Source organism: Bradyrhizobium sp. AC87j1 (genome assembly GCF_002936975.1).
Classification (GTDB): Bacteria; Pseudomonadota; Alphaproteobacteria; order Rhizobiales; family Xanthobacteraceae; genus Bradyrhizobium; species Bradyrhizobium shewense.
The window spans coordinates 1-47,455 of record NZ_PTFE01000066.1 but is presented as its reverse complement, the minus strand read 5'-3'; the positions used below and the strand labels follow the sequence as shown (position 1 = coordinate 47,455).

At 63.2% G+C, this 47,455-nt stretch carries 43 protein-coding genes and 1 pseudogene; 25 read left to right on the top strand and 19 right to left on the bottom strand.

The window, feature by feature from the left end; all coding sequences use genetic code 11:
- Positions 1 to 254: 254 nt before the first annotated feature.
- The 9 genes and pseudogenes from CV770_RS28020 to CV770_RS27980 all read left to right on the top strand — a co-directional run bounded on the left by CV770_RS28020 (position 255) and on the right by CV770_RS27980 (position 13,129).
- Positions 255 to 860: a DUF1419 domain-containing protein gene (locus CV770_RS28020; protein WP_104464674.1), complete on the top strand. Its 606-nt coding sequence runs from the start codon at positions 255 to 257 to the stop codon at positions 858 to 860.
- A 164-nt stretch (positions 861 to 1,024) separates the two neighbouring features.
- Positions 1,025 to 6,124 carry a helicase-like domain-containing protein gene (locus CV770_RS28015; RefSeq protein WP_104464673.1) on the top strand — a complete coding sequence of 1,700 codons (5,100 nt, stop codon included), beginning with the start codon at positions 1,025 to 1,027 and terminating at the stop codon, positions 6,122 to 6,124.
- Positions 6,125 to 6,371: 247 nt separating this feature from the next.
- A pseudogene (locus tag CV770_RS28010) lies at positions 6,372 to 8,052 on the top strand (ParB/RepB/Spo0J family partition protein).
- 90 nt (positions 8,053 to 8,142) lie between these two features.
- The gene (locus CV770_RS28005; protein WP_104464672.1) at positions 8,143 to 8,610 is read left to right on the top strand and encodes a UCP036055 family protein; all 468 of its coding nucleotides are present in this window, start codon (positions 8,143 to 8,145) and stop codon (positions 8,608 to 8,610) included.
- Complete coding sequence (locus CV770_RS28000) at positions 8,607 to 9,497, top strand: DUF7007 domain-containing protein (protein ID WP_104464671.1); 891 nt, start codon at positions 8,607 to 8,609, stop codon at positions 9,495 to 9,497. Before CV770_RS28005 ends, CV770_RS28000 begins: the two co-directional genes overlap by 4 nt.
- Positions 9,494 to 9,907: a hypothetical protein gene (locus CV770_RS27995; RefSeq protein WP_104464670.1), complete on the top strand. Its 414-nt coding sequence runs from the start codon at positions 9,494 to 9,496 to the stop codon at positions 9,905 to 9,907. Before CV770_RS28000 ends, CV770_RS27995 begins: the two co-directional genes overlap by 4 nt.
- A 397-nt stretch (positions 9,908 to 10,304) precedes the next feature.
- Entirely contained in the window at positions 10,305 to 10,892 is a 588-nt protein-coding gene (locus CV770_RS27990) for a hypothetical protein (protein WP_104464669.1), read from the top strand.
- A gap of 338 nt (positions 10,893 to 11,230) precedes the next feature.
- Positions 11,231 to 12,157: an ArdC family protein gene (locus CV770_RS27985; protein ID WP_104464668.1), complete on the top strand. Its 927-nt coding sequence runs from the start codon at positions 11,231 to 11,233 to the stop codon at positions 12,155 to 12,157.
- A gap of 621 nt (positions 12,158 to 12,778) precedes the next feature.
- Positions 12,779 to 13,129, top strand: coding sequence for a DUF736 domain-containing protein (locus CV770_RS27980; RefSeq protein WP_104464667.1), 351 nt, complete (start codon positions 12,779 to 12,781; stop codon positions 13,127 to 13,129).
- A 269-nt stretch (positions 13,130 to 13,398) separates the two neighbouring features.
- Here the strand turns inward: CV770_RS27980 and CV770_RS27975 are convergent, their stop codons facing one another.
- The 3 genes from CV770_RS27975 to CV770_RS27965 form a co-directional block, all read right to left on the bottom strand.
- Positions 13,399 to 14,310 carry a nucleotidyl transferase AbiEii/AbiGii toxin family protein gene (locus CV770_RS27975; protein ID WP_104464666.1) on the bottom strand — a complete coding sequence of 304 codons (912 nt, stop codon included), beginning with the start codon at positions 14,308 to 14,310 and terminating at the stop codon, positions 13,399 to 13,401.
- Positions 14,307 to 15,044, bottom strand: a complete 738-nt coding sequence (locus tag CV770_RS27970; RefSeq protein ID WP_104464665.1) for a type IV toxin-antitoxin system AbiEi family antitoxin domain-containing protein — start codon at positions 15,042 to 15,044, stop codon at positions 14,307 to 14,309. Before CV770_RS27970 ends, CV770_RS27975 begins: the two co-directional genes overlap by 4 nt.
- A gap of 297 nt (positions 15,045 to 15,341) precedes the next feature.
- A complete protein-coding gene (locus CV770_RS27965; RefSeq protein WP_201760076.1) occupies positions 15,342 to 16,541 on the bottom strand; it encodes an RHE_PE00001 family protein in 1,200 nt (399 codons plus the stop codon).
- A gap of 2,191 nt (positions 16,542 to 18,732) precedes the next feature.
- On the opposite strand from CV770_RS27965, the gene repA reads away from it, so the two are divergent.
- The 3 genes from repA (at position 18,733) to repC (ending at position 22,393) form a co-directional block, all read left to right on the top strand.
- Positions 18,733 to 19,947 (top strand): plasmid partitioning protein RepA, encoded by a 1,215-nt coding sequence (gene repA / locus CV770_RS27960; protein WP_104464664.1) that lies wholly within the window; start codon positions 18,733 to 18,735, stop codon positions 19,945 to 19,947.
- Positions 19,944 to 20,963, top strand: coding sequence for a plasmid partitioning protein RepB (gene repB, locus CV770_RS27955; protein ID WP_104464663.1), 1,020 nt, complete (start codon positions 19,944 to 19,946; stop codon positions 20,961 to 20,963). The genes repA and repB overlap by 4 nt, the downstream gene beginning before the upstream one ends.
- A 197-nt stretch (positions 20,964 to 21,160) precedes the next feature.
- The gene (gene repC, locus CV770_RS27950) at positions 21,161 to 22,393 is read left to right on the top strand and encodes a plasmid replication protein RepC (protein ID WP_104464662.1); all 1,233 of its coding nucleotides are present in this window, start codon (positions 21,161 to 21,163) and stop codon (positions 22,391 to 22,393) included.
- Between the two features lie 450 nt (positions 22,394 to 22,843).
- Here the strand turns inward: repC and CV770_RS42790 are convergent, their stop codons facing one another.
- Both CV770_RS42790 and CV770_RS43475 read right to left on the bottom strand, forming a co-directional pair.
- On the bottom strand, positions 22,844 to 23,002 hold the full coding sequence (locus CV770_RS42790) for a hypothetical protein (protein ID WP_201760075.1): 159 nt from the start codon (positions 23,000 to 23,002) through the stop codon (positions 22,844 to 22,846).
- 333 nt (positions 23,003 to 23,335) lie between these two features.
- The gene (locus CV770_RS43475) at positions 23,336 to 23,536 is read right to left on the bottom strand and encodes a hypothetical protein (protein ID WP_080686878.1); all 201 of its coding nucleotides are present in this window, start codon (positions 23,534 to 23,536) and stop codon (positions 23,336 to 23,338) included.
- A gap of 150 nt (positions 23,537 to 23,686) precedes the next feature.
- Here CV770_RS43475 and CV770_RS41785 point away from each other — a divergent pair, with 150 nt between their 5' ends.
- The 3 genes from CV770_RS41785 (at position 23,687) to CV770_RS42785 (ending at position 25,106) form a co-directional block, all read left to right on the top strand.
- On the top strand, positions 23,687 to 23,869 hold the full coding sequence (locus CV770_RS41785; protein WP_146101369.1) for a zinc ribbon domain-containing protein: 183 nt from the start codon (positions 23,687 to 23,689) through the stop codon (positions 23,867 to 23,869).
- Positions 23,870 to 24,588: 719 nt separating this feature from the next.
- Complete coding sequence (locus tag CV770_RS27940; protein WP_104464661.1) at positions 24,589 to 24,900, top strand: DUF736 domain-containing protein; 312 nt, start codon at positions 24,589 to 24,591, stop codon at positions 24,898 to 24,900.
- A gap of 62 nt (positions 24,901 to 24,962) precedes the next feature.
- Positions 24,963 to 25,106 carry a hypothetical protein gene (locus CV770_RS42785; RefSeq protein ID WP_201760074.1) on the top strand — a complete coding sequence of 48 codons (144 nt, stop codon included), beginning with the start codon at positions 24,963 to 24,965 and terminating at the stop codon, positions 25,104 to 25,106.
- 26 nt (positions 25,107 to 25,132) lie between these two features.
- Here CV770_RS42785 and CV770_RS27935 read toward each other — a convergent pair whose 3' ends face one another.
- Both CV770_RS27935 and CV770_RS44285 read right to left on the bottom strand, forming a co-directional pair.
- A complete protein-coding gene (locus CV770_RS27935) occupies positions 25,133 to 25,438 on the bottom strand; it encodes an HU family DNA-binding protein (RefSeq protein WP_104464660.1) in 306 nt (101 codons plus the stop codon).
- Complete coding sequence (locus CV770_RS44285) at positions 25,435 to 25,647, bottom strand: hypothetical protein (RefSeq protein ID WP_502693617.1); 213 nt, start codon at positions 25,645 to 25,647, stop codon at positions 25,435 to 25,437. The genes CV770_RS27935 and CV770_RS44285 overlap by 4 nt, the downstream gene beginning before the upstream one ends.
- 892 nt (positions 25,648 to 26,539) lie before the next feature.
- On the opposite strand from CV770_RS44285, the gene CV770_RS27920 reads away from it, so the two are divergent.
- The 4 genes from CV770_RS27920 to CV770_RS27905 all read left to right on the top strand — a co-directional run bounded on the left by CV770_RS27920 (position 26,540) and on the right by CV770_RS27905 (position 30,287).
- Positions 26,540 to 27,301, top strand: coding sequence for a ParA family protein (locus CV770_RS27920; RefSeq protein WP_104464658.1), 762 nt, complete (start codon positions 26,540 to 26,542; stop codon positions 27,299 to 27,301).
- Complete coding sequence (locus CV770_RS27915; protein WP_104464657.1) at positions 27,291 to 28,271, top strand: ParB/RepB/Spo0J family partition protein; 981 nt, start codon at positions 27,291 to 27,293, stop codon at positions 28,269 to 28,271. The genes CV770_RS27920 and CV770_RS27915 overlap by 11 nt, the downstream gene beginning before the upstream one ends.
- Before the next feature lie 424 nt (positions 28,272 to 28,695).
- Positions 28,696 to 29,214, top strand: a complete 519-nt coding sequence (locus CV770_RS27910) for a plasmid mobilization protein (protein ID WP_104464656.1) — start codon at positions 28,696 to 28,698, stop codon at positions 29,212 to 29,214.
- The gene (locus CV770_RS27905; protein WP_104464655.1) at positions 29,211 to 30,287 is read left to right on the top strand and encodes a relaxase/mobilization nuclease domain-containing protein; all 1,077 of its coding nucleotides are present in this window, start codon (positions 29,211 to 29,213) and stop codon (positions 30,285 to 30,287) included. The genes CV770_RS27910 and CV770_RS27905 overlap by 4 nt, the downstream gene beginning before the upstream one ends.
- A gap of 320 nt (positions 30,288 to 30,607) precedes the next feature.
- Here the strand turns inward: CV770_RS27905 and CV770_RS27900 are convergent, their stop codons facing one another.
- The 6 genes from CV770_RS27900 to CV770_RS27880 all read right to left on the bottom strand — a co-directional run bounded on the left by CV770_RS27900 (position 30,608) and on the right by CV770_RS27880 (position 34,964).
- The gene (locus CV770_RS27900) at positions 30,608 to 31,117 is read right to left on the bottom strand and encodes an Lrp/AsnC family transcriptional regulator (RefSeq protein ID WP_104464654.1); all 510 of its coding nucleotides are present in this window, start codon (positions 31,115 to 31,117) and stop codon (positions 30,608 to 30,610) included.
- A 52-nt stretch (positions 31,118 to 31,169) separates the two neighbouring features.
- Complete coding sequence (locus CV770_RS42215) at positions 31,170 to 31,322, bottom strand: hypothetical protein (RefSeq protein ID WP_161500036.1); 153 nt, start codon at positions 31,320 to 31,322, stop codon at positions 31,170 to 31,172.
- Positions 31,323 to 31,535: 213 nt separating this feature from the next.
- Positions 31,536 to 31,862, bottom strand: a complete 327-nt coding sequence (locus CV770_RS27895) for a hypothetical protein (RefSeq protein ID WP_104464653.1) — start codon at positions 31,860 to 31,862, stop codon at positions 31,536 to 31,538.
- Between the two features lie 25 nt (positions 31,863 to 31,887).
- Positions 31,888 to 32,703 carry a MetQ/NlpA family ABC transporter substrate-binding protein gene (locus CV770_RS27890; RefSeq protein ID WP_104464652.1) on the bottom strand — a complete coding sequence of 272 codons (816 nt, stop codon included), beginning with the start codon at positions 32,701 to 32,703 and terminating at the stop codon, positions 31,888 to 31,890.
- Positions 32,704 to 32,753: 50 nt separating this feature from the next.
- Positions 32,754 to 34,097, bottom strand: a complete 1,344-nt coding sequence (locus CV770_RS27885) for an LLM class flavin-dependent oxidoreductase (protein WP_104464651.1) — start codon at positions 34,095 to 34,097, stop codon at positions 32,754 to 32,756.
- 45 nt (positions 34,098 to 34,142) lie between these two features.
- Positions 34,143 to 34,964, bottom strand: a complete 822-nt coding sequence (locus CV770_RS27880) for a class I SAM-dependent methyltransferase (protein WP_104464650.1) — start codon at positions 34,962 to 34,964, stop codon at positions 34,143 to 34,145.
- A 377-nt stretch (positions 34,965 to 35,341) separates the two neighbouring features.
- On the opposite strand from CV770_RS27880, the gene CV770_RS27875 reads away from it, so the two are divergent.
- The 5 genes from CV770_RS27875 (at position 35,342) to CV770_RS27855 (ending at position 40,803) form a co-directional block, all read left to right on the top strand.
- Positions 35,342 to 36,913: a flavin-containing monooxygenase gene (locus CV770_RS27875; protein WP_104464649.1), complete on the top strand. Its 1,572-nt coding sequence runs from the start codon at positions 35,342 to 35,344 to the stop codon at positions 36,911 to 36,913.
- A 166-nt stretch (positions 36,914 to 37,079) separates the two neighbouring features.
- Positions 37,080 to 38,006 carry a TauD/TfdA dioxygenase family protein gene (locus CV770_RS27870; protein WP_104464648.1) on the top strand — a complete coding sequence of 309 codons (927 nt, stop codon included), beginning with the start codon at positions 37,080 to 37,082 and terminating at the stop codon, positions 38,004 to 38,006.
- A 22-nt stretch (positions 38,007 to 38,028) separates the two neighbouring features.
- Positions 38,029 to 39,087, top strand: coding sequence for an ABC transporter substrate-binding protein (locus tag CV770_RS27865; RefSeq protein ID WP_245453880.1), 1,059 nt, complete (start codon positions 38,029 to 38,031; stop codon positions 39,085 to 39,087).
- Positions 39,084 to 39,944, top strand: a complete 861-nt coding sequence (locus CV770_RS27860; protein ID WP_104464647.1) for an ABC transporter ATP-binding protein — start codon at positions 39,084 to 39,086, stop codon at positions 39,942 to 39,944. Before CV770_RS27865 ends, CV770_RS27860 begins: the two co-directional genes overlap by 4 nt.
- Positions 39,937 to 40,803, top strand: a complete 867-nt coding sequence (locus CV770_RS27855) for an ABC transporter permease (protein ID WP_104464646.1) — start codon at positions 39,937 to 39,939, stop codon at positions 40,801 to 40,803. The genes CV770_RS27860 and CV770_RS27855 overlap by 8 nt, the downstream gene beginning before the upstream one ends.
- A gap of 60 nt (positions 40,804 to 40,863) precedes the next feature.
- On the opposite strand, the gene epsC is transcribed toward CV770_RS27855, so the two are convergent.
- From epsC to CV770_RS27825, 6 genes are read right to left on the bottom strand one after another with little or no spacing between them, the layout of a single operon-like run.
- Positions 40,864 to 41,814 carry a serine O-acetyltransferase EpsC gene (epsC, locus tag CV770_RS27850; RefSeq protein ID WP_104464645.1) on the bottom strand — a complete coding sequence of 317 codons (951 nt, stop codon included), beginning with the start codon at positions 41,812 to 41,814 and terminating at the stop codon, positions 40,864 to 40,866.
- A gap of 39 nt (positions 41,815 to 41,853) precedes the next feature.
- Positions 41,854 to 42,426 (bottom strand): flavin reductase family protein, encoded by a 573-nt coding sequence (locus CV770_RS27845; RefSeq protein WP_104464644.1) that lies wholly within the window; start codon positions 42,424 to 42,426, stop codon positions 41,854 to 41,856.
- A gap of 47 nt (positions 42,427 to 42,473) precedes the next feature.
- Positions 42,474 to 43,706: an acyl-CoA dehydrogenase family protein gene (locus tag CV770_RS27840; RefSeq protein WP_104464643.1), complete on the bottom strand. Its 1,233-nt coding sequence runs from the start codon at positions 43,704 to 43,706 to the stop codon at positions 42,474 to 42,476.
- Positions 43,707 to 43,726: 20 nt separating this feature from the next.
- Positions 43,727 to 44,731 carry an NrtA/SsuA/CpmA family ABC transporter substrate-binding protein gene (locus tag CV770_RS27835; RefSeq protein WP_104464642.1) on the bottom strand — a complete coding sequence of 335 codons (1,005 nt, stop codon included), beginning with the start codon at positions 44,729 to 44,731 and terminating at the stop codon, positions 43,727 to 43,729.
- Positions 44,724 to 45,476 carry an ABC transporter ATP-binding protein gene (locus CV770_RS27830; protein ID WP_104464641.1) on the bottom strand — a complete coding sequence of 251 codons (753 nt, stop codon included), beginning with the start codon at positions 45,474 to 45,476 and terminating at the stop codon, positions 44,724 to 44,726. Before CV770_RS27830 ends, CV770_RS27835 begins: the two co-directional genes overlap by 8 nt.
- Positions 45,473 to 46,270: an ABC transporter permease subunit gene (locus CV770_RS27825; RefSeq protein ID WP_104464676.1), complete on the bottom strand. Its 798-nt coding sequence runs from the start codon at positions 46,268 to 46,270 to the stop codon at positions 45,473 to 45,475. The genes CV770_RS27830 and CV770_RS27825 overlap by 4 nt, the downstream gene beginning before the upstream one ends.
- 339 nt (positions 46,271 to 46,609) lie before the next feature.
- Here CV770_RS27825 and CV770_RS27820 point away from each other — a divergent pair.
- The coding region (locus CV770_RS27820; protein WP_104464675.1) for an LLM class flavin-dependent oxidoreductase at positions 46,610 to 47,455 on the top strand (846 nt) is incomplete at its 3' end.

The following is a 47,455-nucleotide window of genomic DNA, read 5'->3' as shown; positions in this document are numbered from 1 at the left end:
GGTCTCTCACGCCTCGGTGTTGAGCAAAGGAAAAGGAGATCGAACAATGAGGGAGAGGAAAATGAAGTGGGAATGAAGCGCTGCCGCATGCCCGGTCGTCGCGTCAAGGGTGAAGCTTCGCCCGCGTTCCGCGGCCCTTGACCCGCCGGACCGGGGAGGCGGCCGGCGAGGGGGTGTGATGAAGGACTGAAGTGACGAAGAGATCAGGCGGATCGCTCGCGCTGTTAGTCCGGCCAGGCCAACAGGAGCCGCCGATGCACACCTCACCTTCCGTCCGCAAAGTCTTCGAGGGCGTCGCGACGCGCCACGAGATGCACCGCATGTTCAATCGCCATCGCGGCAACCCCATCATGGCCGAGGGAGACGCTCAGCAGCTCTTCGCTGGCGAGTGGTTCGAGATCGCGGAGTCCAAGCATGATTACATGCTCGACATCCTACCGCCGCTTTGGATGCGCGGCGATATGTTCGCAATGCATGAATTCATGACGGGAAACATCACAAGCGTCTTCTTCTCGCTTGCCATCGACGGAAGGCGACGTTGGTTCCATGGCTATTGCGATCTTTCCGACCGGCTCTCGCCAGAGCGGATGAAGGCGGCGATCATCGAGCGCGAGTCACGGCCCGTGCGCGCGATGACTCGCGACGAACGGCTCGAGCACATCTGGTCGAGCACGCATGACGATTATCGCGGCTATGCCGGCGAGCGCTGGCCGCATGTGATGCGCGGCCGCCGCACCGTACTCGTCTATGCCGGCCAGAGCGGCACGGTCCTGAAGCTGCTCGACGACCTCACCGAGGCAGAGGTCGCGGCCAAGCTGCCGGTGCAGTTCCGCCATCTGCCGGAAACGGTCGCGGCCTAGCCCGACCTCCCCTCCTCGCCTCGCAGCAGCCCGGCCTCGCGCCGGGCGTCGCATTTCAGAACCCGGCCCGCCACCGGCCCCTCATCAATTCCCGCATCCCCGTGCCGTCCGTCGCAGCCCGCGTCGGCGGACGGCGGCGCGCGCCCAACTGGAGGACATTTCCTATGGCGCATGACGATCCTTTCACCCTCGACCTCTTCGGCAAGACCGCCCTTTCATCCAGCCTCGGTATTGGCGTCACGGCTTTCGCTGCCGATTTTGGCGGCGACGACGACCATGAGCATGATCCACCGCCGTCGACGCTGGCCCCGGTAGGCCCGGCCATTGAAGCGGCGCGGCGCTCCGATGACGGTCCCCGCAAGCGCGGCGACAATTTGTATCTTTCCGGCGAGCGCGGACTCGCAAAGGGCTGGAAGCAGCGCGCCCGCGACAGCATCGCCGCAGTTCGGCTCGCAGCACAGATCGAGGCCGCGCAACGGCCCGCGACGGTCGAGGAGCAGCAGCAACTGATCCGCTTTACCGGCTTCGGCGCCTCAGAGCTCGCCAATGGCGTTTTCCGAAGGCCCGGCGCAACCGAATTCGCGAAGGGCTGGGACGAGATCGGGGCCGATCTGCAGGATGCGGTCGATGAGGCTGACTACGCTTCGCTGGCACGCTGTACGCAGTATGCCCATTTCACGCCGGAGTTCATTGTCCAGGCGATGTGGGCGGGTTTGCTACGCCTCGGCTGGCGCGGCGGCCGCGTGCTCGAGCCCGGCATCGGCACCGGGATGTTTCCGGCGCTGATGCCGCCGGTTCTGCGCGAGGTCTCCCAGGTCACCGGCGTCGAGCTCGATCCCGTCACGGCGCGCATCGCGCGGCTGTTGCAGCCCCGGGCGCGGATCGTCACCGGCGATTTCGCGCGGTCCGAGCTGCCGGCGCGGTTCGACCTGGTGATCGGCAACCCGCCCTTCTCCGATCGCACCGTCCGCTCGGACCGCAAGCTGCGCTCGCTCGGTCTGCGGCTCCACGACTATTTCATCGTCAAGGCGATCAAGCTGCTGAAGCCGGGCGGTCTCGCCGCCTTCGTTACGTCGCACGGCACGATGGACAAGGCGGATGGCTCGGCGCGCGCGCTGATCGCGAAGCACGCCGATCTCCTCAGTGCCATCCGTCTGCCGGAGGGTAGCTTCCGCGCCGATGCGGGCACCGACGTCGTGGTCGACATCCTGTTCTTCCGGCGGCGCAAGCACGGGGAGCCCGAAGGCGACCTCTCGTGGCTCGAGCTCGAGGAGGTGCGCCCGGCGACCGAGGACGAGGGCGCCATTCGCGTCAACCGCTGGTTCGCATGCCATCGCCACCTTGTGCTCGGCGCGCACGCGCTGACCTCCGGCCCGTTTGGCGAGATCTACACCTGTGTGCCGAGTGACGAGGACCTCGCGACCGCGCTGGACGATGCGATCACCCGCCTTCCTGTCGCAATCTATAACGGCGAACCGGAGGCGATCGACTCTGACGATGAGTGCGAGGCCAGCCCGGCGAAGTCGGAGAGCTCGGTGAGCCTCACGTCGCGCGAGGGCAGCTATCTGCTCGATCACCGGCATGGGTTGATGCAGATCCTCGACGGGAAGCCGGTTGCTGTCTCGGTGCGCAAGGGCCGCAGCGCGGATGGCATTCCGGAAAAGCATGTCCGAATCGTCCAGAAGCTGATCCCGATCCGCGACGCCGTGAGAGAGGTGCTGAAGTGCCAGGAGCTCGACCGGCCGTGGAAGGATGCGCAGGTCAGGCTGCGCATCGCCTGGTCGAATTTCGTCCGCGCTTTCGGGCCTATCAACACGACGGTTGTGTCGACGGCCGAGGACGTCGAGACCGGAGAGGTCCGCGAAACGCACCGCAGGCCGAACCTCCAGCCATTCCTGGACGATCCGGACTGTTGGCTGGTGGCCTCGATCGAAGACTACGACCTCGAGTCGGATACGGCGAAGCCGGGTCCGATCTTCACCGAGCGGGTGCTTGCTCCGCCGGCGCCGCCCGTCATCACCAGCGCCGCCGACGCTCTCGCCGTCGTTCTCAACGAGCGAGGCCATGTCGACCCCGACCACATCGCGGAGCTCGTGCACCGCGACGCGAACGGCGTCATCGCCGAGCTCGGCAGCGCCATCTTCCGTGATCCCAGCGGCGGCTCGTGGCAGACGGCGGACGCGTATCTGTCGGGTGCTGTGCGCGACAAGCTGAAGATTGCGGAAGCGGCGGCTGCGCTCGACCCCGCCTATGCGCGCAACGTGACCGCGCTGCGGGAGGTGCAGCCTGCCGACCTCCGGCCCTCGGACATCACCGCGCGCCTTGGCGCGCCGTGGATTCCCGCCGCCGACATCGTCGCCTTCGTCAAGGAGACGATGGGTGCGGAGATCAGGATCCACCACATGCCGGAACTGGCGTCGTGGACCGTGGAGGCCCGGCAGCTCGGCTGGATGGCCGCCGGCACGTCGGAATGGGGCACGGAGCGGCGCCACGCCGGCCAGCTTCTCTCTGATGCGCTCAACTCCTCCGTCCCGCAGATCTTCGACACTATCAAGGATGGCGACAGCGAGCGTCGGATCCTGAATGTCATCGACACCGAGGCGGCGAAGGAGAAGCTCTCGAGGATCAAGTCCGCCTTCCAGAATTGGATCTGGTCCGATCCGGACCGGACCGACCGACTGGCGCGGGTCTACAATGACCGCTTCAACAACATCGTGCCGCGCGCTTTCGACGGTTCGCATCTGAAATTGCCGGGCGCCTCGGGCGCCTTCGTTCTCTACGAACACCAGAAGCGCGGCATCTGGCGCATCATCGCCTCGGGCGCGACCTATCTCGCTCACGCCGTCGGCGCCGGTAAGACGATGACGATGGCGGCCGCGATCATGGAGCAGCGCCGCCTCGGGCTGATTGCCAAGGCGATGCTTGTCGTGCCCGGCCATTGCCTGGCACAGGCGGCGCGCGAGTTCCTGGCGCTCTATCCCGGCGCCCACATCCTCGTCGCCGATGAGACCAACTTCACCAAAGACAAGCGGCATCGCTTCCTGTCGCGCGCCGCTACAGCGACATGGGATGCGATCATCATCACCCATTCGGCCTTCCGGTTCATCGGCGTTTCGTCCGCGTTCGAGCAGCAGATGATCCAGGATGAGCTCGAACTCTACGAGCAGCTCTTGACCAAGGTCGAAAGCGACGACCGCGTCTCGCGCAAGCGGCTCGAGCGGCTAAAGGAGGGATTGAAGGAACGGCTCGAAGCGCTGGCCACGCGCAAGGACGATCTCCTGACCATCTCGGAGATCGGCGTCGACCAGATCATCGTCGATGAGGCGCAGGAGTTTCGCAAGCTCTCCTTCGCTACCAATATGTCGACGTTGAAGGGCGTCGACCCCAACGGCTCGCAACGCGCCTGGGACCTCTATGTGAAATCGCGCTTCATCGAGACCAAGAACTCTGGGCGGGCGCTGGTGCTCGCCTCCGGGACCCCGATTACCAACACGCTCGGTGAGATGTTCTCGGTGCAGCGCTATCTCGGATACGGCGCACTGCTGGATCGCAAGCTCCACGAGTTCGACGCTTGGGCCTCGACTTTCGGCGATGTCTCGACGGAGCTCGAGCTCCAGCCGTCCGGCAGGTACAAACCGGTCACACGCTTCGCCACCTTCGTGAATGTTCCCGAGCTAATCGCGATGTTCCGGTCCTTCGCTGACGTGGTGATGCCGGAAGACCTGCGGCAGTACGTGAAGGTCCCGGCGATCTCGACGGGCAAGCGCCAGATCCTGACGGCGAAGCCGACGCCGGCATTCAAGCGCTACCAGGCCCTGCTCGACGCGCGGATCAAGGTGATCGAGACACGCGACCGGCCGCCGGAGCCGGGTGACGACATTTTGCTCTCGGTCATCACCGACGGGCGGCATGCGGCGATTGACCTGCGTCTGGTCGATCCGGACAGCCATAACGAGCCGAACAACAAGCTGAATCTTCTCGTCGGCAACGCCTTCCGCGTCTGGAAGGAGACGTCAGAAAACACCTACGTGCGCGCCGACGGCAAGCCGTACGAGCTGCCGGGCGCCGCACAGATGATCTTCTCCGACCTCGGAACGATCAGCGTCGAGAAGACGCGCGGCTTCTCGGCCTATCGCTGGATCAGAGATGAGCTCGTCCGCATGGGCGTTCCCGGATCCGAGATCGCCTTCATGCAGGAAGTTAGGAAGTCCGAGGCCAAGCAGCGTTTGTTCGGTGACGTACGCGCCGGCAAGATCCGCTTCCTGATTGGCTCGTCTGATACAATGGGAACGGGCGTCAATGCGCAGCTTCGCCTAAAGGCCCTCCATCACCTCGACGTGCCGTGGCTGCCGTCCCAGATCGCGCAGCGCGAGGGCCGGATCGAGCGCCAGGGCAACCAGCATACCGTCATCGACATTTTCGCCTATGCGACCGAGGGCTCGCTCGACGCGAGCATGTGGCAGAACAACGAGCGCAAGGCTCGCTTCATCGCCGCGGCGCTCTCCGGCGACACCTCGATCCGTCGGCTCGAGGACCTCAGCGAAGGCCAGGCCAACCAGTTCGCGATGGCCAAGGCGATCTCGAGCGGTGACCACCGGCTGATGCTCAAGGCCGGGCTCGAAGCCGACCTCGCTCGGCTCGAACGTCTGCGCGCGGCGCATATCGACGACCAGCACGCCGTCCGTCGGCAGATGCGGGACGCGGAATGCGACGTCGAGTTCTGCACGCGGCGGATCGCGGAGGTCGGCAAGGATATCAAGCGCCTTGTTCCGACCGGCGGCGACGCCTTCGCCGCGACCGTTGCCGGCAAGCGCTATGTCGAGCGCAAGGAGGCCGGCCGCGCGCTGATGAAGGAAATCCTGACCCTCGTCCAGCTCCAGCAGGAGGGCGAGACCATCATCGCCACGATCGGCGGGTTCGACCTCGCGTACTCCGGCGAGCGTTACGGCCGCGACGGCTATCGCTACGGCACAATGCTGATCCGCACCGGGGAAGAGCATGAGATCGAGTTGCCCGTCACAGCGACTCCGTTGGGCGCGATTTCCCACCTTGAGCATGCATTTGACGATTTCGAGGGCGAACGGGCGCGCTATCGCCAGCGTCTTGCCGACGCATACCGCCGCCTCGCCTCGTACCAGGCGCGCGAGGTCGGCGATTTTGCCTTCACCGGCGAGCTTGCTGAGAAGCGCCGGCAGTTGGCGGAGGTCGAGAAAGCCCTTGCGACGGATGTGGAGAGCGGGGGCGAGAGCGCTATCGCAGCGTGATGAGGGAGGAAGGGAAAACCCGCTCGCAGATCGGCCAGGCCGGCAACGCTGACGCTCAACCGCCGCCTGCGCGATCCCAGCCCGTCGTCCTTCGCAGGGCTGTTAGCCCTGCTTGTCCGGCCTGGCAGGGATGCTCGGCCGCAGTTGTGCCTGCCCGACCGCTCCGCGGGGCCTGTGGGTGTCTTCGGGAAGAAGACGAGGAAGGACCCGCAAGGCGGGGTCCGCGAACCTAAACAGGAGAAGCCCCATGCAACTCATCAAGATTGATCCGCGTGCGCTGAACGAAAATCCCGACCGCATGCGCCAGACGAAGTCGACGGCCGCAGGCCGACGCCCTGCTGCTCGCGACAATCAAGGCCGTCGGCATCGTCCAGCCACCCGTCATCACGCCCGAGACCGGTGGCGGCAACGGCTATGTCATCAATGCGGGTCATCGCCGCGTAAGGCAGGCGATCGCCGCCGGCCTCGAGGAGATCGACGTCCTCGTCGACGAGGCCGCGAACGACAACGGTGCCATGCGCTCGATGATCGAGAACATCGCGCGCGAAGCGCTCAATCCCGTCGACCAATGGCGTGCGATCGAACGCCTCGTCGCGCTCGGCTGGACCGAAGAGGCAATCGGCGTCGCATTGACCCTGCCCGTCCGGCAGATCAGGAAGCTCCGCCTGCTCGCCAACGTGCTGCCGATCATGCTCGATCACATGGCCAAGGGCGACATGCCAGACGAACGTCAGCTTCGTACCATCGCCTCGGCGTCGCTCGACGAGCAGAAGGAGGTCTGGAAGAAGCACAAGCCCTCCAAGGCGGATCCGCAGGTGTCGTGGGGGAGCGTGGCACAGGCCCTGACCAAGGCCCGCATGCACGCTCGCCACGCCAGCTTCGGTGACGACCTCGCCCAGGCCTACGGCATCCAGTGGGTCGAGGACCTGTTCGCGCCAGCGGACGAGGACAGCCGCTACACCACGGATGTCGAGGCGTTCCTCGGCGCGCAGCAGGAGTGTATGGCGAACAACCTGCCGAAGAAGGGCATCATTGCCGAGACGACGAACTGGGGCGAGGTCAAGCTGCCGCCGAAGGCGGAACGCGTCTACGGCAAGCCGTCGAAGTCGGATTGCACGGCGATGTATCTCGACCGTGACGGCCGGGTGCAGAGCGTGCATTATCGTATGCCCGCGGCGAAGAAGTCGAAGGACAACGGCGCGGCGGCCGGTGCTGACGCTGCTGATGAGAGCACAGCGGTCTCGAAGCCGCGTCCCGACGTGACGCGCAAGGGCGTCGAGATCATCGGCGACTTCCGAACGGACGCTCTCCATGAGGCGCTGGCACGCGCGCCCGTCGAGGACGACGTGCTGATGGCGCTGTTGATCCTCGCCTTCGCCGGCCAGAACGTCTCGGTCGATTCCGGTAGCGGCGGCACCTATTACGGCAACCGGCGTTTTGCGCGCCATGCCGCAACGCTGTTTGATCAGGATGGCAAGCTCGTCCTCGACATGGACACGCTGCGCATTGCGGCGCGCTCGATCCTCGTCGAGGTTCTCTCGTGCCGGGAAAACCGCACCGACAGCGGTATCGTTGCGCGCGTCGCCGGCGAGGTGGTCGGCGCGGACAACTTTCTGCCGAACATGGGCACCGACGACTTCCTGTCGTGCCTGTCGCGCGCCGCGCTCGAAGGCTCGTGCAAGGACGCCTCGGTTCTCCCGCGCCAGAAGGTGAAGGACACCCGCGCCGCTTTGGTCGAGCACTTCAAGGAAGGCCGCTTCGTCCATCCGGCAGCGCTGTTCGCTCCGGACAAGGTCAACCTGCTGGCCTGGCTGGCGAAGAACGCCGTCACCTCCGCTGACGACGAGCAGGTCGAGGACCCGGACGCTGGCGACGAGGACAGCGGCGAAGCCTTAGGTGACGAGGCGTTCCGTGAGGCGGCTGAATAGCCCCCGCCATCGACAATCCGAATGACTCCCCGCCGTCGGCCCAGCCGGCGGCGGCTTCGTTTCAAATAGCCATAAAACAGGAGGACGTCCATGTCCGCGCAGTTGATCTATGACCTCGCCCCGCTCGGTGCGATCATCCGGTTTTCCGACGGCACGCCGCGGCCACCGGAGCGGCACCGCAAGAAGCTCGCGGCTTGGCAACACCGCAACAGCAGCGGCCGGCTGATCCGCAAGGAGGCAGGACGCCGCGTCGGCAACACCGTCATCGGCGCCACCATCACACTGCACGCCGGCGACTATGGCGGCGGCGGTGTTGTTCTGCTTCGCGTCCACCGGACCTTCTCGGTCGACGGCGACCTGAGGTTCGTCGTGATCGAACGCCCGAGGGTCGGTGCGGTCCGCGTGCTTAGCCGACCTGGCGAGGACGCCGAACTCATCTATCTCGCCAGCGGCCGCGCCGACGCCGAAACCTGGCTGCAGAGCCACGGCTATCCGGATGCGGTTCTCGACGAGGTGACCGCCGATGTCGACGTCATGGAGAGGAGGACGGCCGTATGACGACGCCCTCATCCCTCACCACCGTGACGGACTCGAACATTGGATTTCCCGAGGTCGAGTTCGGCCGCAGCGGCGACGGCTATCTCGTCGCTCGCGTGGGCGACACGGCTTTCGCCATGCTGCCGGGACGCGACGCCCGTCATTATCTCGCGACCGGCTGGCGCCTCAAGCGGCCGATGACCGAATGGAAGCGCTCTGACTTCTACGGTCATTCCGGCGGGCTCACGGACGAGGTGGCTTTCCGGACAAAGGTCGTAGAGAACGCCGAGCATCAGCGCGAGAAGCGCGCGCTCGGCCGTCGTGACGCCGGCTCCAATGCGAACACGCCATGGGGTCCGTCGCAGGGTGCAACCGTCTATGCGGAAGGCGTTGTCTGCCATTCGACGGCGGGCCACGGCGGCTTTCACCTCTCGGCCGAGCGCAACGGCAAGGTCAACCCCGCACTGCGCGCACCGGGCGGCTGGTACGAGGAAGACGAGGCCTGGGCGATCGTGGCGGTCACCTTCCCGCATCTGTTCACCGGCTACGAGCAGTGCTGCGCCGAGCGCACCATCAAAGATAGCTGGCCCGATGCGTGGGAGGCGATTTTCGGGATCGTGCTGCAGCCCGGCGAATCCCGCGAGAAGGATCGGCGCGCCTTCGAGAGGGAGCACGCCGACAACTGGATCGTCGTGTCGGCGATCACGTCGGATCAGCAGCCGGGCTTTGTTGAAGTCGTCGCCACGCCGGGCGGCAGACGTGGCGCGGGCACTGAGGAGCGACGTTTCCTCGTCCCATCCGACGAGTACCGGATTGGCCGCTTCGGCTTCGTCGTCGATGAGACCCTCCACCCGGTCTATTCCGGACCATCGAGCTTCATCGGTTGGCAGGGAGGGACGTCGCCATGAAGGCTTCCTCCGAACGTCTCGCCCAGCATTCGCGCATGGAAGAGGCACGGCGCCAGACGCAGCGCCAGCTCGACATGATCGACCGCCAGATCATCCGCCGCATGACGGCGCTGATCCCGCAGCTCGGCCGCAAGCGGTCCGGATACCGCCGCGGCAAGCCGCCTGACCCTAGTGCGTTCCTCGAACGCTATCGTTCGAACCTTGCGGCGATCACCGCAGAGCGCCAACCGGAGATCGACGCGCTGTCGCGCAAGCTAGCCCGGCAGGATGGCGCGATCGAGACGCTGCGAGCTCGATGCGCGCCGGAGTCTCGCCCCGCTCGTGACGACGTGGAGCGCGCACATCGCAAGGAGGAACGTTGCAGTCCGGCCGACTATCGTCCGGGGAAGCGGCATGGCGCCGCGGCCTAGCGGGGCCGAAGCTGGTTCTGCGGCTCGCTCAGGCGGACATCTCGAGCACGACGCGAGGCTGGCGGTCTGCTGGGTTGAACCTTTCCGCATTCGCCAACCCGGCCCGCACCCTGTCGGCCCTCCCCTCGGGTTTGCTGCGGTCTGCGCCCCCGGCGGTCCGCTTCAAGGCCAAGTCGCAAGCGACCAGGAACCGCCGATCTCGGCAAGGCCCGGCCGCGTCCGGCGCAGGGCTCCAGCAAGCTGGACCCTGCTTGTCCGCAGCCGGACCTCGCTCGCCTGGCGGTCCCCGGACCTTGAAGTCGCCCTCATCCCGGCGGCGCTGGGCGACCGCACCCGAAGGGAGGTCCGGCAGGTGCCGGATCGAACCTGACGGCGAAACCTGAGAAGGGAATTCACCATGACCAAGCCTGCTCGTTCCTCTCGCGCCAGCGCGCGTGTCATCCCGCTTCGCAAAGGCACCACTCTCGAAATGGTCCGGCTCGCCTGTCCCGACGCCGCGCAGGCGCAGCGCATTTCCGAAAGCTTCGGCCTTGCGATCCAAGACAGCGACGGCATCCGCGATCTGCATGAGAGGTTCATCATCGAAACCGCCGACGCACTCAAGGACGGCCTGAGTGAACGCGCAATGCAGATTCACCTTCAACGGATCGTCGGCGCTTATGTCGGCTCCGCGCACGGCGCCGGCCAGTTCTACACCCGCGCAGTCACCGAAGCGCGAGATGCGACCGCCAAGCTCGCCAACGACGGCCGCGATGAGGATCTCGATGGTCCGGTCGGCTTCGATAGCCAGGCACAGCGCAAGCGTGAATTCGCCGCCGACATGGGCGTGCAGTCTCACGCGCTTCGCATGGCCGCCGAGGGCGCCGTCGCCGCCTACGAAAAAGTCGTCGGCGAGACCTGGAGGCCTTTCGAGCGGCCTGTCGACCACACGACCGACACCGTCGGCAGGAAGGCGGCCAAGGCACAGATATCGGCGTTTGACTGATGCCGCCGGCGGGGCTTCGGCCCCGCCATTCTCTTTCACGATTCGATGTCGGCCGGCCCCTCCGGGCCGGCATTTTTTATGTCGCACGGCGCGACGGCGCAAACGAGCAAAGAGAATCAACCGGGTTGGACTGCCCCTCGCGGCCCGTAGCGGCGTTCGGTCGATGCTCCGGCCCGCGCGGCAGCGCAACGGCTTTGCCGTCCTCCACTGACGTTCCGGTCCGGCGTCTCTGTCGCCACTCAGACCACCAGCGCCACCGGATGCGCGACCCCGCAGGCCTTCGCAGCGGACCGCCGTGAGGGCCGCGATGGGCGCGCCCTACAACGGAGACTAGGAACATGACAGGTAAGGAAACGAAACCCCGCGCCGACATCTATGCACGGATCACCGATCGCATCGTCGCGGACCTGGAGCGCGGTGTACGTCCGTGGGTCAAGCCATGGAATGCGGCCAACGCCGCTGGATGCATCACGCGGCCGCTGCGCCACAACGGCATGCCCTATCAGGGCATCAACGTCGTACTGCTGTGGTCGGAAGCCGTCGCGCGTGGCTTCACATCACCGATCTGGATGACCTTCAAGCAGTCGTTCGAACTTGGCGGTCACGTCCGCAAGGGTGAGAGTGGAACAATGGTCGTCTATGCCAACAAGTTCACTAAGACCGAGACCGATGAGCATGGCGATGACGTCGAACGGACCGTTCCGTTCCTGCGCGCCTATACGGTATTTTGCGTCGATCAGATCGACGACTTGCCGGATTACTATTACGGGCGGCCGACTCCAAGCATCGCGCCGGAACGACGCATTGCTCATGTGGACGGATTCTTCGCCAATACGGGCGCAACCATCCAACATGGCGGCGATAAGGCATTTTTTGCGCCGGCGCTCGATCTCATCCAGATGCCGCCCTTCGAGAGCTTCCGTGACGCGGAGAGCTACGCTGCCACGCTCGCGCACGAATGCGTGCATTGGACTGGGCCGGCGCACCGCGTCAATCGCGACCTCAGCCGCTACGCCAAAGATCGAAGCGAGCGCGCCCGCGAAGAGTTGGTCGCCGAACTTGGCGCCTGTTTCCTCAGTGCGGATCTCGGTATCGTACCGGAACTCGAGCCGCGCGGCGATCACGCGAGTTACCTTGCGTCGTGGTTGGAGGTGCTGTCCAACGAGAAGCGCTTCATCTTCTCCGCGGCCGCCCACGCTCAGCGGGCAGTCACCTATCTGCACGATCTTCAACCCAAGGCGGCCGAGATCGACCAAGCGGCATGAGGCGCAACGATCCGCGCGTCGGCCGATTGCGCTCCATCGTTCACCTTTCTGGAAAGTGACGAAGGCCTCGCCTCACGGCGGGGCTTTCTTATGTGCATCGTCATGCGTGTGCCGGCGACTGGAGAGGCGGTGCTTCCCCCCATCCCGAGGACGTAGGCAAGATGCGCCGAGCGGGTTCTTCTGGCTTCCGAGATGCCCGTCAGTTTCTGGGCGAGCGTCTTTCCGAAGCGGCAGGAGGCTGATGTCATGACGATGCGATAGTCCGGGAGTCTTATTGCGTCCGCCGAACCGGAAGAAGGCTTACGCGGTGCCCGCGAGTCTCTTTCATCAACGCGCGCCCGTCGTCGTGCGGTGTGGCGTGCCTGTCGCTCAGTCGGATCCTCATCGTTCGGCCTGTGCGCCCAATGCGTCCTCGATTTGGCATGTCTAACCGAAGGCCGTCGTCGCTGCGCTCGCCTCGATCAAAAGACCGCAACGGCCGTTCTCGGCTTTCTTCCCCTGGTCGCTGCGCGCCCATTCCTCGCGAGACAAGAAAGCCTCGCCCTGGCCGCCCTCTACTGCGTGGCGGCCCTTCGGGTGCGGCTCGATCGCCTCCGGTCCACGACAGCCATCGAGGTCGCGATGGTCGCGGCCCGAGAGACGAAAGAGGATACGAACATGGCTACCATCGGCAACTTCACCATGAACGGCAACGGCTTCGTGGGTACCGTCAAGACCCTCGCCCTCGGCACCGTGAAGGCCAAGATCGTCCCGGCCGAGCGGACCTCGGAGAAGGCCCCGGACTACCGGATCTTCGCAGGCACCATCGAGTTCGGCGCCGGTTGGAAGAAGAAGTCCCAGGATCAGAACCGCGACTATCTCTCGGTCAAGTTGGACGACCCGAGCTTCGCGGCTCCCATCTACGCCACGCTGGTCGAGGTGGAAGGCGAGGAAGGCCACTCGCTCATCTGGTCTCGCCCGAACCGCGACTGAGACGCCGCGCAGGTGGCCCCGCCGAGAGGCGGGGCTTCACCCGTAGGCCGGAAGACGAGCGATTTTGAACGCGCGCGTAAAGTTGGCAAGTGCTGCCTCATCATGCCGCCTATATTGCTTCATCGATAGCCAACCCGTGGCGACGGCCCATCGTGTACATAGAACGGCGGAATCAATCCCTGCTCGGCATTAGCAGTGCGGAACGGCGTCCCGCGCGGAAGCATTCCTGTCGGACGGGTCGAGGCGTGATTTTTCAAGCTGATGCTCAGCTATAATAGCCGACCCAGCGCATCCGATTGCTCGGCGAATTTTCGGGCATTGGTCTTCCGAAGCCGTTCGAGGTTTTGCAGCTTCCATCGCAATCCGGGAAGCTGCTCCAAGTGCGGCACGCCCAGTAGCGACCATTCGGGCGCTGCGGCAACCAGCGATAGCAGGAAGCGGCGCTCATCGGCGCTCAGACCTTGCTGCAGTTCGCGCATCATTCGCTCGCGCGCTGCCAAGAGCGCATCGAGTTCAACGGGCTCGGCGGTCATGCCCGCGAAATTTTGCTCGAATTCCTGGCGGATGTCGCGCAGCGACGGAAATAGGACTTCGTGTACCGGCCGGTTATGGCTCGCGAGATAGACGACGAAAGCGCGGCGGATGCCGGGCGTGATTCCCTCGTGCGCGAAAAGCTGTGTGACGTCGAACAGATCGCGGGGATGCTGCCGGTCCATCGCCGCAACCAGTTTGCCGCCATACACGTCTTCGAACGACACCACCGGGATTTCGAGATCCGCCTGCAGCGTCTCGCGCGCAGCCTCTGTCAGTGACGCCATGTGCACCGGGTGAACGGTGCCGCGCATGACGAAATTGACCTCGACCTTCACTTCGATGACCCCTCGCCGCACCAACAGCTTGGTCTCGCCGGAATCCGTCGCGGCCGGCGCATGGGTTTGGAAGCCCTGCTTCTGCAGGCGCGCGGCCGACTGGCGGATGGCCTCGTTGATGTGCTGCAGGGCCCGCTCGCGCGACAGTGTATGGTCGGGAAACACCAGATCGAGATCGACCGACAGCCGCGGCATGTCGCGCACGAACAGGTTGATCGCCGTGCCGCCCTTGAGGGCGAACGTATCATCGATGAGCACCAGCGGCGCCACGCGTGTCAGCAACCGCGCGCTGTCGAGGTAGACCTGGTTCATGGCTTCAGCACCAGGAGCCCATCACCGGAGCGTGACACCCAGGCCCTGTCGCTGCCCTTGGGCAACTGAGACGGATCGAGCTTGCCGGCCCAAGGCTGGGAGAGTTCGCGGCCAAGCTGCAAACACAGGCGAACGGTCTTGACGCTGGTGCAGCGCTTGAGCAGGTCTCGCAGCAGATCGGCACGCAGGCTGTAAGTGCTTTCGACCAGCTCGCGCGCTTCTTGCAACGGCTGCCGGACTCCGACTTCGCTTAGCACCTCCAGCAACGCGCGTTCCGGCGCCGAGACGAGCGGGCCGCCCTTGCGGTTCTCGAAGGGCCGGACATGAAGTAGCGCGCCGGGCTCTTCCTTGAAGAGTCGCTTGCGGTGGTACTCGGCCGGGAAGCGCTCGGTGAACCACTCTGGAAGGCGTCCCGCTTTCCAGCCATAGAGGTGAAGGACAGGCCGTTGGGACAGGTAGTGCCGTATGCCGTGCCAGTCGAGCGCGGACTTTCCACCGACATGCAGTCCTTCGAAGCTCCGCTGCAGCAGGACGAGACTCGGATGCAAGGCGGGCGGATCGTTCGGCCGGCAATACACGCCGCGGGCCAGCCGTTGCAACCAGCCGGCACGGACATAGTGGACGGCAAGGTCGGCCGAGATTCCGAGGGCGGCGAGGTCGTCGGAGGTCAGCGGCGCCCGCGGCGTCAGGTGGGTATAGAGCTTGTTTAGCTTATCCCTGTGGGTCGTAGCCATGCTACGATAATATGGATTATTCTAAAGCACCGCAAGTTTAGATTTAGTGGTTATATCGTAGTCGGGCTACGATAAGTAATATCAAACTAAGTCAAATCTTCAGGCCTTCCTCTCAGCGCGCATCCCGGTGGAATAAAGGCCTTGGTCCGGTGTCTCGAGCGTTACCGGGGTTTTGCGTCACACCCTCCCGGGGCTGGAAAAGGCCGCCGCCTGCGCTGGATTTCAAGCGGGCGGCGTTTTTGTTCGTGTCTTATTTACTCGGCGAGGCGGCGCATCCACAGCCCTGACTTTCACGCCTTACAGGATGCCCCACGCTCGATAGCGTCCCCGCCCCGTCGCCTCGCGCAAGCCGAGCTCGGCGACCAGGTTTTGGGCAGCACGGGGAGTGATCCCCAGCTCCGCCGCGATCATGCCCGCCGAGACGATCGGCCTGGTCAGCACGTAGTCGAGGAGAGCCGGCAGTTTTGAAGTGGCGCGACGGCCCGCGAGTTTGCGGGCAAGCAGATTTCTTGTCATCAGCCAGCGGTCGTGGTCCTTACGGCCAGACTCGGCGGCGGCGGTCATGGCCTCGAGTTGCACGGTCAAACGCGCTGCGGCGTCGCGTGGCCGCCGGCGCTCACGCGGAATGCTTTTCAGCCCAGCATGCATGCACGGCAGATGCGAGCGCGTTTTGCCGCGGTCCCTCAACAATGCCGCGGCGAGCAAGGGTCCGAGCCAAGGCGTGTGCTCGAGCGGTTCGATCACACCCCAGGCGTCGGCGGCAATCGCCCCCGCTAGGGTCGGCGGCAAGCCGCGGGTCTGGTCGACCACATCGCGCCAGTAAACGAGGCGTCCCTCTTCGTCCCAGTCTGGATCGTAGATGAGTGAATCCCTCTCCGGCCGGAATCGAGTCTCGTCAGCAAGCCTACGCTCCGTCCTAGCGTTTGCGGCGTCGACGGCAGCGAAGGCAGAGGCTAGGTGGGGATCGGCCTCGATGGCGCCGAGCGGCCCTTCGAGATCCACCTCGTCCCGCTCGGCGTCCTCGTCGAGCTCAAAAACCCCCTCACCTTCCTTCCGATTGCCGGTCCCCTCTTCTCGCTCGCCCCGGCCGCGCAAGCTGGCGAGTCCGGTCGCTGACAGCGCCCAGTCGAGCTTCGCCTCGGCGATGCGACGACGGGCGCGCAGCACGGCATGGGCGCGGGTCAGCTCATGGGTGGGAACGCGGACGTCCATGCCGGCGTCGTGGAGGACGAGGTCTTCGAGGTGGACAAGTTCGCCGTCCAGCCACAGACTGGCGCACGCATCAGTGAAGTGTGTCCGGCTGATTGCGCCATCGCGGATTGGGCTTTTGGCCAGCCGCTCGTCGAAGCGCGCCACGGCATCCTCAGCTGCGGCGAGCGGTCCGACGAGGCGGGCCCAGGGCAGCGGATCGGGGATTTTGTAGCTGTAGGACAAGGTATTGATAACCTTAACGGGGATCGACGAAACGGAAGCTAACACGACGTTGGATTCCGTCATAGCGATACCGGTTCCGACCCGTCCGTCACTGTCGATCCCCCGATCGAAAGAATTGAATTCGGTTCGCAAATCAGCGGTTCTGGCGGCCTTGAGCCAAGCGGATCGCGGTAGTGGCCTCAACTGCCGAGACGGCGGGCCGCTTAGCACCCCTCTTCCGGACGCGTTCGTCGGTCAGGCTACTGTCCGAACGACCGCGCGGTCGCAGCTCTCGGCTGGCTTGCCCGCGGTCGGGCTCGGTGGCTTCGCGGCGAATCACCGTTCATGACTTCTGCCACGCCCAGCCTCGCTCCGATAGTAGCAGCTTGTCAGGCAGCCTCGATGTCGTTCTAGGGAACCGGCGCCCTTGAACATCAACGCTTCGCCAAAATATCGGGTGCAGGTACAGGCGAGACGGTCCCCGAAATTGAGCCGTGCCAGCGTCGGCCCTTGCCGTTGCCAGTCGAAGGCGTCGAGCGCGATGCGGGCCTCTTCGGGCGCCACGTTCACCATCTTCTGGGAGGATTCGCGCCAGATCTGGGTGAGAAGGTCGCAAGGACGCGCAGGCGGCCATAAGCCTCTATGGTTAGCATTCTATGAATCCCAGGCCCCCTCTCCCCGGGCTGTTTCCCCTCAAAGCCAACGCGGTACGTCTCGGACTCGAGGCGAGAACAATCTCGTCCAGGCCCTACCTTCCGTGGTGTGCATTCATCGGGCGGGTCGACGAGTCCGTTCTTGGCCCGATTGAACGGACGTGGGTCGGCGACGCAGATCCAAATGCTGCAGAGCACAAGATTGTTGTCAGCTGACAACATCCCTCCCCCGTGGGTCGCGCCTTGTTGTCAGCTGACAACAAGGGTCGGTTGGTAGATGGCACCGCGTGAGCCGACTTCCCCCTGTCCGATCGACCTCGTTTTGATGTCACGGAAGTCCGCGGATGAACTTCCTGCTGCATCGGATCCAGGCGAGTCGGCTGCAAGCTCAGCCTGCTCGTCGGCTATTTCCTTCCGACGATGGACGGTCACGGCTTGATCCCGATGCCGACTGTGATCGGATAACGCTTCGCGTTCGCCTGCCGACCGTGGCGCCGCCATCGTCTTGCGCGGTCCCGAGGGAGTAGATGTTGTCAGCTGACAACATCTGCCGGGCCATCCTCGATGGACGGCGCCCTGCGAGCGGAACTTCTTGCCCGGGATGGAATCCGGTGCACAGGCCTGGAACTTGCCGTCTCACAAGCCTCGGGACCGGGCTCGGCATTGCCCTGGGGGCTTCTGAACGCCAAGCGCTAAGATGGATTCGGCCGGGCGCTAGGCCGATCCGCAGCACCGCGTGCCGGTCCACGTGGTTTCCCGGGCCACATTGCCATACTGGGCCGCAAGCAGCGCCGGGCGGGTGGTCGGCGTTGCGGCTGGAGGTCCGGGCGCCTCGGTGCGATCGGGCTACGCATGAACAATCGCAGATGTCTCCGGAATGGTTGAGGCTCAAGACCTGATCGTCCGACGGTTGGAGACCTGTTACCGTGTGGCGGTCGCTTCTGCCTCGGGCGAGCGGGCGGTGCCCAGTGCAACTCTGCGATAGCGCGTCGGTCAACGCCGTGACAGCCCAGCGTGCCTCGGGACCTACCGATCCAACATCTCTCAAGGTCCCGCCGCTCGCCATCCTGCTCGGGTTCTTCGACGAGGCGGGGAGGGCGCCTTTCCTGGGATCGCCGCTCCCGGCATCGGGTTGAGTAGCTTGAGCGGACCCACGTTACATTTCCGAGGACGCGATCTTCTGGAGGCAACGACTGGCTGGGAAGCGGAGAATAGGGACCCTCGCGCGGGATTTATCAGCCGCCCGTCAAGCGCTGGTGCACGCTGATTCGACGCCAGGAGCGAGGGTTTGGCTGTGCATGGAAGGAGGCTACAGCGCATCCGCACGGTAGCAAGACCGATGGGGCCATAGATGGGCGTGGTACAGAATGACGCTCGAGGTTCCGTGGAGCCCAGCCGAATCACGCTATAGTAGAGGCTCGCTCCGCCGGCTGGGGGCGTTGTTGTCAGCTGACAACAACAACAAGGCGATGCGCCCAAAAAGCCGCTGCACGATTTTGGGCACGCCATCGAGCGTTAAGAACTCGTTAACCCTTTATTTCTTGCTCAAATCATAGAATCGTGGCCATCTCTCAAGACGGATATTAGGCGTCTGACGCGCAGAAACCGTCTTGAGAAGGCAAATGACGACCTTAGCGGAAGATACGGTTACGATGAGCGAGACTGCGTCTGCGCGGATCTCTCGGCATGCCGGCATTCTTTCCGGCCAGCTTCGCACGCTCGCGACGACACTGTTCCCGCCCTCAGCAAGCAAATCGCTCCGGTCGTTCACCTCAGGGGAGGTTGCGCGAATTGCGGGCGTGTCCGATGGATACCTTCGGCAGCTCTCTCTCGACGGACTTGGACCGACCCCAGCGACGGGGATCGGGGGGCGACGGTCTTACACTCTGGCTCAGATCCATGAGCTGCGCGGGTACCTGGCCACCGCGCGGCCCCGAGAAGCACTGGAATTTCTCCCGCGCCGGCGCCCGGGCGACAAGCTCCAAATCATCACAGTCGCGAACTTCAAAGGCGGCTCCGCCAAGACGACGACGGCGTTGTATCTTTCGCAATACCTCGCCCTTGCCGGCTTTAGGGTCCTCGCGATTGACCTCGATCCGCAGGCTTCGCTGTCAGCAATGTTCGGGTACCAACCCGAGTTCGACATCGGAGCGAACGAAACCCTCTACGGCGCCATACGGTATGACGAGCACCGGCGGCCAATGCACGAGGTTATTCGGCCGACTTATTTCGACGGGATAGGTCTCGTGCCAGGCAATCTCGAGCTCATGGAATTCGAGCACACCACACCTCGAGCGATGGTCGAGCGGCGTGAACGCGGACACGACCTCTTCTTTCGCCGCGTCGCCAGCGCCATCGACCAGGTTGCCGACGACTATGACGTCGTCGTCGTCGACTGCCCACCCCAACTTGGTTACTTGACCATGGGCGCGCTAAATGCGGCGACCGCGATGCTCGTGACCATCCATCCTCAGATGGTCGATGTCGCATCCATGAGCCAATTTCTCCTCATGACGTCGGACCTCATGTCCGTCATCGAGGAGGCTGGCGGGCGCCTTGATCACGATTTCATCCGGTACGTCATCACGCGTCACGATCCCAATGACGTGCCCGAAGCTCAAATCGTCGCTCTCCTTCGTACCCTTTTTGGATCGGACGTGCTCCAGGCCACAGTGTGGAAATCGACCGCGATCGCCAATGCTGGTCTCACCAAGCAATCACTTTATGAGCTGGAGCGCGGCGCCGTAGGGCGGGGCGCCTACGACCGGGCATTGGAATCGGTCGACGCGGTCAATGCCGAAATCGCGCAACTTCTCAAGAAGGTGTGGGGTCGATGAGCAAACGTACTGACACTATCAAGAGCCTTTTCACGGCCCCGCAATCAGCTGCGTTGTCAGCTGACAACATGCCCGGTGCCCTGCCGCGGGTTTCGTCGGGCTCAGTCCGCTCGTTGAAAGACACTTTTTCCGGAGTCGAGAAAGAGAACGAGGAGCTTCGCGAAAGGATTGCCTCCGGAGCGATGATCCTTGAAATCGACCCCTCGCTTATCGATCCGTCACCGCTGGCCGACCGGTTTCGCGACCAGGACGATAGCTCGTTCGAGGCGCTCAAGCAGTCGATCGCACAGCGTGGTCAAGAGGTGCCCGTTCTCGTTCGGGAGCATCCTGAAGCAAAAGGGCGCTACCAGAGTGCCTATGGTCACCGCCGCGTCCGCGCCACGCGCGAACTAGGCATTTCGGTCAAAGCGATCCTGCGAGCGCTGTCAGATGAAGCGCTCGTCGTGGCGCAAGGACTCGAGAACGCACCACGCGAAGATCTGAGTTTCATCGAGCGCGCCACCTTCGCGATGCATATCGAAGATGCCGGGCATAGCCGGTCAATCGTGCAAGATGCGTTGTCGATCGATCGTGCGGAGGCCTCGAAACTTCTTGCCGTGGCCCGGTCAGTTCCAACCGATGTTGTTCAAGCAATCGGGAAGGCTCCGAAAGTTGGCCGCGGTCGCTGGCAGTCATTCGCTGAATTGATCAAGGATGCCGCGGCGCTCAAACGTGTCAGAACGGCGATCGCTGAACCGAAATTTGCAGAGCGAGAAACCGACGCCCGGTTTCTTGCAGCATTCACAGCGGCAAGCCGTCCATCTTCCGCGGGCACATCGAAGACTTCCGAAGATAAGCCGGTCTTTTCCGTATCCGGCGACAAGATTGCGCACGTGCGTCAGGCCGAGCGCGAATTGAAGCTTACCCTCGACAAGAATGTCTCAGCGACATTTGCAGCATTTCTTGTCGACCAACTCCCGGCGCTGTTCGACGCCTTTTCCAAAACGAGCGGCGGTCAGGAAACTACCGAGGCCTGACAGCCTCGTCCCGTAAACACGAACCAGGAGCAGACAAGGCAAAAGAAAAAGGCCCCCGAAACGGAGTTCCGGAAGCCCTTCTCTTCAAGTTTGGCGACTGACAGAGAATCACTTTCGCGAATCGCAGTCAAGAGTTTCTACGCGATTTTATCGTCGTTTCGGCGAGCAGGTTTCCTTTGCCCAGCTGAGGCAAAGACATGCAGTCACACTCTCCAACGACGCCCTTCGGGCGGCGGTCGTTGACGCTCGCCCATGTGGCAAGCCAAATGGTCGCAACCGAACGCCCTCCCGAAAAGATCGTCCACAAATGGAAGATCTTCCACGCCATCTGCACGGCACGGCCGCGCCTTGGCGTGTCGGAGCGCGCGCTCTCGGTATTAAATGCGCTCCTGACCTTCCATCCTGAGACCGCGCTGACAGGAGAGGATGATCTTATCGTCTTCCCGTCGAACCATCAGCTCAGTCGGCGGGCGCACGGCATGCCGGCATCGACGCTGCGGCGTCACCTGGCTGTGCTGGTCGACGCGGGACTGATCGTTCGGCGCGACAGCCCCAATGGCAAGCGCTATGCGCGGAAGGACGATGCCGGCGAAATCGAGCTCGCCTTCGGCTTCGATCTGTCACCGCTCGTCGTGCGCTCGGGAGAGTTCGAGAACCTGGCGGCCGATATCGAAGCAGAAGCCCGCGCCCTCAAACTGGTGCGTGAGCGGATTACGCTGTGCCGGCGCGACATCGCGAAGATGATTGCAACTGGCATCGAGGAAGGTGTCCCGACGCGATGGGCAGGGCAGGGGCCTGCCGATTGGCAGGAGGTTCATGCCGCCTTCCGCGCAATGGTCGCCCAGATTCCGCGCACAGCTACGCGCCAAGAGCTCGAGCCGATCGCCGACGAGTTGTCGCAACTTGCTGACGATGTGCTCAATCTTCTGGAAGCGCATATCAAATCCAAGAATCCAAGCGCCAATGAGTCCCACACTGAGCGCCACATACAGAATTCAAATACTGATACCTTTCCTGATCTTGAACCTCGCCTTCGAGAAGGCAGGGCGGCGGGAGCTGCGCCAAAGCCTCAACCATCGCGAGTCGCCGAGGGTCCGTATCCGTTGGGAATGGTCCTGAGTGCATGCCCAGACATCGTCGATTATGCGAAAGGTGGAATTTCGAACTGGCGCGATTTCTTCGCCACGGCGGCCGTCGTGCGGTCGTCGCTGGGAATCAGCCCAAGCGCCTGGGAGGAGGCGCAAACCGTCCTGGGCGAAATGCAGGCCGCTGTGGTTGTCGCCTGCATCTTGCAGCGTGGCACAGCGATCAGATCGGCTGGCGGCTACTTGCGCGGGTTGACGCGGAAGGCGGAGCTCGGAGAGTTTTCCCTTGGGCCGATCCTGATGTCGCAAATCAACTCCCGGCTCCATGAAAAACGGACGGCCTGACGGATGGGTGACTGCCTTGTGCGCCAGAGGCTCGGGCTGCCGCGTACGTGGTCCGAGCTTGCGGTTGAGGTCGAATTTGATGGGGCCTTGGCTGCGGCGTCAAATCTTCATCAGGGTGCCCCGCAGGAAACTGGCGACCCCGACGATTGCGCACCCGGGCGTCGTGTGCGGGCGGCGGGGGTGGATCGCGAGGTTGTTTACCGAGCACGCCGCTCTGCCGATTGACCGATCGGGCCCGTGAGGATCGCGAGGGCGCCTCAAAAAAGGCAGGGCAATGCTGCGACGGGCCGAGCAAGATCGATGAGAAAGCTCGCGAGCGGCGCGGCGCTGAAGGAACAACGGGTGGCGGTATGCCGAGCGACGCAAGCGGGAGAGTTACGGGCGAAGGGCCGGAGGAAGCGTCTGCATCGGATGCTCGAGGAGGCCGCAACTTCGTCGGGCTGCTTTCCTTCAGAACGGCTCCGGGCCAAGCGCGAGGCCAAAGGCCATGGCCGCCACCAGGGACAGCAGCAGACCGGCGCCACTGAAGATCACGATCGTCTTCAGGTCCTCGACGTCGGTTTCCGCACGGGTGACGCGCGAGAGCGCTCGCGCCAAGGTGGCTATCATCTGTCTACTCCGAAGAACGCCAGACGGAACCATAGAGGAGCGGAACGTAGAGCCGTGTGAACTGGGTCTCAATGCCAGCTCGATTTTGGAGCCACCGTTCGCGGGGAAGCTTGCTCGCTGTGCCAACTTCGTGCCGCCGACTGGCAGTCGGAGGCCCGGATCCGGACGTCATCCAGCGTTACGTCGGCCTCCCAGCAGAATGCGAAGCGTAGGCCTCGAGGCGGCCTCTGGGCCGACTAGGACAGTCAGTGAACAGTCGCCTCGGTCGATGAAAGACACGGAAAGTCGACGATCGGGCCGCGATCGGACTCAAGTCCGCCGGGATCGGATTCGTTAAGCTTCGCCGGAGCCGGAAAACAGGACCGTCGGCGGCGTCGCACGCGGGGGCGGGATGGATCGACCGCCTCCGGATCCTGGTCTGCTCTTGAGGTCGTATCGTTGGGCCAGGTCAAGCAACCGCCGCCTGGTGAACGGGTCCGCATTCTCGGCCAAATCGCGCGCCCGCTGCGCGAAGCCTCTGTAGAAATCTTCCACGACGCCACCCCCGCAACTTCACTGAAGGCTCAATTTCCCGCTTGACCGGCTGCGCGTCAAGGGAGCGGGACCTATCCGGACAGATTTCGGCGCTCACCGCTTGAGTCCGGGGGCCGCAAGAAAGTAGGCTGTGCTCGGCAGGGAAAATCGATGGCTGCGCTAAATTTGAACCGCAAGCTATGCCCGTCGTGCGGAAAGGCAATGACGGCCATTCCCGACGATGTCGCCGATGGGCGGCAGCGCTACGTTTGCCTTGCCTGCGAGGACGATCCGCTGCACAACCCCGCCGCCCAGAAGTGGGCGGATAGCCCGCTGCGGCCGCCGGCTAAATAGGGTCTGATCGAAATCGAGCCCGGCAGCCGGATTGTTCCCGAGACCGATTGTGCTCACAAAGCTATCCAACGCTGCGGCGTTGCAACGGGCACTTCCGGCTTCTTTCCAGCGCGCGCGCCGACGTTATCATCGCGGAGTCGGCGGCCGGCGTGTCCTCCGATGCTGGCATCTGTTTGACGACTTGCAGGGCGGTCGATCGCATGGATGCGAAAGCAAGGCGAGGTTGCATCCAAATGGCGAGTACGTCGGCAGCCTCGCAATCGATCTTGCGATGGCGACTTCGACAGATCCGCCGATATTGCCGAAAGCGACGATCTCCATTGCAAGTGAATGACGCCGGACCTGGTTGGCCTGCTTAAGGTGAACTGCGTTTTGCTGCTACGCCCGTTGCCTTGAGATCCGAATGGCTAAACCGATTAGGGCCGCCTGTCTTCATTCCATGTGTTTTCCCGATGGGCGCACCCATCTGCGTCCTCGATAGAGGCTGGTCTGACCGAAGGCCGATCCCGCTTCGCGCGCTCTCGATCTTGTCCCCGCAACGTCCGTCCTCGACTTTCTTCCCCTGGCGCTGCGCACCATTCCTCGCGGTCCAAGAAAGTCGCTGCCGGCCGCCCTCCATTTCATTTCGGCCCTACGGGTGCAGGTCGATCGCCTCCGGTCTCACGACCGCCATCGAGGTCGCGATAGGCGCGGCCCGAGAAAACCAAGGGAATGAGACAATGGCTACCATCGGCACCTTCACCTCCACGGGCAATGGCTTCTCCGGCGCGATCAAGACGCTCAACCTCAACGTCAAGGCCAAGCTGATCCGCGTCGAAAACCCTTCCGACAAGGGACCGCACTTCCGCATCTACTCGGGCAACGTCGAGTTGGGTGCGGCCTGGCAGAAGACCGCCAAGGAGACCGAGCGCGACTACCTCTCCGTCAAGCTGGACGATCCGAGCTTCCCCGCTCCGATCTACGCCACCCTGACCGAGGTCGAGGGTGCCGAGGGCCTCCAACTGATCTGGTCCCGGCCGAACCGGGACTGAAGCTCAGCTAGCGGGCTCCGCCGCACGGCGGGGCCCGCTTCCCTTCGAGAGGAAATGCGATCATGACCATCGACACCCTTGAAGAATTGCGCGCCGAGCTGCGCGAATGCGTATTCACGCCAACGGAGCGCAAGTCGCTCGAACGCGAGCTGGCCGAACTCATGCGCCAACGCAACGAAGCGCTCGCAGCCGAGGAGGGGGCATAAGGGCATAAGCCCCCCTGTCTTGCGACTTACGATGCGTCGTCGCTCGGGGCCGCTCCTCCGTTCAGAACATCCTTGATGGCTTTGGCAGGCGTAAAGGTCAGCTTCCTGGAAGCCGCGATCGCAATCGTTGCGCCGGTGGACGGATTGCGGCCTTCACGCGCGGGGCTATCCTTGACCTTGAACTTGCCGAAGCCTGGAAGGCTCGTCTCGGCCCCGCTTACGGCCGCATCAGCGATCGCCTTGAACACCTTATCGACGATGGTTTTCGCCTGAGCCTTTGTCAGGTCATTCTCGGTTGCAATCTTTTCGGCGATCTCATTGGCAGTCGTCATGAGACGAACTCCGTCTTGTTTCGATTTTGCTCGTCTGACATCAAAGCAGTGGAACAGATAGAACTGATTTCACATGCGGAGCCACAGTCCCGAAAAATTGTCAGACTATGACAGGTTTCCGTCACTGCAGCGTAACCGCGCCTCTGCTTGGCACGCTCCAGCCGTCGGAACGCTTCGATCGCCTTTGCCCTGCCATCGAAGGTCTGCATCGTCTGGCTATTCGTGCCGATCCGGCACAATTGCGGACCAGCGACATTTCTCCGAATAAGGTCGGCTGCGTGGATAGCGCACAAAACCGCCGCATATTGCGAGCGGCATCGATGCGGCGCAGATGAAGCGGTTCTGGTTTGGGTTCCAGCACGGGCGAATTCTTGCTTCCATCGCAAGAGCCGTCCAGGGAGTTTTACGAATCGACCGGGCAGATCGATTCATTTATCGATAGGTCAATGGCGCCGAAAATGCCGGGACTTATCGATGGATTAAGCCTTTCCTCAACGGACACTTCGCTATCGGGATGCGCGCGTCGCAATGCCTAGCTTGCAATTGCCCCGGTCTTTATCGCAACAGCATGCGGTGGAAGGTCGGCCTTTGATTCAAAGCTTCCTACGGCCGGTGTTTGGTGTGTCGGCACTTTGTCGCTACGGCGGGCGGCGTCGATAGGGTCAACACGAATCTTTCTCGCGATACGTAAAACGTATTTCCTTCGATGCAGATAGCCCTCGCGTAGAAGAAGTCGTTCCAGCTTCTGCACTCTTTCAGCAGTGTGCGCTTGGGCGAGCCCCTCCGGGGACGGCTCTACTCGCGCCGCCGCGGCGACGCTCCCGGAGCCCACAAGCGGTCTCCGCGCATTCGCGTGACGATCCTCTCGCGATCGTGTTGTGGTTGCCGGGCACCAGCATGAGCTCTGTCTCGCTTCCCAGAAGCTGCTCCTCCCGATGACTATGGACTGACCTGTCTCTTCTGGCAGGGGAATCACCGGATGAATTCCGGGATCGTTCCCACGATCGGATTCGCAATCGCTGTTGGTTCAAACCAACATCCCCCACGTCATGATGGACGATGGACACCCCTCGCGCCGTCAAACCCATTTCGGACCCTAATATGAAGACCATTGTCATCAACAATCAAAAGGGTGGGGTCGGCAAGACGACTCTTGCTGTGCATTTGGCTTGGTTCATGGCGGAAACGAATCTCCGCGTTCTCGTGATCGACGTTGATGCGCAGAGCAATGCGTCGGATACGCTGAGGCAGTACGCCGGGTCAACGTTAGCCGCGGATTTGTTCAAACCGGGGATACGGGTCGTACCGCGAGCCGATGAAGGCCTGACGCTCGCGCCGGCCGATAGCTCATTGACTGATCTAGATCGGAGCAATGCGGCCGCCATAACGACTCTGCAAGAGAACCTGGCGATCGCGTCGGATCAGTTCGATGCCTGCGTCATCGATACGCCGCCGTCACTTGGACTTCGCAGTGTCGGCTGTTTGGTTGCGGCGTCGCATGTGCTGGCCCCTATCTATCTGGAGGACTATTCGATCAAGGGCGTCAAAGGTCTGATGCAGACCGTGATCGGCGTGCAGAGGCGCTATGGCCGTCAGGATACGAAGTTCCTCGGGTTGCTGCCCTCGAACTTCAACACGAAATCGCCCCGTCAAAGGACGCATCTTGAGCAACTCTTGCGCGAGGCTGGCAAATATGTGTTCCCAGGCCAGATCGTTGCAAGGGACGGATACGCTGAAGCCGTCGCGGAACGCCTGCCGGTCTGGAAGCTGAAGCGCCGCTCTGCGCAGGAGGCTGGTCGCGAGATCCGCGATGTTCTCGCCAAGATCGTCGCGCAGATGAACGAGTCGGCACATGGCGCTTGATCTCAGCTTCAAGCAGCTCATCGCCGCGGCGGAAGATGGGGCTGCCACAATCGGGCAACCGACTTGCATCTCGATCGACCGTATTGACGAAGATCCGGACCAGCCCCGTCGCAGCTTCTACGAACAAAAGATCGAGGAGCTTACGCAATCGGTCCTTCAGCACGGCGTGCTGCAACCGATTGTGCTGCGGCAAGCGACCGAGGAGGGCCGGTACGTGATCGTCATGGGTGCGAGGCGGTATCGTGCTGCTAAGCGCGCCGGGCTCCCGGACATCCCGGCTTTCATTCATGCGGCTGGTTCTGCGGATCGTTATGTTCAGATGATCGAGAATATCCAGCGCGATGACCTCAATGCCCCCGAAATTGCGGCGTTCATCGCGGACCGCTTGGAGCAGGGTGATAACCAAGCTGACATCTCGCGCAAGCTTGGCAAACCCAGGGACTGGGTGTCTCGCTACGCGTCGGTCCAGAATATGCCGGAGTTCCTCCGCTCGAAGCTTGCAGGCTCGTCAATCCGCGCTGTGTATGAACTCTATCAAGCCTGGCGCGAGCAGCCCAACGCCATTGAGACTTTATGCGCAGCACAGGAAAGCTTCACCGACGCGCACGCCCGCCAACTGGCTCGCCAAGTTCGCTCGAAAGTGCGGGGGTCCCGTGCTGATGACGAAGGGGCTCCTCGAGCTCAACCACCACGAGGCCCGGTCGCACCGCAACTGGCAGCGCAACCCTTGGAGAGAGGCGGTGAGACGGCGAGAGCGGAAAGGCGCCCGTACTCTTCGGTCGATCGGAGCGAGCGAATGAGCACATCACCAACGATCAGAGTGCGTCACAAAGATCGCACCGGCTGTCTTCTGGTGGATCGACTCGCGTCTCGAGGCTCACGCCATGCCGTGCTGCTGATCGATGGCGCAGAGGAAGCGGAAGAGGTTCTGGCATCGACGATCACGATCGAAGAGATCCTATCGGCATGAAGCTGGTCTTGAACAGCCTCCTCAGAAACACTGCTGCAGTTGGTGCGCCGGCGGAGTGGATTTCCCATCCGAAGGATGGCGCGTTAGCGCAGCAGCCGGAGGCCGAACGCGCCCCCCACAGCGCTGTAGAGAGGCCGGAGGCTGCTGGTAAGCCGCGGTCCACGTATTCGGTGCCAGTGTTGCGAATCTGCCTGCACGGTGTTCGTGGAGTACAAGCACTAAGGGTGACGGCTACGTCATTCCCGGAAGAGCTCTCCTCATCGACCGTCGGCTGGGTTGGATCTCACCTGCAGCAAATGCCGAGTCTTGACTGCCGAGCCCGATGGTTTGAACCAACATGGAGGGGGTGGAGGGATTTTCGCTTTCTAGTGCAGGATAGGCTTCGCGCCAGCGATGTATTACATCGCGATTGGGATTGGAGCGCATGGCTCTGATCTCGCTTCGCGTCTCCGACGAAGTCGCGGCGCAGTTCTCAGTTCTTGCAGCTACCCAAGGCGGAAAATCCGCGCTGCTGCGGCGTCTCATTGCTGATGCACTTTCTGCACCAGCGCCACGCATCTTGGCGTTGCCGGTCGGACGGCCGGAGAAGGTGACGGTGCGGTTTCGCGAGAGCGAGATGCAGCAACTCGCGGAGGTCTCGCATCAGCGTGGCATGACGCGAACCGGCTGGATTGTCGCTTTGGTGCGCTCGCGATTGGGATCGCCCGTGCAGCATTCCCCGCACGAGCATGAGGCGCTCCGCGCGATCGTTCGCGAGCTCAACCGGATTGGCGGCAACATCAATCAGATTGCGCGTGCCGCAAACACCAGCGTGCTGCAGGGCAGGGTGGTTGAGCCAGATTTGTCGGTAATTCAAGAAGCCAAATCGGTCGTCGAAAGAGAGCTCGCGCAGTTGCGTAGCGCGCTGCACGGCAACGCGGATTATTGGGATGGACAGCGATGACCCGGCGCTCGCCGCGGCCGACCGGCCTGGCCTCCGAACTTCCGCCGATCTCGTATGTCTGGGAGACGCCCATTCGGCGCCCGCGGCGGGCCGAGTGGGATATCCCAGATCCGGCCTCTCCAGGCCGCCTTACGCCGGCGATGCGTGCAAAGCTCGGACGCATCGTGCGCCGAGCAGCAGAGGTGATGGTCAAGATCACCGGTCGCACCAAAGTCGTGGCGCATCTCAAGTCGCACCTTGCATATATCACGCGAAACGGCGAGCTCGACGCAGAAACAGAGGAGGGCGCGACGCTGGCGGGTCGTTTGGGATTGAAAGACCTGCAGCAACGCTGGGAGGATGATGCCGGTCTCGACAACAAGCGCCGCCGCGACGGATCGCTTTCGGTCAACATCATTCTGTCAATGCCGGCTGGTACCGATGCCGTCGCGGTCAAGGATTCAGCCCGGGCATTTGCCATCGAGACGTTTGGCTACAATCATGACTATGTCTTTGTCCAGCACCTCGACGACAAGCACCCCCACGTACACTTGACCGTTCGGTCACTGGGCCACGACGGCAAGCGCCTCAACCCGCGCAAGGCGGATCTTCAGGCCTGGCGGGAAAGGTTTGCTGGCGAACTCCGGCTGCGCGGGATCAAGGCCGAGGCAACGCCGCGGAGAACCCGCGGACGGGTTCGAAAGGCCGACCGCGGGGCAGTTCTCGCTATGCGCAAGCGAAAGATCATGCCCGATGTCGATCGGCTCGCCCGTAAGGAGGTGCTTTCGGAGGTGAGGAGGGGCAAGACTGCCAAACCCCCTTGGGACGAACAGATAAAGACACGTCAGGAAGCGATCCGCCGGCGTTATCTCGACTATGCCGCCGAGCTACACCGCTCTGGAGTGGCAACGGATCACGAGCTGGCGCGACAGATCCGGCAATTCGTCAAAGACATGCCTGCCGTCGAAACCCAAAGGCATGCGCTGAAGAACGAGCTTTCGGAGTTTGCCAGTACTCGGCGCCGGGACGCGAAGCAGGAGGAGGTCGATGCAGTGGGGCACGACAAAACACGAGGCAACGAGCGGACCAGATAGACGAATGCAGGAATCATAATTCTGGGGTCGGGGGTTCGAGTCCTTCTCCCGCTACCAAACGTACGATTTTGTACGCCAACCTACGATTTGCTGCGATCCAGTGCGCGAGATGATCATGCAACGTCGCCGCCGGCGATCGTTTCCTGTCGAATGGCAGCACCCGCGATCTAGTCTAATAAGGACCGATGGAGAAGAGCAGCCTCGTGATCGACACTGTTGGGTCGCTCGTCGCGAGCCGCGCAAAGGTCTGATAGGGGCGCCGGCAAAATTGCGCACACCTCCTTAGTCGCAGATGACCCGGCATCGAGGAAGGTGAGACCTCAATCCGCCGCCACCGCCGGGATCGGCAGGGCCGTGATCGACTTGATCTTTTCCATCGCAAAGCGTGAGGTGACGTTTTTCAGCGGCACGGCGTGGATCAGCTTCCTGTAGAACACGTCGTAGCTCTGCATGTCGGGGATCACGACGCGCAGCATGTAGTCGACGTCGCCGGCCATCCGGTAAAATTCCATCACCTCGGGCATGGCGCGGACCGCATCGGCGAAGCGCTTCAGCCAGGCATCCGAGTGGTCGGCGCTTTCCACCGAGACGAACACTGAAAGGCCAAGCCCGATCTTGTTCTGGTCGACCAGCGCAACCCGTCTCAGGATCACGCTGTCGGCCTCGAGGCGCTGGATGCGCTTCCAGCATGGCGTCGAGGAAAGGCCGACCCGCTCGCCAATTTCCGCAACCGAGAGCGAAGCGTCCTCCTGGAGAACCACCAAAATCTTGCGGTCGATGGCGTCGAGACGGCGGCCGGTATCGGCGAGCTGCAACGCAGCGTCGGTCATGTCAGAAACCTCAGTGTGGGGGAAAAGTCGGGCGCGCGGCGATTGCCTGTGGTCAGCCGTGAGGCCCGAACAGGAAAATCTCGTAGAGATCGTCCTGCCTGTTGTCCGGGCCGCCTGTCCGCGGCCGCAACGAGCGCTGGAACCATCCGCGTGCCTGTTCGATCGAACGAGCGAAGCCTGAACGCAGTGAGACGACGTAGCTCATGTTCACTCCGGACAACGGTGTAAGGCGAGAACTCGGCAATGCTATCACGGCAGGGACGGCGTTGAACATTGCTAGACACCCGCAAGGGCCAATTTGGTTGAATCGTGCTGAGGTTGTCGTGCGCGCGGGCAGGAAATTCCAATGCGCCCGATCGCGAGGGGCGATTTTGATGTCGCCTGCGAGGCCAAAAGCCTCGAAGACGTGGTCGTGCCGCTAGTTGGTCGTCAGCAGAGCGAGCACGTCGGCGTGCCGCAGCCGTTGCGCGGAACCGAGGTTCGACGGCCTGCGACAGGATTCCGATGCTGGATAAAGCATCGGCATGCCCATGCTTCCGGACACGACATACGGCAGGACCTGGTCGGCTTGCCCATGTAGATGCGCGCCGGTTACGATGCCGAGCGCGAACAGGAAAGTGATCACCAGGATCAGCGGCAGGATGAAGGCCTCGCGGATGCCGATTTGATCAGTCACCGCTCGCGCGTTGACCGCGCACTCGGCGACGGAACGCCGGCTGGCCCATTCGAGTGTGAATTCGAACATGTGCTGTGCGTGTCCCGCGGTTCGCTCACTTCATGTAATCAGGCAACGTGAACCCGTCATAGAAGCGGTCGGCCAGGATCGCGGTCTTGAACGCAGGCGACTTGTATCCGGCGACGATATCCTGGGCCCAATCGGCATTGGCGTTGGCCTTCTTCACCGCGAGCACGTTGACGTAGGGCGTCGTCATCTTCTCCAGTGCGAAGGCATTGGTCAGCTTCAGCCCGCTGAAGATTGCGAAATTTCCCTGGACGGCAGCGAAGTCGACATCTTCGAGCGCACGGGGCGCCTGCGCGGCTTCGAGCGGAACGATCTTGATGCCGCCGGGGTTCTTGATGACATCGAGCTCGTTGACGTCGACCGGCTTGCTGTCGCGGATCTCGATCAGGCCGAGGTCGCGCAGCACCCACAGCGCGCGCTGCAAATTGACCGGATCGTTCGGCACCGCGACGCTCGAACCCGGCTTGATCGGTGTGCCCAGCGGGTGCTTCTTCGAATAGAGGCCCATCGGCGGGGTGGGGACGTGAACGATGCCGACGAGATCGGTCTTCTGCCGCTCGTTGTAGGAGTCGAGAAAGATCGTGTGCTGCATCACATTGGCGTCGATCTCGGACTTGAACACCGCGTTGTTGGCTTCAAGCCCAGTCGAGAACTCGACGTAGCGAATGTTGTAGCCCTTCTTCTTCAGCTCGGGCTCGACGCCGATCTTGAACTCGTCGATGTACGGCCCCGGCACGAAGCCGACCCTTAGTTCGGGCTTTGCGGGTTGCTGGGCCGAGGCATCTCCGGCGGCAAAGGGGGAGAGAGCCAAAAGTCCGGAGAGGAGAAATAATGCTGTCTTCATTTTTACGGCTGCTTGATGGTTCGAGTGTGGAGTGGTGGGAAGAATAGCTATCAGGCGATCGCCTTGACTGCGTTGGCGTAGACGCTCTCCGGCCGGGTCAGGCCGTAGTGCTCGCGCAGCGTGGTACCGGTGTAGTCCTCTCGGAACAGGCCGCGCTTGCGCAGGATCGGGACGACCTGTTCGGCGAAGGTGTCGAGGCCGCCGGGCAGCCAAGGCGGCATGACGTTGAAACCGTCGGCGGCGCTGCTCTCGAACCAGGTCTGGATGTTGTCCGCGATCTTCTCCGGTGTCCCGGCGATCACCCAATGGCCACGGGCACCGGCGAGACGCTGCACCAGTTGCCGGATGGTCGGTTGCTCGCGATCGACGATATCGACAACGAGCTTGAACCGGCTGGCGACGCCGCACGCGCTGCTGGTGTCGATCAGATGCCGCGGGAACGGGCCGTCGAGATCGTACGCCGACAGATCGAGGCCGATCATCTGGCGAAGCTGCGTCAGGGAATATTCCGGCTGGATCAGCTCGTTGAACTCGTCCTGAAGGCGATCGGCTTCGGTTTGCGTGCTGCCGATGAAGGGGCTGATGCCGGGCAGGATCTTGACCTGGTCCGGGCTGCGGTCAAAGAGGCGCGCCTGTTTCTTGACGTCGACGTAAAATTCCTGCGCGCTCGCAAGCGTCTGATGCGCGGTGAAGATCGCCTCGGCGAACTGCGCGGCAAAGGCGCGGCCGTCGTCGGAGGATCCGGCCTGCACATAGACGGGGCGGCCCTGCGGCGTGCGCGAGATGTTCAGGGGGCCGCGGACACGAAAATGCTTGCCGACGTGGTTGAGCGTGTGGATTCTGCTGGTGTCGGCGAAGATGCCGGAGGCGGGATCGTTGACAAGCGCGTCATCCTCCCAGCTGTCCCAGAGCCGCGAGATCACATCGAGATATTCGCGGGCGCGCTCGTATCGCTCATGGTGCGGCGGATGTTCGGGCAGACCAAAGTTCTGCGCGGCCTGCGGCGCGCTGGTGGTGACGATGTTCCAGCCTGCGCGGCCCCGGCTCAGATGGTCGAGAGAGGCAAACAGGCGGGCCAGATTGTACGGCTCGGTGTAAGTCGTCGACGCAGTCGCGATCAGCCCGATGCGGCTGGTGACGGCCGCGATCGCCGCGAGCCAGGTGATCGGCTCGAAGCGAAAGCGCTGGGCATAGCGGACGTTGTCGGCCAGTGCCGGGCCGTCGGCAAAGAAGATAGCGTCGAACCTGCTCGCTTCGGCCCGCTGCGCCAGCTCCTGGTAGTGGGTGATGTCGAGAATGCGGTCTGGCTCCGATCCCTTGTACCGCCAGGCGGCCTCGTGATGACCACCGGGATAGATGAAGAGATTGAGAACAAGCTGCCGTTGGTTGCTCATGGTGCGAATGTCCGGATGCGATGGCCGAGGTCAGAGGTGAGGCGCTTAGGAAGCCGAAGCGGGCTTTCGTGTGAAAGCGAAGCGCAGGTATCGCTCCAGCCGCAGTCCTTCCGGCGTGCGCCTGGCCTCGACCAGCCTCGCAAAGGTCCGCCGGACCGCGTCCCGTTCGGCCGGGGAAAAGCCCTCGAGGAAATTTCCGAATGCGCTAGCCTCGGACCATCCGAGCACCGAATCGACGCCGTCGTGAAGATCGACGAGCGAGCGCAGGTCACTCCGGTAATCGACGAATCCGGCCCCGGCGAAGAGAGCCTTGAGCTCCTCGTCGGTTGCTCCCAGCACCCGGTACGACTCACCGCTCCTCTCGGCGAAGCCGGCGAGCTCGATCGCCTGGCGCAGCAAGGTGCGCGACTGATGAGGCTTCGACGGATCCTGCACATTCAGCCCGAGCCGGCCTCCGGGCTTCAAGACGCGGTGAATTTCGTGCAGCGCCCGCTGCTTGTCAGCGATCCAGTGGAAGACGCTGTTGAGGTAGACGACATCGAATTCAGCAGGTGCAAACCGTGCCAAATCTTCGGCACGGCCGACGCTGAAAGCCAGCGTCTTCGACTCGCGAAGGCGCGCGATGGCAATCCGGTTCTCAAGAGGATCGATGCCGATCACGCGGCCATCTGGACCAACCAGGCTGCCGACGAATTCGGTCAGTCGGCCCGTGCCGGCGCCGATGTCCAGGACACGGTCTCCGCTCTTCAACGCAAGGGGGCCGATCAGGAACTTGCCGTGGTGAAATTGGAGAATGCCGGCCTGCTCATAGGTGCGCGCAAGCTCGGGCGTGTCCCGTTCGAGGCTGATGACGCCAGGTGACGACATGTGATTTCCCAAAGGTCTCCGCCAGCGCGCGGTTGCACGGCGCGATCAGGCTGGACTCTATGTCGCGAGCAACAGCAATGTCGATGAAATGAATTTACGTTGTTGGCATCGATGCGAGCATGAATCTAACGACGCTGCCGGGGAATATAGACGAAGCTGCAAGTGGAGTTTTCGTGGGCAAACCGTGACTCCGGTTGATCTGTTCGTCGCCGTGCATGAGGGATGTCGCGCCTTCAACGTAAATCTTTCAATGGGTCCCGACGCCGCGATGAATTCGTTGTGTCGGTCGGTAAACAAAGCAGATTCCATTTCATTGACTGAACGCCGTTCGCTTCTACGATTTGACGGCATCTGATGCTCTCAAATCCGGGTGCGATATGTTTCAATCCGATGTCGATGCCGCCGCTCGTGAAACACTACGCCTGATCGGGCCCGATCCGCAGAACTGGGTCCCGGATCGTGACGGCGTCGATCACAACGTCGCCGTCATCGGTGGCGGGCAGTCCGGAAGCACGTTTGCCTTTGCATTACGCCGTGCCGGAATCGGCAGGGTCACGGTGATTGACGCTGCCGATGGCCCCGCTTCGTCCGGCCCCTGGTTGACCAGCGCGCGTATGCACAAGCTGCGCACCCCGAAGGGTCTATCAGGGCCGGAGCTCGGTCTCCCGGGGTTGAGCTTCCAGGCTTGGTATGAAGCGCATCGTGGAGTAGCTGCGTATGAAGCGCTCGATCGCATTCCTCGGGTGGAGTGGGCGGCTTATCTCGATTGGTACCGCAAAACGCTCGGCATCGAGGTGCGCTATCGGACGCGGCTCGTTCGCATCGAACCGCGGGGCGAGCATCTGCGGCTGCATCTGGACGTCGGTGGAACGGCGAAAACGGAAACGGCGCGCAAGGTCATTCTGGCCAGCGGCTTCCCCAGCAACGGCGGCCCCGCCATTCCGGACGTGCTTTCGCGTGGTCTGCCAAAGCATCTCTACGCTCACACATCTGAAGCGATCGATTTCGAACGACTGCGCGACAGGTCTGTCGCGGTACTGGGCAGTGCGGCATCCGCGTTCGATGTCGCGGCTGTCTCGCTGGAGGCCGGGGCGAGAGAGGTGCATCTCTTTGCGCGACGTGACAGGCTTGCATCCGAGCCCGTGATCAGAACGCGCGGATATCCGGGCGCGTACGACAATTATGGTTCGCTCTCCGACGAGGTGCGTTGGCACCAGGCCGTTCGCTTTCGCCGCGCGGGATCGACGCCTCCGCCCGATGCGATCGCGCGTGCGGCGAAGTTTGCAAATTTCCATCTTCATCTGGCCGCCCCGTGGATTTCGGCAAGGCCATTCGGGCAACGGCTGCTGGCGACAACGCCGCAGGGCGACATCGCTTTTGATTTCGCCATCGCGGGTACCGGCTACCAGGTCGATCTCGCCCAGCGGCCGGAACTGGCCGCCTTCTCCGACGAGATAGTGTTGTGGCGCGACCGTTTCGCGCCGCCGGCGGACCAAACGGACGAGACCCTTGGCGCGCATCCCTATCTCGGAGCGGGTCATGAATTTCTGGAGAAGCAGCCCGGCCGCGCGCCTTATCTGCGGAACATTCACGTCTTCAACCCCGCGGCGTTCGTGAGCTTCGGTTTGCCGATTGGAGACGTCCCGAGCTTCAAGCGCGATATTCCGGGTGTCGTCGCGCGGATCAGTCGCGATCTCTTCCTGGACGATCTTCCGGCGCATGAGGCGCGGATCAATGGAGCGATCGCCGATGATTTCGAGCCAACATTGTATGCGTCCTCCGTCTGGCGCTCGCCGAACAGCGTCGCCGCAGAATGGGGGAGAGCGCAAATAACAACCGGGCATGCCATAGCCGCGGGCGCATCTGTTTCCCGCTTGCGTTCAACTTTGGAAGCTATTTCCGAAGTCCTTGAGTTAGCATCGTGTGACTTAACGGAAGGGCTGCATTGATGCAGTCCTCGAAACAAGATCCCCAGACGCGATTGTCGCCAGAGCAGACGGCAATCCCGCAAGAGGATTGATCACAACATTTTGCGGTTTTTGCTCCGTCATAGCAGCAGCGATCGGCGAACGGCGGAGCTTTGTTCAAACGGATCGCGGTCTTGGGGAAGATGACATGACGGACGCAGCCACCATCGACAACGTCATTCCGCGCGCTGACATTGTCAAGCGATCGGCGCGCATCGGGGCGGAGGTCAAGAACATCAAGCTCTCCGGCGATCTGCCGGATCAGACGATCGCGGCGATCAACCAGGTGCTGCTCGAGCACAAGGTCATCTTCTTCCGCGACCAGGGCCATCTCGACGATGCCGAGCAGGAACGCTTTGCCCATCGGCTCGGCAGGTTGGTGCCGCATCCAACGGTCGGCGCCACCAAGGGCACCGCATCGATCCTGGAACTGGATTCCGGGCGGGGCGGCGGCCGTGCCGACCAGTGGCACACCGACGTCACCTTCGTCGACGCCTATCCCAAGATCTCCGTGCTGCGCGGCGTGGTGATTCCCGAGTTCGGCGGCGACACGATCTGGTCGAACACGGCGGCGGCCTATCTCGATTTGCCGGCGCCGCTGCGCAAGCTCGCGGACGAGCTCTGGGCGGTCCACAGCAATGCCTATGACTACGCGGTCAAGACCCGCGCGAGCGAGGCGGACCGGAAGCATTTCGAGGAGGTCTTCACCGGCACGATCTACGAGACCGAGCATCCCGTCGTTCGCGTCCATCCCGAGACCGGCGAGCGGACGCTGGTGCTCGGCAATTTCGTCCAGCGCTTCGTCGGCCTGCCGAAATACGACAGCCAGAAGCTGTTCGACCTGTTCCAGTCACATATCACCGCGCCCGAGAACACCGTGCGGTGGAGCTGGCGGCAGGGGGACGTCGTGATCTGGGACAACCGTGCCACCCAGCATTATGCCGTCAACGATTACGGCGACCAGCACCGCGTCGTCCGGCGCGCCACCCTCGACGGCGAGGTTCCGGTCTCGATCGATGGCCGCCAGAGCGTGACCCGCATCAAGGCGACGAAGCCGCAGGCGAAGGCCGCCTGAAACGAGCGATGGAGTGAACACAATGAAAATCGCTATCTCTGCGCTGCGTCGCCTGGTTGCCGGTCTGCGCGCAAGGCGCCGGCAACTCGGGCTTGCGGCCCTCGGGCTGACGGGGCTCGTCGGCAGCGCGATGGCCGAGCCGCAGCTCGAAAAGGCCGAGATCCGCTACCAGGGCTGGGCCGGCCAGGTATCCTTCATCGAGCTGGCCGACGACCTCGGCTATCTCGCCCCGCTCAAGCTGAAATGGATCGGTAACACCATCAGCGGTCCGCAGGACATCCAGACGGTCGTCACCGGCGACATCGATATCGGTGGCGCATTCTATGGCGCGATCATCAAGCTGATCGCAGCCAAGGCGCCGATCAAGGCGGTGGTCGGCTACTACGGATCGGACGACAACACCTATAACGGCTACTACGTGAAGGAGGACAGCCCGATCAGGACCGCGCGAGACTTGATCGGCAAGAAGGTCGCGGTCAATACGCTGGGCGCGCATGTCGAGTTCGTCTTGCGCGAGTACCTGGCCCGCAATGGCCTGACGCCGGCCGAGGCGAAGCAGGTGACGCTGGTCGCGATCCCGCCAGTCACCGGCGAGCAAGCCTTGCGGCAGGGGCAGGTCGAGGTCAGCACGCTCAGTGGCGTGCTGCGCGACAAGGCGCTTGAGCGCGGCGGCATCCGCAGGCTGTTTGCGGATACGGACATCTTCGGAAATTTCACCGGCGGTTCCTACGTGCTGCGGGACAAGTTCATCAAGGACAATCCCAACACCTCCCGCAAGCTGATCGAGGGAATCTCCCGGGCCATCGCCTGGGCGCAGACGACGCCAACGGAGGAGGTCCGCGCCCGCTTCGAGCGCGTTATTGCCGAGCGCAAGCGGAATGAGGACGCCACGCCGATCAAGTACTGGAAGAGCACCGGTGTTGCGATCAAAGGTGGGCTCATCGGCGACGCCGAGCTCCAGGTGTGGATCGACTGGCTTGTCAAGGACGGTCTCCTCAAGCCGGACCAGCTCAAGCCGTCGGATATCTACACCAACGCGTTCAACAACTTCCGTCCCGGCAAGACCGCGGAGGTCAAATGAGCACGGCGAAAATCCGCTTCGAGCATGTCCGGAAGGAGTTTCTGGTCCGCGGCAAGGATGGCGGGCCGGCGCAGCGTTTCACCGCGCTGGACGACATCACGCTCGATGTTCGTGCCGGCGAATTCCTGGCGCTGGTCGGGCCGAGCGGCTGCGGCAAGTCGACCTTGCTGGACCTGCTCGGCGGTCTGACGGCGCCGAGCAGCGGGCGCATCCTACTCGACGGCAAGGTCATCGAGGGGCCGGCGCGCGATCGCGGTATCGTGTTCCAGCAATACGCGCTGTTTCCCTGGCGGACAGCCGCGCAGAATATCGAGTTCGGGCTCGATATTGCAGGGCTCAGAGCGCGGGAGCGGCGGGAGCGGGCGCTGCATTACCTCGACCTGGTCGGGCTTTCCGGTTTTGCCGACCGCTACCCGCACGAGCTCTCCGGCGGCATGAAGCAGCGCGTCGCGATTGCCCGTAGCCTCGCCTACGATCCCGAAGTGCTGCTGATGGACGAGCCCTTTGCAGCACTTGACGCACAGACCCGCGAGACGCTGCAGGGTGAGCTGTTGCGGATCTGGCGCAGCACGGGAAAGACGATCCTCTTCATCACCCACGGCATCGATGAAGCCGTCGTCCTCGGTCAGCGCGTGGCGGTGATGACCTCGCGTCCGGGCCGTATCAAGCAGATCGTCGATGTCCCCGACGAGCTTCACAGCGAGACCGAGGACGTTCGTTCGCTGCCGGAGTTCGGGCGTGTCAGACACGAGGTGTGGTCCTTGCTGCGCGACGAGGTATTGAAGGCGCAAGGATCGCTTGTGCCTGCATCGGAAGGTGAGCGCGGCGCAAAGGCGAAGGAGTTGGCTCATGTCTAATCTGGAGATCCTGACGCTGCTGGAGCTGGCACAGGGGAGCCCGAAAGACCGGGCCGCACAGCGTGCCGGCGCGTTCGCCACGGCGGCGGGCGGCTTCGCACGATGGTTCGGCGCCATCGGACAGCGATCGCTGCTGCTGTTGCTGTTCCTGGTGGTATGGGAGCTGACGCCGCGGCTGGGCCTGGTCGACGTGACCTTCCTACCACCGTTCTCGGAAGTGCTCGCCGCGGGCTGGCAACTCGCACAGACCGGCGAGCTTTACGACGACGTCGCCGCGAGCCTGCTCAGGGCCCTCAGCGGGTTCCTGATCGCGGTCGCTCTGATGGTGCCGCTGGGTCTGCTCACGGGATGGTACGCCCGGCTCGGCGACGTCCTGAATCAGACCATCGAGATTGCGCGCAACACAGCGCCGCTAGCGCTGCTGCCGGTCTTCATCCTGCTGCTTGGGATCGGCGAGCTCTCGAAGGTCACGATGGTGATCTATAGCTGCGCCTGGCCGCTGCTGCTGAATACGATCGCGGCTGTCCGACAGGTTGATCCGCTGCTGGTCAAGTCGGCACGGACGATGGGCGCGACGCCGAGCCAGCTCTTCCGGAAAGTGATCCTGCCGGCGTCGCTGCCGACCATCTTCGTCGGCATTCGGCTGGCGAGCGCCTCGGCAATGCTGGTGCTGGTGGCGTCCGAGATGGTCGGCGCGAAGTCGGGGCTCGGCTATCTCATCATCAACAGCCAGTACAGTTTCCTGATCCCGCAGATGTATTTCGGCATCCTCGGGATCACGGTGATCGGCCTCGCCTTCAACGCCATCCTCGAGGCGCTGGAGCGCCGCCTGATGCGCTGGAAGGCGCCGGCCAAATAGCGTTTTCGAGCGAAGTGGATACCGGTTCGCGTCACGAAAACGCGTTAAAAACAAGAAGCTCTAACCCTGCTTGTTGCGGGCGGTGGCCTGCGTCACGATGCTGTTCGGCGGCACGTCCTTGGTCACCCAGACGTTGCCGCCGATGGTCGCGCCCCGGCCGATGGTGATGCGGCCGAGGATGGTCGCGCCGGCATAGATCACGACGTCGTCCTCGACGATCGGGTGCCGGGCGTCGCCTTTGATCAGATGGCCATCGTCGTCAGTCGGAAAGTGGCGGGCGCCGAGCGTCACGGCCTGATAGATGCGGACATTGTCGCCGATGATCGCAGTTTCCCCGATGACGACCCCGGTGCCGTGATCGATGAAGAAGCCGGAGCCGATGCTGGCGCCGGGGTGGATGTCGATGCCGGTCCTGGTATGGGCGATCTCCGCCACCAGCCGCGCGATCAGCGGGGCGCCGAGCTGATGGAGGAGATGGGCCAGCCTGTGATGGATGATCGCGGTCATCCCGGGATAGCCGATCAGGATCTCCGGAAAGTTCCGGGCTGCGGGGTCGCCGACGAAGGCGGCGCGGAGATCGCTGATGATCAAGCCGCGCACGCCGGGGAGCCGTGAGGCGAATTTGCGCGTCAGCTCGATCGCATCGTCGCGGTGGAAGCCGGCCGTGAGCTCGTTGCCGATGAACAGTGCGGCGCGGTGAGCCTGATCACACAGGCTGTCGAGCGCGGCGCTGAGACGATTGCCGACAAAATAATCGATATTCTCGCCGTCGAGATCGAACTGGCCGTAGTGGCGCGGGAACAGCGCCTCGGTCAGTCCGTCCAGGATCGCCTGGAGCGCTTCGCGTGAGGGGGCACGGCGGGCCTCGCCATCACGACGAATGCTGTGGGTCTCCTCCCGGGAGACTCGGAGCGCGGCGACGAGCCGGTCGAGGTGCCAGCGCTTCTGCGCGGGGCCATCGGAGTTGCGGGTTTCGTCGTCGGACGGTTCGTGGGGAATCTCGTGCTTCATGCCGCCTCAACCCATCGTTGGTAATGTCGAACGATGATGTCACCTGACATGCGCCAGGGGAATACTGATTTCGGCGAGCAGGTCGAGGTCGAAATCATGCTTGATCTCGACATACTGGCCGTTCCAGTAAACCAGCCCGGAGATTTCGGGCGACAGATCGAAGCTCAAGAGGCTTCCGACGATGATCCCGTGCGAATAGCGCTCGATGATCTCCTCGACGCGGCATTCGATGGTCGCGAGCGAATGACCGAGCAGGGGGACCCCCGACGTGCCGGCTGACCACGGAACGCCGTCGAAGCGCTGCGGCCCCTTGAGGCGTCCGTTGCTGAATCGGTCCGCGAGCTCCTGCTGGTCGGAGCCGAGGATGTTGACGCCGAACGAGCCGAGGCGCTCGATCAGCGCGAAGGATGACGCCTGCCGGTTGACGCTGACCAGCACCCGCGGCGGGCTCGCGCTCAGCGACGTCAGGGACGTCACGGTCATCCCCGTGATGTCGTCGTCGCGCCCGGCCGTGATGATGCTGACGCCGCCGGCGAGGCGGCGCATCACCGCGCGGAACTGGTGTTCGATCTCGTTGCTGTCAGTGACGAGATGGATGTCCGACCTTCCCATGTCTGTCTCTCCTTGCGTCGGACCGTCGAATGAAGGCGTCTGCCTGCCTAGAAGAAGCCCTTCGCCGGCAATGGCGTGCCGTTGATCTCGTGCTCACCGATCGAACGCGCCTTGTAGGTGGTCGGATTGTGCGAGGAGAGCGTCCGCGCGTTGCGCCAGTGGCGATCGAAATTGGTCACCTTCTTGGTCGCCGATGCGCCGCCGACGTCGAACAGCAGGCTGCCGCCGCGGATGGCGAAATCGTCCGCGATGATCTTGGCCTTGGCCGAGAGCAGGGCGGCAGTGTGCGCCGCTTCGGCGGCGTTCGCCGCGCCGGCATCGAAAGCATCGGTCGCAACGTCCAGCGCCTCGGCGGCCGCCAGCACCACCGTCTCGGCCGCGAAGGCGCCACTGGCGATCTGGCCAACGGTCTGCTGAAGCAGGGGGTCGTCGGTCGGAATCTCGTTCGGCGCATAGTAGAAGGTGCGCTTGCGCGAGCGGACAAGTGCGGTGGCGTCGCGCAGCGTGGCGCGCGCGATGCCGGCAACGATCGCGGTCAAGAAAAGCTGCGTGAATGTGTTGGAGTAGGGTATGCCATAACCCGCGTCCGGTGCGTCGAACACGATCTCCTGGCGCTTGACCCTGACATTGCGGAAGTGGGTCGTGCCGGTCGCCGTCAAGCGCTGGCCGAGCCCATCCCAATCGTCGACCAGCTCGATCCCGTCGCGCGTGATCGGGAGGATCGCGGCGCCGCTGGTGCCGGAGGGATCGGCAGCGCGGACCAGGACGTAGTCCGAGTACAAGGTGCCGGTGCTGTAATATTTGGTGCCGTTCAGGAGGTAATTGCCATCACCGTCAGGCGTGAACGTCGTGCCCGGGGTGACATTGCCGACGCGCGGGCTTTCGAGCTCGGTGGTGGCGAGCCCGATGATCGCGCCCTCGGCGACGGCCTTCTGCCAGTCCCGGCTCTGGTCGTCCCTGGGCGTACGCACCAGCCGCTCGACCACGCTGAAATGGTTGCGCAGGATATGCGCGACATTGGCGTCGGCCTCGCCGAGGCGGATCACGAAGGCGAAGAGATCGCGAATCGAGCTGCCCGCGCCGCCAGCATCAACGGGAAGCCGCAATGCGCCGAGACGCGCGCGGCGGATGAGGTCGATCGCATCGTACGGAAGAACGCGGTCGCGCTCCCGCGCACTCGCTCCCTCCGCGATCTGGTTGAGCAGCGCCTCCAGCTCGGGGGATTGGGTCTTGAGCGGCTGCGAGGCCGTGAGCGAGGGGGCGGTGACGGGTCTGTTCATTAGCCTGCCTGTTCTTTTTCCTAGAGCTGCGCGAGGTGATCGGTCACCTTGACCGGCTCGGGCAAAACCTTGCGCGCGACGAGCCAGTCGGCGGCCTTTTGCAACTCGCCAATGAACTGCTCGTCGTTGACCGCGAAGTAGCGATATTGGCGCTTCAGAGCGATGAACTGGTCGCGGACCTCGTCGCTGTACTTGCCCACCTTCTGCGCAATGTGCTCGGCCTCGCTGGCGTTCTCCGAGATCCATTTGCCTTCGGCGCGGAACGCATCATTGACGGCGCGCACCAGCGCGGGATTGTCGGTCGCGAATTTGCGGGTGGTGAGGTAGGATGTGTAGTCGATCTGGAAGTCGAGATCGCGGCCTTCCAGGAAAATGTCGTGCGCCTTGTATTCGCGCCGGGCGATGTCGACGCCGGGGCTCCACATCGACCAGGCATCGACCTTGCCCGAGGCGAGTGCGGGCGCGGCATCCGGCGGGTTGAGATAAACGAACTTCACCGCGGAGCGGTCGACCTTGTGCTTCTCCAGTGCTGCCACCAGCAGGAATTCGCCGAGGCCCGAACGATTGACCGCCACCGACTTGCCGACGAGATCCTCGATCTTGTCGATGCCGGAGCCGTCCCTGGCGATGATCGCCGTGGTGCGCGGCTCGTAGACCACGAATTGCGTGAACACGAGCGGCGAGCCCGCGATGATCGCGGCCAGCGCCGGCGTGGTGCTGCCGCCGAAACTGAAATCGGCGCTGCCGCCGGTCACCGCCTGCAAGGTCGGCGCGTGGTTTGGGAACGGACCGAGCCATTCGACCTTGATGCCGTCCTTGGCCAGCACCTTTTCGAACGCGCCGCGCTCCTTGGCGATCAAATTCAGGCCGCTGAGTCCCCAGGTCAGGCGGACCGTATCGGTGGTGCGGCCGGTCGCGGCCTCGGCGAACTCGCCGATGTTCATGCCGGCGAGGGCGCCAATGCCGAAGGCTGCCGAGCCGAGGAAGCTGCGCCGGGTCGGTTTGGTGATCGTAGGGTCAGACATGAGGGCCTTCCAGAAACCTAGTTGGGGAGTGGGACGTTACGCCAAGCTCGCCGAGCAGCTCGGCACGCGAGATGGGCGTCGAGCCGTCACGCACGGCGCGGTGCTCGAAGGCAATGGCGCCGTTCCGCATCACCAGGATGCGATCGGCAAGCGCGATGGCCTCATCAACATCATGGGTGACCAGCAGAACGCTCGGCTGATGATTGGCGACGAGCACGCGGACGAGCTCGTGCATGCGGATACGGGTGAGCGCATCGAGCGCCGCAAAGGGCTCGTCGAGGAGCAGAAGCTCGGGCTGCTGGACCAGAGCACGGGCAAGCGCGACGCGCTGGGCCTGCCCGCCGGAGAGGTTACGCGGCCAGTCGTCGAGTCGGTCCCCGAGGCCGACCTCGGTAAGTGCCTCGGCGGCGCGCTCGCGCGCATCCGGCAATTGAAGGCCAAGCGAGACGTTACGCCAGAGGCTGTCCCACGGCAGAAGGCGGTGCTCCTGGAACACCACCGCCGGGCGGCGCGGCGCTACGATGCGCCCGCCCTGAATGGAATCGAGCCCTGCGAGTGCTCGCAGCAGCGTGGTCTTGCCGCAACCGCTCTCGCCCAGCAAGGCAACGAACTCGCCCCGCTCGATGCGCAGGTTCAGCTTTTCGATGACTACGCGGCTGCCGTAGCTGCGCATCAGGTTGCTGACGACAACGGCTGGTCCGGTCTCGAACGAGGCGGCTGACAGGGGGGCGACATGAGCGTTCATCGTGCTGCCCCGTAGTTCGGATGCCAGGCGAGCAGTCGCCGTTCGAGGAAGCGTGCGATGCTGTCGGCTGCGACGCCGATCAGCGCATAAATCACGATCGTCAGCACGATCACGTCAGTGCGCAGGAATTCACGCGCGTCCATGGCGAGAAAGCCGATGCCCGATTGCGCGCCGATGGTTTCGGCCACGACCAACGCGAGCCACGCCGTCGCCAGCGCGTAGCGGACGCCGGTCAGGATCGACGGCAACGCGCCGGGAAGGATGATCCGGCGGATCAGCTGAATGGAGCCCAGGCCCTGGACGCGGCCGAGCTCGAGCAATTTTGGGTCGACCTGCCGAATGCCGAGTACCGTGTTGATGTAGATCGGAAAGGTGACGCCAAGTGCGACCAGGAAGATCTTTTGCGTCTCGCCGACGCCAAGCCAGACGATGACCAGGGGCAGGACCGCGAGAAACGGAATTGCCCTGATCATCTGTACGCTGCGGTCGATCGCCGCTTCCGCGATCTTCGAGAATCCAACGAGAATGCCAAGCGTAGCGCCGACTGCGGTGCCGATTACAAAACCCGCTGCTGCTCGCAGCAGGCTTACGCCGAGATCGTTGAGCAGCGTTCCGGAGGTTGCCAGCTTGAACGCAGTCCGGATCACCTTGCTCGGCGCCGGAAGCACGTGTGGCGACAGCCATCCTGCCTGCGCCAGCCATTCCCAGATGACGACCAGCACGACCGGGGCGAGCCATGACAGCAACTGAAGGCCGCGCGCGCCGAGCACCCGTCTCGGTGCAGTTGAAGCGATCGCGTTTTCACCGCTTGGCGACGATCGATCGCTGTCCGCACCGATCACGGTGCGGTCGATGCCGCTCAGTTCAATATTGCTCAATACGTCAGACCTCGTTTCACGCACTGCGTTCGATGCAGGCGATGTGACGCCAACGACTTGCCATCGCACAAAATGTCCCACGAAATCGAGCGGACAGAAATAGAGCGCTATTTCAATTGTCATTCGCTTCGGAGTGATCTGCTGTCGTCACAGCGCGGATGCGCGACAAAGAAAATCTTTTGATGCCGGTCGGCTTGATCTTGCGTCAGCCATTGGCGAGAACGCGGAAGGTCAGGCAATTCACGGGAGAGCATGATGACGACGGCACCTCTTCGCTTCGGCATCTGGGCGCTTGTGCACGGTCCGCGCGCGGCGCATCAGGATCCGGAGGAACCCTATGATGCGTCATGGGAACGCAACCGGGATCTGGTGCTTGCCGCCGAGGAGCTCGGCTACGATTCGACGCTGATCGCGCAGCACACGATCAACCCGCACCAGGAAGATCTCGATCAGCTCGAGGCCTGGAGCGCGGCGGCTGCGATCGCCGCCTTGACCAATCGGATCGAGATCATCGCCGCGATCAAGCCGTATCTCTATCATCCCGTGGTACTGGCCAAGCTGGCACTCGGCATCGAGAACATCAGCCGCGGCCGCTTCGCGATCAATCTTGTCAATGCCTGGAACCGGCCGGAACTGGAGAAGGCCGGCATCGGCTTTCCCGAGCATGACGCGCGCTATGCTTATGGCCGTGAGTGGATATCGATCGTGTCGCGCTTGATGGAGGGCGAACGGCTCACCTATGCCGGAGAGCATTTTGACGTTCGCGATTACGCGCTGCGGCCGACGAGCCTCTATCGCAAGCGTCCGCTCATCTATGTCGGCGGAGAATCCGAGCCGGCGCGGTCACTGGTCGCCAGCCATGGCGACGTATGGTTCATCAATGGCCAGCCGCTGGAGGATGTCGCCGGCCTGATTGCCGACGTCGCGGCGCGGTCACGCGGGGATGCGGCGCCGCTGCGGTTCGGTCTGTCGGCGTTCGTGATCGCGCGCGAGACCGCGGAGCAGGCGCAGGCCGCTTACGAGCGGCTCCTGAATCTGGCCGCCAAGGACGCGCCGATGAAGGCGATCCAGAGGCAGAACACCGACCCCAAGGTCGTGATG

Coding starts and splice junctions, on each gene's coding strand:
- CV770_RS28020 (WP_104464674.1), top strand. CDS start 255: ATGCACACCTCACCTTCCGTCCGCAAAGTCTTCGAGGGCGTCGCGACG.
- CV770_RS28015 (WP_104464673.1), top strand. CDS start 1,025: ATGGCGCATGACGATCCTTTCACCCTCGACCTCTTCGGCAAGACCGCC.
- CV770_RS28005 (WP_104464672.1), top strand. CDS start 8,143: ATGTCCGCGCAGTTGATCTATGACCTCGCCCCGCTCGGTGCGATCATC.
- CV770_RS28000 (WP_104464671.1), top strand. CDS start 8,607: ATGACGACGCCCTCATCCCTCACCACCGTGACGGACTCGAACATTGGA.
- CV770_RS27995 (WP_104464670.1), top strand. CDS start 9,494: ATGAAGGCTTCCTCCGAACGTCTCGCCCAGCATTCGCGCATGGAAGAG.
- CV770_RS27990 (WP_104464669.1), top strand. CDS start 10,305: ATGACCAAGCCTGCTCGTTCCTCTCGCGCCAGCGCGCGTGTCATCCCG.
- CV770_RS27985 (WP_104464668.1), top strand. CDS start 11,231: ATGACAGGTAAGGAAACGAAACCCCGCGCCGACATCTATGCACGGATC.
- CV770_RS27980 (WP_104464667.1), top strand. CDS start 12,779: ATGGTCGCGGCCCGAGAGACGAAAGAGGATACGAACATGGCTACCATC.
- CV770_RS27975 (WP_104464666.1), bottom strand. CDS start 14,310: ATGAACCAGGTCTACCTCGACAGCGCGCGGTTGCTGACACGCGTGGCG.
- CV770_RS27970 (WP_104464665.1), bottom strand. CDS start 15,044: ATGGCTACGACCCACAGGGATAAGCTAAACAAGCTCTATACCCACCTG.
- CV770_RS27965 (WP_201760076.1), bottom strand. CDS start 16,541: ATGACGGAATCCAACGTCGTGTTAGCTTCCGTTTCGTCGATCCCCGTT.
- repA (WP_104464664.1), top strand. CDS start 18,733: ATGACGACCTTAGCGGAAGATACGGTTACGATGAGCGAGACTGCGTCT.
- repB (WP_104464663.1), top strand. CDS start 19,944: ATGAGCAAACGTACTGACACTATCAAGAGCCTTTTCACGGCCCCGCAA.
- repC (WP_104464662.1), top strand. CDS start 21,161: ATGCAGTCACACTCTCCAACGACGCCCTTCGGGCGGCGGTCGTTGACG.
- CV770_RS42790 (WP_201760075.1), bottom strand. CDS start 23,002: ATGATAGCCACCTTGGCGCGAGCGCTCTCGCGCGTCACCCGTGCGGAA.
- CV770_RS41785 (WP_146101369.1), top strand. CDS start 23,687: ATGGCTGCGCTAAATTTGAACCGCAAGCTATGCCCGTCGTGCGGAAAG.
- CV770_RS27940 (WP_104464661.1), top strand. CDS start 24,589: ATGGCTACCATCGGCACCTTCACCTCCACGGGCAATGGCTTCTCCGGC.
- CV770_RS42785 (WP_201760074.1), top strand. CDS start 24,963: ATGACCATCGACACCCTTGAAGAATTGCGCGCCGAGCTGCGCGAATGC.
- CV770_RS27935 (WP_104464660.1), bottom strand. CDS start 25,438: ATGACGACTGCCAATGAGATCGCCGAAAAGATTGCAACCGAGAATGAC.
- CV770_RS44285 (WP_502693617.1), bottom strand. CDS start 25,647: ATGCAGACCTTCGATGGCAGGGCAAAGGCGATCGAAGCGTTCCGACGG.
- CV770_RS27920 (WP_104464658.1), top strand. CDS start 26,540: ATGAAGACCATTGTCATCAACAATCAAAAGGGTGGGGTCGGCAAGACG.
- CV770_RS27915 (WP_104464657.1), top strand. CDS start 27,291: ATGGCGCTTGATCTCAGCTTCAAGCAGCTCATCGCCGCGGCGGAAGAT.
- CV770_RS27910 (WP_104464656.1), top strand. CDS start 28,696: ATGGCTCTGATCTCGCTTCGCGTCTCCGACGAAGTCGCGGCGCAGTTC.
- CV770_RS27905 (WP_104464655.1), top strand. CDS start 29,211: ATGACCCGGCGCTCGCCGCGGCCGACCGGCCTGGCCTCCGAACTTCCG.
- CV770_RS27900 (WP_104464654.1), bottom strand. CDS start 31,117: ATGACCGACGCTGCGTTGCAGCTCGCCGATACCGGCCGCCGTCTCGAC.
- CV770_RS42215 (WP_161500036.1), bottom strand. CDS start 31,322: ATGAGCTACGTCGTCTCACTGCGTTCAGGCTTCGCTCGTTCGATCGAA.
- CV770_RS27895 (WP_104464653.1), bottom strand. CDS start 31,862: ATGTTCGAATTCACACTCGAATGGGCCAGCCGGCGTTCCGTCGCCGAG.
- CV770_RS27890 (WP_104464652.1), bottom strand. CDS start 32,703: ATGAAGACAGCATTATTTCTCCTCTCCGGACTTTTGGCTCTCTCCCCC.
- CV770_RS27885 (WP_104464651.1), bottom strand. CDS start 34,097: ATGAGCAACCAACGGCAGCTTGTTCTCAATCTCTTCATCTATCCCGGT.
- CV770_RS27880 (WP_104464650.1), bottom strand. CDS start 34,964: ATGTCGTCACCTGGCGTCATCAGCCTCGAACGGGACACGCCCGAGCTT.
- CV770_RS27875 (WP_104464649.1), top strand. CDS start 35,342: ATGTTTCAATCCGATGTCGATGCCGCCGCTCGTGAAACACTACGCCTG.
- CV770_RS27870 (WP_104464648.1), top strand. CDS start 37,080: ATGACGGACGCAGCCACCATCGACAACGTCATTCCGCGCGCTGACATT.
- CV770_RS27865 (WP_245453880.1), top strand. CDS start 38,029: ATGAAAATCGCTATCTCTGCGCTGCGTCGCCTGGTTGCCGGTCTGCGC.
- CV770_RS27860 (WP_104464647.1), top strand. CDS start 39,084: ATGAGCACGGCGAAAATCCGCTTCGAGCATGTCCGGAAGGAGTTTCTG.
- CV770_RS27855 (WP_104464646.1), top strand. CDS start 39,937: ATGTCTAATCTGGAGATCCTGACGCTGCTGGAGCTGGCACAGGGGAGC.
- epsC (WP_104464645.1), bottom strand. CDS start 41,814: ATGAAGCACGAGATTCCCCACGAACCGTCCGACGACGAAACCCGCAAC.
- CV770_RS27845 (WP_104464644.1), bottom strand. CDS start 42,426: ATGGGAAGGTCGGACATCCATCTCGTCACTGACAGCAACGAGATCGAA.
- CV770_RS27840 (WP_104464643.1), bottom strand. CDS start 43,706: ATGAACAGACCCGTCACCGCCCCCTCGCTCACGGCCTCGCAGCCGCTC.
- CV770_RS27835 (WP_104464642.1), bottom strand. CDS start 44,731: ATGTCTGACCCTACGATCACCAAACCGACCCGGCGCAGCTTCCTCGGC.
- CV770_RS27830 (WP_104464641.1), bottom strand. CDS start 45,476: ATGAACGCTCATGTCGCCCCCCTGTCAGCCGCCTCGTTCGAGACCGGA.